Raw genomic sequence first — 57,671 nt, forward strand, 5'->3', positions numbered from 1 at the left:
CGGCATCGGCGGACTCATCAAGGCCGTCCAGGCGATGCGCCACGGCCTGATGCCGCGCACCCTCAACGTCTCCGCCCCCACCCGGCACGTCGACTGGTCGGCCGGCGCCGTCGAACTCCTCATCGAGGCCCGGCCCTGGCCCGCGGCCGCCCGCCCGCGCCGGGCCGCGGTCTCCTCCTTCGGCATCAGCGGCACCAACGCCCACGTCATCGTGGAGGAAGCCCCGACGACCGAGCCGACGACCGGTGCCACCGGCGGCCACCGTGCGGCCTCCGCCCCCGCCGGGGAGCCCGCCGACACCTCCGCCGCCGAGCCCGCCCACCGCCGCGCGGCCCCCGCCGCCGCGTCCGTCGAGCGGCCGGCCACCCCGGCCGTCGAGTCCGCCGAGCGGCCCGCCGCCCCCGCCGCCGAACGACCCGCTTCCCCCGCCGGGGAGCCCGCCGCCACCTCCGCCGCCGTCGCCGCCGGGTCCGGCGTCCCCGCCGCCGAGCGCGCCGCTCAACTCGCCGCCCCCGCCGCCGTCGTGCCCTCGGCGGGCGCCGTGGTGTGGCCGGTGTCCGCGGCCTCTCCGCAGGCGCTCGACGCGCAGATCGAGCGGCTCACCTCCTTCGTCCGTGCCCACCCCGGGCTCGATCCGCTGGACGTCGGTCACTCGCTGGCCACCGGACGGGCCGCGCTACGGCACCGTGCGGTGCTGGCGCCGTCCGGTGACGGCGTCGTGGAGCGCGCCCGCGGTGAGGCCGCCCCCCGCACCACCGCCGTCCTGTTCTCGGGACAGGGCTCCCAGCGGCTCGGCATGGGCCGTGAACTCGCCGCCCGCTTCCCGGTGTTCGCCGAGGCCCTGGAGACCGTCCTGGCCGCCCTCGACCCCGAGCTGGAGCGCCCGGTGCGGTCGGTGATGTGGGGCGAGGACCCCGCCGAACTCGACCGCACCGGGTGGACCCAGCCCGCGCTGTTCGCCTTCGAGGTCGCCCTCCACCGGCTCGCCGAGTCCTTCGGGCTGCGCCCCGGCGCCGTCGGCGGCCACTCCGTCGGCGAGATCGCCGCCGCGCACGTCGCCGGGGTGTTCTCGCTGGAGGACGCCGCCCGCCTGGTCGCCGCCCGTGCCACCCTGATGCAGGCGCTGCCGTCCGGCGGCGCCATGTCCGCCGTCGAGGCGACCGAGGACGAGGTGCTGCCGCTGCTCGGCGGCGACGTCTCGCTCGCCGCCGTCAACGGCCCCACCGCGGTCGTCGTCTCCGGCGCCGAGGACGCCGTGCAGCGGGTCGCCGCCCACTTCGCCGGCCAGGGCCGCCGCACCAGCCGCCTCGCGGTCTCGCACGCCTTCCACTCGCCGCTGATGGAGCCGATGCTCGACGCCTTCCGGGACGTCGTCGCCGAGCTCACCTTCCACGAGCCGACCCTGCCGGTCGTCTCCAACCTCACCGGCGGACTGGCCGGCGCCGAGATCGCCACCCCCGACTACTGGGTGCGGCACGTGCGCGGCACCGTCCGCTTCGCCGACGGCGTGACCGCCCTGCGCGAGCACGGCACCGACCTGCTGGTCGAACTCGGGCCCGGCAGCGTCCTCACCGCCCTCGCCCGCGCCGTCCTCGGCCCGGACACCCCGGTCGAGGCCGTACCCACCCTGCGCAAGGACCAGCCGGAGGAGACGTCCCTCACCGCCGCGCTGGGCCGGCTCCACGTCCTCGGCGTGCCCGTCGACTGGTCCGCCCTCTACACCGGCACCGGCGCCCGCCGCACCGACCTGCCGACGTACGCCTTCCAGCGCGCCCGGCACTGGCCCGCCCCGGCCAGGCCCGGCGCCGCCGCCCCCGCGGGCGGCGGCCACCCGCTGCTCGGCCCGGCCGTCGAACTCGCCGACGGCGGCACGGTGTCGGGTGCGACGCTCTCCGTCGCCACCCACCCCTGGCTCGCCGACCACGCCGTCGCCGGACGCGTCCTGCTGCCCGCCGCGGTGCTCGTGGAACTCGCCGTCCGCGCGGGCGACGACACCGGCTGCGACGTCCTGCACGAACTCGCCCTGGTCGAGGCGCCCGTCCTGCGCGACGGCGACACCCTGAACCTCCAGGTCCGGGTCGGCCCCGCCGACGAGACCGGCCGGCGCACCGTCACCGTCCACTCCCGACCCGGCGGCACCACCACCGAGCCCTGGACCCTGCGGGCCGGCGGCTTCCTCGGCACCGAGCCCGGCACCGACGCCGCCCCCGACACCTCCTACGCGACCGTCTGGCCCCCGCCCGGCGCCGAACCCCTCGACCTCGACGACCACTACGAGCGGCTCGTCGACGACGGCCTCGACCTCGGCCCCGCCCTCCGCGGCCTGCGGGCCGCCTGGCGCCACGACGGCGCCGTCCTCGCCGAGGTGGAACTCCCGGCCGGCACCACCGACGACCCCGGCGCCTACGGAGTGCACCCCGCGCTCCTCGACGCCGCCCGGCACGCCGTCCTCACCACGACCGGCACCCTCCCCGTCGCCTGGCACGGAGTCCGGCTGCATGCCGTCGGCGCCACCGCCCTGCGGGTCCGGATACACACCGCCGACGACGGCACCCTGACCCTGACCGCCGCCGACGTCACCGGCGCCCCGGTGCTCACCGCCGACGCCGTCCTCGTACGGCAGCTCACCGAGCAGGAGCGCACCGCCCCCCGGCCGCCCACGCGCACCCGGATCCAGGACACCGCCGCGCCGCGCCGCACCCGGCCCGTCGCCGCGGCACCCGGCGCCGCCCCCGCCGAACCGGCCCCGGCGCCCGACACCTTCGCCACCGAACTGGCGGCCCTCGCCCCGGCCGAGCGCGAACGCCGGCTCGTCGGCCTGGTGCGCGCCCAGGCGGCAGCGGTCCTCGGCCACCCCGGACCGGACGCGGTCGGACCCCGCTCGGTCTTCAAGGAACTCGGCTTCGACTCGCTGGCCGGCGTGGAACTCGGCGACCGCCTCACCGCGCTGACCGGACTGCGGCTGCCGGCCACCCTCGTCTTCAACTTCCCCACCCCCGAACTCGCCGCCCGGCGCATCGGGGAACTCCTCGTCGCATCCGCCTCCCCGCCGCAGGGATCGTGCGACGACGAACTCACCAGGTTCGAGGCCGTCGTACGGACCCTGCCGGACGACGACCCCGACCGCCAGGCCGTCGCCGACCGCCTGGACGCACTCGCCGCCTCGCTCCGCCGGGACTCCGCCCCGCGGGAGAACTTCTCCGACGAGGACCTCGAATCGGTGTCGGTCGACAGGCTGCTCGACATCATCGATGAAGAGTTCGAAACCACATAGCGGATTTGCAGCTTTCGTTCGCGACCCGATGACGAGGACGGACCCGATGCCGGAACCCGAGCAGAACCAGCAGGAAAAAGTTGTCGACTACCTTCGCCGGGTCACCAACGATCTGCGGCGCGCCCGCCGCCGTATAGGCGAGTTGGAATCCCGCGACACCGAGCCCGTCGCGATCGTCGGAATGAGCTGCCGGCTGCCCGGCGGAGTGAGCTCGCCGGAATCCCTGTGGGACCTCGTGGAATCCGGCGGGGACGCCATTTCCGGTTTTCCCGCCGACCGCGGCTGGGACATCGAGGCGCTCACCGGAAAGGGAGAGGGAAGCAGCTCCACGCACGAGGGCGGATTCCTCTACGAGGCCACCGACTTCGACGCCGGTTTCTTCGGCATATCGCCGCGCGAGGCGACCGCCATGGACCCGCAGCAGCGCCTGCTGCTCGAAGTCTCCTGGGAGGCCCTGGAGCGGTCCGGCATCGCCCCCACCTCCCTGCGCGGCAGCTCGACCGGCGTGTTCGTGGGCTCCTACCACTGGGGCGCCCCCTCCGCCGACACCGCCGCCGAACTCCACGGCCACGCCCTGACCGGCACCGCCGCCAGCGTGCTGTCCGGCCGTCTCTCCTACGTCTACGGTCTCGAGGGCCCGGCGGTCACCGTCGACACCGCCTGCTCGTCCTCCCTGGTCGCCCTGCACATGGCGGCCCAGTCGCTGCGCCGCGGGGAGTCCTCGCTCGCCGTCGTCGGCGGCGTCACCATCCTCGCCGAGCCCTCCGTCTTCGTGGAGTTCAGCGCCCAGGGCGGCCTGGCCCCCGACGGCCGCTGCAAGGCGTTCTCCGACGAGGCCGACGGCACCGGCTGGGGCGAGGGCGTCGGCGTCCTCGTCGTCGAGCGGCTCTCCGACGCCGTCCGCAACGGCCACCCCGTGCTCGCCGTGCTGCGCGGCTCCGCCGTCAACCAGGACGGCGCCTCCAACGGCCTGACCGCCCCCAACGGCCGCGCCCAGGAACAGGTCATCCGCCAGGCCCTGAGCAACTCCGGCCTCACCGGTGCCGACGTCGACGTCGTCGAGGCGCACGGCACCGGCACCCGGCTGGGCGACCCCATCGAGGCAGGGGCCCTGCTCGCCACCTACGGCCAGGAGCACGACCCCGAACAGCCCCTGTGGCTGGGCTCCCTGAAGTCCAACATCGGCCACACCCAGGCCGCCGCGGGCGTCGCCGGCGTCATCAAGATGGTCATGGCGCTGCGCCACGGCGTACTGCCCGCGACCCTGCACGCCGCGTCGCCCTCCACGCACGTCGACTGGGAGTCGGGCCACGTCCGCCTCCTGGACGAGACCGCCGCCTGGCCGGAGACCGGCCGTCCGCGCCGGGCCGCGGTGTCCTCGTTCGGCATCAGCGGAACCAACGCCCACGCCGTCCTCGAACAGGCCCCCGTGCCCGCCGAGGACGCCGAGGCCGAGGAAGCCCCGCGGCAGCCCGCCGTCGTGCCGGCTGCCCTGCCGTGGCTGCTCTCCGCCCACTCCGGGCAGGCGCTCCGCGACCAGGCCGCCGCCCTCGTCACCCGCCTCGACGCCGACACCGAGCCGCGCCCCCAGGACGTCGGCCACAGCCTGCTCACCTCCCGGGCCCTGCTGGAGCGCCGGGCCGTCGTCGTCGCGTCCGGCCGGGACGACCTGCTCACCGGCAGCCGCGCGCTGGCCGAGGGCCAGTCCTGGAGCGGACTCGTCGAGGGCGCCGCCGACGTCGACGGCCGTACCGTCTTCGTGTTCCCCGGTCAGGGCTCGCAGTGGGTGGGCATGGGTGCCCAACTTCTGGACGAGTCGCCGGTGTTCGCGGAGCGGATCGCCGAGTGTGCGGACGCGCTCGCCGAGTTCACCGACTGGAACCTCGTCGACGTCCTGCGGGGCGTGGAGGGTGCTCCGACGCTTGAGCGCGTCGATGTGGTCCAGCCCGCGTCGTTCGCGGTGATGGTGTCGCTGGCCGCGGTGTGGCGTGCGCAGGGTGTGGAGCCGGACGCGGTGGTGGGTCACTCGCAGGGTGAGATCGCCGCTGCCGTGGTGTCCGGTGCGCTGTCGTTGCGTGACGGTGCGCGGGTGGTGGCGCTGCGCAGCCAGGCCATCGGGCGCAGCCTCGCCGGCCGGGGCGGGATGATGTCGGTGGCGCTGCCCGTCGCGGACGTGGAGGCCCGTCTCGAGGCGTTCGGCGGGCGGGTGTCCGTCGCCGCCGAGAACGGACCCCGCTCCTGCGTGGTCTCCGGCGAACCCGGCGCCCTGGACGAGCTGTCCGACCTGCTCACCGCCGAGGACGTGCGCGTGCGCCGCGTCCCCGTGGACTACGCCTCGCACTCCCACCACGTCGAGGACCTGCACGACGAGATCCTTCAGCTGCTGGCCGAGGTCGAGCCGTCCGCGCCGCGGATCCCGCTGTTCTCCACGGTCACCGGCGACTGGCTCGACGCCACCGCCATGGACGCCGGCTACTGGTACCGCAGCCTGCGCGGACGGGTCCTGTTCGCGGACGCCGTGCGCGGCCTGATCGCCGCCGAGCACCGCGCCTTCATCGAGGTCAGCTCCCACCCGGTGCTGTCGATGTCCGTCCAGGACATGCTCGACGACGCCCAAGTGGCGGGCGTGGCCTCCGGCACCCTGCGCCGCGACAACGGCGGCCTGGACCGCTTCCTGCTGTCCGCGGCCCAGGTGTTCGTCCGCGGCGTCCACGTCGACTGGGCCCCGCTGTTCGAGGGCACCGGCGCGACCCGCGTCGACCTGCCCACGTACGCCTTCCAGCACGAGCGGTACTGGATCAGCCGTGCCGTCGTGGACCGTTCGGCCACCGCGCCGATGGACGCCGAGTTCTGGGCGGCCGTCGAGCAGGCGGACGTCTCCGCCCTCACCGAGGCGCTCGGCACGGACGAGGAGTCCGTCGCCGCGATCCTCCCCGGCCTCGCCTCCTGGCGCCGCACCCGCGGCGAGCGCTCCACCGTCGACTCCTGGCGCTACCGGGTCACCTGGGAGCCGCTGGCCCAGATCCCCCGCGCCACCCTCGACGGCACCTGGCTGCTGGTGTCCGCCGACGGCGTCGACGACACCGACGTCGCCGAGGCGCTGGAGACGGGCGGCGCCCAGGTGCGCCGCCTCGTCCTCGACGAGACCTGCACCGACCCCGCCGTACTGCGCGAGCGCCTCACGGACACGGACGGCCTGACCGGCATCGTCTCCGTACTCGCCGGCGCCGAACAGGACTCCGTCCGCCACCCCGGACTGACCCTCGGGCTCGCGCTGTCCGTGTCGCTGGCACAGGCCCTCGGCGAGGCGGACGTCCCCGCCCCGCTGTGGTTCCTGACCCGAGGCGCCTTCTCCACCGGCCCGTCCGACACCGTCACCCGGCCGCTGCAGAGCCAGGTCGCCGGTCTCGGCTGGACCGTCGCCGTCGAGCACCCCCGCCGCTGGGGCGGCGTCGTCGACCTGCCCGAGACGCTCGACGCCCGTGCCGCCCAGCGGCTCGTCGCCGCCCTCGCCGGGGCGCTCGGAGACGACGACCAGCTCGCCGTCCGTCCCGCCGGCGTGCTCGCCCGCCGCATCGTCCGTGCGAGCGGCGACACCCGTCGCAAGGCCCGCTCCTGGAAGCCGCGCGGCACCACCCTGGTCACCGGCGGATCCGGCACCCTCGCCCCCGGACTCGCCCGCCACCTGTCCGCCAACGGCGCCGAGCACCTCGTGCTGCTCAGCCGCCGCGGCGCGGACGCCCCCGGCGCGGCCGAACTCGCCGCCGAACTCGAAGCGGCGGGCACCGAGACGCAGTTCGTGACCTGCGACATCACCGACCGCGACGCGGTCGCCGCCCTCCTGGACGGACTGAAGGCCGAGGGCCGCACCGTCCGCACGGTCGTGCACACCGCCGCCGTCATCGAGCTGTCCGCCCTCGCCGACACCACCGTCGACGCGTTCGCCGAGGTCGTGCACGCCAAGGTCACCGGCGCCCGGATCCTCGACGAACTCCTCGACGACGAGGAGCTGGACGACTTCGTCCTGTACTCCTCCACCGCCGGCATGTGGGGCAGCGGCGTGCACGCCGCGTACGTCGCGGGCAACGCCTACCTGTCCGCGCTCGCCGAACAGCGCCGCGCCCGCGGCGCCCGCGCCACCTCCGTCCACTGGGGCAAGTGGCCGGACGACCTCGAACGCGAGCTGGCCGACCCGCACCAGATCCGCCGCAGCGGCCTGGAGTACCTCGACCCCGAGCTGGCGCTGACCGCCCTCCAGCGCGTCATGGAGGACGACGAGACCGTCATCGGCCTCATGGACATCGACTGGGGCACGTACTTCGACGTCTTCACCGCGGGACGCCCCTCGCACCTGTTCGACCGGATCCCCGAGGTCGCGCGGCTGCTGGCCGACCGGGCCGCGCCCGCCGTCACGGCCACCGCGAGCAGCGGCCTGGCCGCCCGCCTGCAGGGCGTGTCCGCCGCCGAGCAGGACCGGGTCGTGCTCGCCCTGGTCCGCGAGGAGACCGCCGCCGTCCTCGGCCACGCCTCCGCCGACACCGTCCCGGAGCGCCGCGCCTTCCGCGACATCGGCTTCGACTCGGTGACCGCCGTCGACCTGCGCAACCGCCTCGTCGCCGCGTCCGGGCTCACCCTGCCGTCCACCATGGTCTTCGACCACCCGAACGCGGTCGCGCTCGCCGCGTTCCTCAAGGCCACCGCGCTCGGCACCACCGGCACGGCCGGCGACCGGCCCGCCGCCGCGGTCACCGCCGGCGACGACGACCCGATCGCCATCGTCGGCATGAGCTGCCGCTTCCCCGGCGGCGCGAACACCCCGGAGGAGCTGCTGCGGCTCGCCCTCGACGGCGCCGACGTCATCTCCGAGTTCCCCGCCGAACGCGGCTGGGACGCCCACGGCCTGTACGACCCGGACCCCGACCGGCAGGGCCGCACCTACTCCGTGCACGGCGGGTTCCTGCACGAGGCGGCCGGCTTCGACCCCGGGTTCTTCGGCATCTCGCCCCGCGAGGCGCTCGCCATGGACCCGCAGCAGCGGCTGCTCCTGGAGACCTCCTGGGAGGCCCTGGAGCGGGCCGGCATCGACCCCGAGTCGCTGCGCTCCACCGCCACCGGCGCCTTCTTCGGCGCCAGCTACCAGGACTACTCCAGCAGCGTCCAGAACGGCACCGAGGGCACCGAGGTGCACATGATGACCGGCACCGCGGCCAGCGTGCTGTCCGGCCGTGTCTCCTACCTGCTCGGCCTGGAGGGCCCGGCGGTCACCGTCGACACCGCCTGCTCCTCCTCCCTGGTCGCGATGCACCTGGCCTGCCAGTCCCTGCGCAGCGGCGAGAGCAGCCTCGCCCTGGCCGGCGGCGCCGCCATCATGGCCACCCCGCACGCGTTCGTCGGCTTCAGCCGGCAGCGGGCGCTGGCCATGAACGGCCGCTGCAAGCCGTTCGCCGAGGCCGCCGACGGCATGACCCTCGCCGAGGGCGTCGGCGTCGTCCTGCTGGAGAAGCTCTCCGACGCCCGCCGCAACGGCCACGAGGTCCTCGCCGTCATCCGCGGCTCCGCCATCAACCAGGACGGCGCCTCCAACGGCCTCACCGCTCCCAACGGCGTCTCCCAGCAGCGTGTCATCCGCCAGGCCCTCGCCAACGCCGGACTCGGCGCCGCCGACGTCGACGTGGTCGAGGCGCACGGCACCGGCACCAAGCTCGGCGACCCCATCGAGGCCGGCGCCCTGCTCGCCACCTACGGCCAGGGCCGCGACGGCGGACAGCCGCTGCTGCTCGGCTCGGTGAAGTCCAACATCGGCCACACCCAGGCCGCCGCGGGCGCCGCCGGCGTCATCAAGATGGTGATGGCCATGCGGGCGGGCGAACTGCCCGGCACCCTGCACATCGACGAGCCCTCCAGCCACGTCGACTGGACCTCGGGCGCCGTCACCCTGCTGCGCGAGCGCACCGCCTGGCCGGCCGCCGAGGACCGCCCCCGCCGGGCCGGTGTCTCCTCCTTCGGCATCAGCGGCACCAACGCCCACCTCCTCCTGGAGCAGGCGCCGCCCGCCGAGGAGCCCGCCGCACAGCCCGTCGAGGAGCCCGCCGGGGACGCTCCGCTCGTCCCGTGGCTGCTGTCCGCCAAGTCCGCGCAGGCACTGCGCGAGCAGGCGTCCCGGCTGCTGACCGCGACGGCCGGCGCCACCGCCGCGCCCGCCCGCGTCGGACACGCCCTGGCCACCACCCGGTCCACCTTCGACCACCGCGCCGTCGTCCTCGGCAGCCGGCCCGAGGACTTCGCCCGCGGCCTGGAGGCCGTGCTGTCCTCCGCGTCCGCCCCCGGCGTCGTCGCCGGCACCGCGGGACCGGACTCCGCCGGACCCGTCTTCGTCTACCCGGGCCAGGGCTCCCAGTGGTGGGGCATGGGCCGCGAACTCCTCGCCACCTCCGAGGTGTTCCGCACCGCAGTCGACGACTGCGCCGCCGCGCTCGCCCCGTACACCGACTGGTCCCTGCACGAGGTGCTGGCCGGCGAGGGCGACCCGGAGCTGCTTGAGCGCGTGGACGTGGTCCAGCCCGCCCTGTTCTCGATGATGGTCGCCCTCACCGCGCTGTGGCGGGCGCACGGCGTCGAACCGGCCGCCGTCGTCGGCCACTCGCAGGGCGAGATCGCCGCCGCCTGCGTCGCCGGGGCGCTCAGCCTGGAGGACGCCGCCCTCGTGGTGGCGCTGCGCAGCCAGGCCCTGCCCCAGCTGTCCGGGCTCGGCGGCATGATGTCCGTCTCCGCGCCCGCCGAACGCGTCACCGAACTCCTCCGGCCCTGGGGCGAGGCACTGTCCATCGCCGCCGTCAACGGCCCCTCCTCGGTGATCGTCTCCGGCGACGCCGACGCCCTCGACGAACTCCTCGAAACCTGCCGCGAGCAGAACGTACGGGCCCGCAAGGTGTCCGTGGACTACGCCTCGCACGGCCGGCACGTCGAGGCCGTGCGCGACGAACTCGCCCGCGTCCTCGCCCCCGTCAGCCCCCGCACCCCCGAGGTGCCGTTCTACTCGACCGTCACCGGCGCCCGGCTCGACGAGGCGGCCTTCGACGGCTCCTACTGGTACACCAACCTGCGCCAGACGGTGCTGATGGAGGACGCCACCCGCGCCCTCGTCGCCGCCGGACACCGCGTGTTCGTGGAGATCAGCCCGCACCCGGTGCTGGCCGCCCCGATCCAGGAGACGCAGGAGAGCCTCGCCAGCGACGCGGCGGAGCCGGCCGAGACCTCCGCCGTCCTCGGCACGCTGCGCCGCGACGACGGCGACCGCCGCCGCTTCCTCACCTCGCTCGCCGAGGCGCACACCCACGGCATCGCCGTCGACTGGACCACTGTCTTCGACCGCCCCGCGTACGCGCCGGTCGACCTGCCCACCTACCCCTTCCAGCGGCAGGACTTCTGGCCCGAGCCGAAGGCCGCCGCCGCGGGCACCGCCGACGCCTCCGACGCCGCGTTCTGGGAACTGGTCGAGAACCAGGACCTCGCCGCGCTCGCCGGTGAACTCGGCATCCCCGCCGACGACGGCGCCTCCCGGCTCGGCGACGTGCTGCCCGCGCTGTCCGCCTGGCGCACCCGCTCCCTCACCCGCTCCCGTGTGGACGCCCTGCGCTACCACGTCGAGTGGAACCGCGTCGCCGAACCCGGCACCTCCCGGCCCGCCGGCCGGCTCCTCGCGGTGATCTCGCCGGACCACGCGGGCGCCCCCTGGGTCGCCGCCGTCCTCGACGCGCTCGGCCCGGACACCGTCCGGTTCGAGGCCAAGGGCACCGACCGGGCCGCCTGGGCCGCGCAGCTCACCCAGCTCCGCGAGGACGAGGGGGAGTTCCACGCCGTGGTCTCCCTGCTCGCCGCAGCCGAAGCACTCCACACCGACTTCGGATCCGTGCCGCTCGGCCTCGCCCAGACCCTCGCCCTCGTCCAGGCCCTCGGCGACGCGGAGCTCACCGCGCCCCTGTGGTGCCTGACCCGGGGCGGTGTCGCCGCCGGCCGCGGCGACGTCCTCAGCAGCCCCGTGCAGGGCGCGCTGTGGGGCCTCGGCCGCGTCATCGGCCTCGAACACCCCGACCGGTGGGGCGGTCTCGTCGACCTGCCGGAGACGGTCGACTCCCGGGCCGCCGCCCGGCTCACCGGACTGCTCGCCGACGCGGGCGGCGAGGACCAGCTCGCGATCCGCGGGTCGGGCGTGCTCGCCCGCCGCCTCGCCCACGCCGCCCCGGCCGTCCCCGGCTCCGGGAAGCGTCCGCCGGTCCGCGGCTCCGTCCTCGTCACCGGCGGCACCGGCGGCATCGGCGGCCGGGTCGCCCGCCGCCTCGCCGAGCAGGGCGCCGAACACCTGGTGCTGACCAGCCGGCGCGGCGCCGACGCCCCTGGTGCGGCCGAACTCCGTGCCGAACTGGAGCAGTTGGGCGTCCGGGTGACCATCGCCGCGTGCGACGCCGCCGACCGGGACGCGCTCGCCGCGCTCCTGGCGGCCCTGCCCGAGGACGCGCCGCTCACCGCCGTCTTCCACTCCGCCGGTGTCGCCCACGGCGACGCCCCGGTCGCGGACCTGACCATCGACCAGCTCGACGCGCTGATGCGCGCCAAGCTGACCGCCGCCGGGCACCTGCACGAGCTGACCGCCGGCCTCGACCTGGACGCGTTCGTCATGTTCTCGTCCGGTGCTGCGGTCTGGGGCAGCGGCGGCCAGCCCGGCTACGCCGCCGCCAACGCCTACCTCGACGCCCTCGCCGAGCACCGCAGGTCCCTCGGCCTGACCGCGGCGTCGGTGGCGTGGGGCACCTGGGGCGAGGTCGGCATGGCGACCGACCCCGAGGTCCACGACCGGCTCGTCCGCCAGGGCGTCCTGGCCATGGAGCCGGAACACGCGCTGGGCGCGCTCGACCAGATGCTTCAGGACGACGACACCGCGCTCGCCGTCACCCTGATGGACTGGGAGCTGTTCGCGCCCGCCTTCACCGCGAACCGCCCCAGCGCCCTGCTGAGCACCGTCCCGGAAGCCGTGTCGGCCCTCACCGACGAGGCCCCCGCCGCCGACGGCTCCGGCGCGGCCGTGCCGCCGCTGCGCGCCCGCCTGGACGGGCTGCCCACCGCCGAACGCGCCCGTGCCCTCGTCGAAGCCGTCCGTGCCGAGGCGTCCGCGACCCTCGGCCACGACAGCCCCGACGCGGTGCCCGCCTCGCGAGCCTTCCGCGATGTCGGCTTCGACTCCGTCACCGCGGTCGAGCTGCGCAACCGGCTCCGCTCCGCCCTCGGGCTGCCGCTGCCGGCCGCCCTCGTCTTCGACTACCCGAATCCCACGGCCCTCGCCCAGCACATCGGTTCGCTGCTCTACGGCACCGCACCCGATGACGCGGACACCGGCCGCGCGGACGACCCCGACGCCCGCATCCGTGAGGCCCTCGCCACCGTCCCGATCGGACGGCTGCGCAAGGCGGGCCTCCTCGACATGGTGCTGAAACTCGCCGAGTCCGACGACGTTGAGGACAGCGCCCCCGCCGACGACGACACGGCGGACTCCCTCGACGACATGGACGCCGAAGAGCTGCTGCGGCTGGCCGCCCAGAACTCGGCGAACTGAAAGAGAGCTGGAACACGATGAGCACGTCCCCCAACAAGTACGTCGAGGCGCTGCGGTCGTCCCTCAAGGAGATCGAACGGCTGCGCAAGCAGAACGAGCAGCTGGTCGCCTCGGCGGCGGAGCCGATCGCCGTCGTCGGCATCGGCTGCCGCTTCCCCGGCGGCGTCGTCTCCCCCGAGGACCTGTGGGAGCTCGTCGCCCAGGGCCGCGACGTCATCGGCCCGTTCCCGACCGACCGCGGCTGGGACCTGGACCGGCTGGCGGGCGGCGGCGAGGGCAGCAGCCTCGCCCAGGTCGGCGGCTTCCTTCAGGACGCCGCCGGCTTCGACCCCGCCTTCTTCGGCATCTCGCCCCGCGAGGCCGTCGCCATGGACCCGCAGCAGCGCATCCTCCTGGAGATCGCCTGGGAGGGATTGGAGCGGGCCGGCATCGACCCCTCCACGCTGCGGGGCAGCCGCACGGGCGTGTTCATGGGCACCACGGGCCAGGACTACGCGGAGGTCATCAAGGCGTCCGACGAGGACGCCGAGGTGTACTCCACCACCGGTCACGCCGCCAGCGTGATCTCCGGCCGGCTCTCCTACTTCCTGGGCGCCGAGGGCCCGGCGGTCACCGTCGACACCGGCTGCTCCTCTTCGCTCGTCGCCCTGCACCTGGCCGTGCAGGCCCTGCGGGGCGGCGAGTGCTCCCTGGCTCTTGCGGGCGGCGCGTCCGTCATGGCCACGCCCCACCCGTTCATCGCGTTCACCTCGCAGAGCGGACTGGCCGCCGACGGCCGCTGCAAGCCGTTCTCCGACGACGCCGACGGCACCGGCTGGGCCGAGGGCGCCGGCCTGTTCATCCTGATGCGGCTGTCCGACGCCCAGCGCGAGGGCCGTACGGTCCTCGCCGTGCTGCGCGGCTCCGCCATCAACCAGGACGGCGCCTCCAACGGCCTCACCGCCCCCAACGGCCCGTCCCAGCAGCGCGTCATCCGCGCCGCCCTGGACAGCGCGCACCTGACCGCCGCGGACGTCGACGCGGTCGAGGCGCACGGCACCGGCACCACCCTCGGCGACCCGATCGAGGCGCAGGCGCTGCTCGCCACCTACGGCCAGGACCGCGAGCGGCCGCTGCTGCTCGGCTCCGTCAAGTCGAACATCGGCCACGCCCAGGCCGCTTCCGGCGCCGCAGGCGTGATCAAGATGATCATGGCGATGCGGCACGGCGTGCTGCCCCAGAGCCTCCACTCCGAGCGGCCGACCAGCAACGTCGACTGGACCGCCGGCTCCGTCGAACTCCTCGACCGCGCCGTCGACTGGCCCGAGACCGGCCGCGCCCGCCGGGCCGGTGTGTCCTCCTTCGGCATCAGCGGCACCAACGCCCACCTCATCCTCGAACAGGCCCCCGCCGCGCCCGAGCGCCCCGCCCCGGACCCCGCCGTCCGCCCCGCGCTCGTCCCGTGGACCCTGTCCGGCCGCTCCGCCGCAGCGCTCGACGCCCAGCGCGAGCGCCTCGCCGCCCATCTCGCGGGTCACCCGGGCGCCGACGCGCTCGACATCGGCTTCGCCCTCGCCGACGGCCGCGCCACGTTCGAGCACCGCGCCGTCCTGCTCTGCGCGGGCTCCGACGCCTCGGGCGCCACCGAGATCGCCCACGGTTCGGTCGACGACGGCGCCTCGGCCATCCTGTTCTCGGGCCAGGGCTCCCAGCGCCTCGGCATGGGCCGCGAACTGCACGCCCGCTTCCCGGTGTTCGCCGAGGCCTTCGACGAGATCGCCGCCCTCCTCGACGGCCACACCGACCGCCCGCTGCGCGACGTCGTCTGGGGCTCCGACGCCGGCCTGCTGAACGAGACCGGCTGGACCCAGCCCGCGCTGTTCGCCGTCGAGGTCGCCCTCTACCGCCTCGTCTCCTCCCTGGGCGTCACCCCCGACTACGTCGGCGGCCACTCCGTCGGCGAGATCGCCGCCGCCCATGTCGCCGGGGTGCTGTCGCTTCAGGACGCCTGCACGCTGGTCGCCGCCCGCGCCCGCCTGATGCAGGAGCTGCCGCGGGGTGGTGCGATGCTCGCGGTGCGCGCCACCGAGGAGGAGGTGCTTCCGCTTCTGACGGAGCGGGTCTCGATCGCCGCGGTCAACGGGCCGTCCTCCGTGGTCGTCGCCGGTGCCGAGGACGAAGTCGCCGCGATCGCCGCGCACTTCGAGGCGCAGGACCGCAAGACCACCCGGCTCAGGGTGAGCCACGCCTTCCACTCGCCGCTCATGGACCCGATGCTGGAGGAGTTCCGGAGCGTCGCCCGGGGCCTCACCTACCACGAGCCGCGCATCCCGGTCGTCTCCAACCTGACCGGCACCGTCGCCGACCCCGCCGACCTGTGCACCGCCGACTACTGGGTCCGCCACGTCCGCGAGGCCGTCCGCTTCGCCGACGGCGTCACCACCCTCGCCGCCCGGGGCGTCACCACCATCCTCGAAGTCGGCCCCGACGGCGTGCTGTCCGCGATGGCGCAGGAGTCCCTGCCCGAGGGCACGACCGCCGTGCCGCTGCTGCGCAAGGACCGCCCCGAGGAGGAGTCCGCCCTCACCGGACTCGCCCGCGTGCACGTCCGCGGCCTCACCGTCCGCTGGGCCCGCCTCTTCGACACCAGCGGCGCCCTCCGCGCCGACCTGCCCACCTACCCCTTCCAGAACCAGCGGTTCTGGCCGGCCGCGGGCCGCTCCACCCAGGACGTCACCGCCGCCGGACTCGGCTCCGCCGACCACCCGCTGCTCGGCGCCGCCGTCGAACTCGCCGACGGCGAAGGGTTCCTGTTCACCAGCAGGCTCTCCGTCCACTCCCACCCCTGGCTCACCGACCACGGCGTCCAGGGCCGCGCCCTGCTGCCCGGCACCGCCTTCGTCGAACTCGCCATCCGCGCGGGCGACGAGGCCGGCTGCGACCGCGTCGAGGAACTCACCCTCGCCGCCCCGCTGGTGCTCCCCGAGCGCGGCGCCGTCCAGCTCCAGGTCCGGGTGGGCGCCCCCGACCCCGCGGGCCGCCGCCCGCTCGGCATCTTCTCCCGCGTCGAGGACGGCTTCGACCTGCCCTGGTCGCAGCACGCCACCGGTGTCCTCACCACCGGGGCCGGCGCCCCGGACGCCGCCTTCGACGCCACCGTCTGGCCGCCCGCCGGCGCCGAACAGGTCGACCTCGACGGCTGCTACGAGCGCCTCGCCGGCCTCGGCTTCGACTACGGGCCCGCCTTCCGGGGCCTGCGCGCCGCCTGGCGCCGCGGCACCGACGTGTTCGCCGAGGTCGCCGTCCCCGAGAACGCGGGCACCGACCCCGCCGACTTCGGCCTGCACCCCGCGCTCCTGGACGCCGCCCAGCACTCCGCCGCCTACACCGACCTCGGCGCCATCAGCCAGGGCGGACTGCCGTTCGCCTGGCAGGGCGTGCACCTCGCCGCGTCCGGCGCCACCACCGTCCGCGCCCGGATCACCTCCGCGGGCGAGGACACCGTCTCCATCGCCGTGTACGACACCGCGGGCGGCACCGTCCTGTCCGTGGACTCCCTGGTCTCCCGCGTCGTCCCCAAGGACATTTCCGGCGCCGCGGGGGCCGTCCACCGCGACTCCCTGTTCCAGGTCGAGTGGACCTCGCTGCGCAGCCTCCCCGAGCACCTCCCGGAGACCGTCGCCCTCGTCGGCGCCGACCCGGCCGGCCTCGCCGACGCGCTGCGCGCCACCGGCGTCCAGGTCACCGCTCACCCCGACCTGACCGCGCTGGCCACGGACACCGCCCCGGTGCCCGGGATCGTCCTCACCGCCGTGCCCGGCGAGCAGGACACCCCGGCCGCCGACGCCGCCCACACCACCGCCGCCGCCGTACTCGGCCTGGCCCAGCACTGGCTGACCGAGGACCGGTTCGCCGACGCCCGGCTCGTCCTCGTCACCCGCGACGCAACCGAGGGCCGCGACCTCCCGGCCGCCGCGGCCGCCGGCCTGATCCGCACCGCCCGCACCGAGAACCCCGGCCGCTTCGCCCTCCTGGACCTCGCCACCGGCACCCCCGCCGCCCCCGCCGCCCCCGCGGCCCTGGTGGCGGCCCTGGCCGCCGCGTACGACGAACCCGACCTCGCCGTACGCGGCTCCGACGTGCTCACCGCCCGGCTCACCCGGGTGCCCGCGCCCGGCACCCCCGGCGACTGGAACCCGGACGGCACCGTCCTGATCACCGGCGGCACCGGCGGACTCGCCGGCGTCCTCGCCCGCCACCTCGTCACCGAACGCGGCGTCCGCCACCTGCTGCTCGCCAGCCGCCGCGGCCCGGCCGCCGACGGCGCCGGCGCCCTCGCCGACGAACTCACCGCACTCGGCGCCTCCGTGGACATCGCCGCCTGCGACGTCACCGACCGGGAGGCGCTCACCGCCCTCCTCGCCCGGATACCCGCCGCGCACCCGCTGAGCGCCGTCGTGCACACCGCCGGCGTCGTCGACGACGGCGTCATCGGCTCCCTCACCCCCGAACGCCTCGACACCGTGCTGCGGCCCAAGGCCGACGCCGCCTGGCACCTGCACGACCTCACCCGGGACCTGAACCTCGACGCGTTCGTCCTCTTCTCGTCCGTCGCCGCCACCCTCGGCAGCCCCGGACAGGGCAACTACGCGGCCGGCAACGCCTTCCTGGACGCTCTCGCCGCCCACCGCCAGGCCCTCGGCCTGCCCGCCACCTCCCTCGCCTGGGGCCCCTGGACCCAGAGCGTCGGCATGACCGGCAACCTGTCCGACATCGACGTCGAGCGCATCGCACGCTCCGGCATGCCGCCGCTCACCGTCGAACAGGGCCTCGCCCTCTTCGACGCGGCCCTCGCCACCGGCGGCCCCGCCCTCCTGACGGTCCGCCTCGACCTGGCCGTCCTGCGCACCCAGGGCGAGATCGCCCCGCTGCTGCGCGGCCTGATCCGCACCACCGTGCGCCGCGCCGCCGCCCAGGTGTCGGTGACCGCCGACAGCCTCGCCCAGCGACTGGCCGGCCTGGACGCCGCCGCCCGCCGCGAGACCCTCCTCGGCCTGGTCCGCACCCAGATCGCCCAGGTCCTCGGCCACGCCGACGCCGACCAGGTGGAAGCCGCCCGCCAGTTCCAGGACCTCGGCTTCGACTCGCTGACCGCGGTCGAACTGCGCAACGGCCTCAACGCCGCCACCGGACTGCGCCTCCCCGCGACCATGGTGTTCGACTACCCGACGCCGAACGCGCTCGCCGACCACCTGAGCGACGAACTCCTCGGCACCGGCGACGACACACCCCTGCCCACCCCCGCCGGCGCCCTCCCGGCCACCACCGACGACCCGATCGTCATCGTCGGCATGGCCTGCCGCTACCCGGGCGGCGTCACCTCGCCCGAGGACCTGTGGCGCCTGGTCAGCGAGGGCGCCGACGCCACCGGCCCGTTCCCCGTCAACCGCGGCTGGGACGTCGGCAACCTCTACGACCCGGACCCCGACCGCCCCGGACACACCTATGTGCGCGCCGGCGGGTTCCTGCACGACGCCGGCTCCTTCGACGCCGACTTCTTCGGCATGAGCCCGCGCGAAGCGCTCTCCACCGACTCCCAGCAGCGCCTGCTGCTCGAACTGTCCTGGGAGGCCGTCGAGCGGGCCGGCATCGACCCGCTCAGCCTGCGCGGCAGCCGCACCGGCGTCTTCGCCGGCGTCATGTACAACGACTACGGCACCATCCTCACCGGCGACGAGTACGAGGCCTTCCGCGGCAACGGCAGCGCCCCCAGCGTCGCCTCCGGCCGCGTCTCGTACACCCTCGGCCTGGAGGGACCCGCCGTCACCGTCGACACGGCCTGCTCCTCCTCCCTCGTCGGCATGCACCTCGCCGCCCAGGCACTGCGCACGGGGGAGTGCACGCTCGCCCTGGCCGGCGGTGTCACCGTCATGTCGACGCCCAGCACCTTCGTCGACTTCTCCCGCCAGCGCGGCCTCGCCGCCGACGGCCGCTCCAAGGCGTTCGCCGAGGCCGCCGACGGCGTCGCCTGGTCCGAGGGCGTCGGCATGCTCGTCCTGGAGCGCCGGTCCGACGCGATCCGCAACGGCCACGAGATCCTCGCCGTGCTGCGCGGTTCCGCCGTCAACCAGGACGGCGCCTCCAACGGCCTGACCGCCCCCAACGGCCCGTCCCAGCAGCGCGTCATCCGCCAGGCCCTCGCCAGCGGCGGACTGTCCCCCGAGGACGTCGACGTCGTCGAGGCCCACGGCACCGGCACCACCCTGGGCGACCCCATCGAGGCCCAGGCCCTCATCGCCACCTACGGCCGCGACCGCGACCCCGAGCGGCCCCTCTGGCTCGGCTCCGTGAAGTCCAACATCGGCCACACCCAGGCCGCCGCGGGCGTCGCCGGCGTCATCAAGATGATCATGTCGATGCGGCACGGCGTGCTCCCGCGCACCCTGCACGTGGACGCCCCGTCCTCGCACGTCGACTGGGACGCCGGCGCCGTCGAGCTGCTCACCGAGCAGACCGAGTGGCCCGAGGCGGACCGGGTGCGCCGCGCCGGTGTCTCCTCCTTCGGCATCAGCGGCACCAACGCCCACGTCATCATCGAGCAGCCGGCCGCCACCCCGGCCCAGGCCGCCCCGCGCGACCCCGCCGAGGAATTCCCGGCCACCCCCTGGCCGCTGTCCGCGAAGACCCCCGAGGCCCTGCGCGACCAGGCCGCCCGCCTGCTCGCCCACGTCGAGGCCCACCCGGACGCCCACCCGGCCGACATCGCGTACTCGCTGCTCACCAGCCGCTCCGTCTTCGACCATCGCGCCGTCGTCGCAGGCGCCGACCGTGCCGAGGCGCTGCGCGCCCTCGCGGCCCTCGCCGCCGGGACCGACGACAGCGCGCTGCTGACCGGCACCGCCCGCGGCGGCCGCACCGCGTTCCTGTTCTCCGGCCAGGGTTCACAGCGGCTCGGCATGGGCCGTGAGCTGTACGGCCGGTTCCCGGTGTTCGCCGAAGCCCTGGACGCCGTACTGGCCGCCCTGGACGGCGAGTTGGACGGTTCGCTGCGGGAGGTGATGTGGGGCGAGGACGCCGGTCCGCTGAACGAGACCGGCTGGACCCAGCCCGCCCTCTTCGCGGTCGAAGTCGCCCTCCACCGCCTGGTGGAGTCGTGGGGCATACGGCCCGACTACGTGGCCGGTCACTCCATCGGTGAGATAGCCGCCGCCCACGTCGCCGGGGTGCTCACCCTGAAGGACGCCTGCCGTCTCGTCGCCGCCCGCGCGACCCTCATGCAGGCGCTGCCCGAGGGCGGCGCCATGATCGCCGTCGAGGCCACCGAGGACGAGGTCCGCCCGCTCCTCACCGACGACGTCTCCATCGCCGCCGTCAACGGACCGTCGTCCGTGGTCGTCTCCGGCACCGAGGCCGCCGCCCTCGCGATCGCCGCGCACTTCACCGAGCAGGGACGGCGCACCAGCCGGCTGCGCGTCAGCCACGCCTTCCACTCGCCGCTGATGACCCCGATGCTCGACGAGTTCCGGGCGGTGGTCGAAGAGCTGACGTTCGCGGCACCGGCGATCCCGGTGGTGTCGAACCTGACCGGCGCCCTCGCCACGGCCGAGGAACTGTGCTCGGCCGACTACTGGGTGCGCCACGTCCGCGAGGCCGTACGGTTCGCCGACTGCGTCGGCACCCTCGGCGAGCGCGGCGTCACCACCTTCGTCGAACTCGGCCCCGACGGCGTGCTGTCCGCCATGGCACAGCAGTCCGCCACCGAAGGCGCCGTCACCGTGCCGCTGCTGCGCAAGGACCGGGACGAGGAGCAGGCCCTCGTCACCGCGCTGTGCCGGCTGCACGTCCTCGGCATCGACGCCGACTGGACGTCCGCGTTCACCGGCGCCGGCGCCGCCCGTGTCGACCTGCCGACCTACGCCTTCCAGCACCGCTGGTTCTGGCCCGCGGCCGGAGCGGCGCGTCCGCACGACATGCGCGCCGCCGGACTCGGCTCCGCCTCCCACCCGCTGCTCGGCGCCGCGGTGGAACTCCCCGGCGGGGAAGGCGTGCTGCTCACCGGCCGCCTCTCCCTCCAGTCCCACCCCTGGCTGGCCGACCACGCCGTCCACGGCACCGTCCTGCTCCCCGGCACCGCCCTCCTCGACCTCGCGATCCGCGCGGGCGACGAGGCCGGCTGCGCTCACCTCGAGGACCTCACCCTCGCCGCGCCCCTGACCCTGCCGCAGGACGGCGCCGTCCTGCTCCAGGTCCGCGCCGGCACCGCCGACGACGCCGGCCGGCGCACCGTCACCGTGCACGCCCGCCCCGAGGACGCCACCGACGGCGTCTGGACGCTGCACGCCACCGGCACCCTGTCCGACACCGCCCCCACCGGCACCGGCCTCGACACCACCGTGTGGCCGCCGGCGGGCGCCCAGGCACTCGACACCGACGGCTGCTACGAGCGCTTCGCCGCCCGCGGCTTCGCCTACGGCCCGCTCTTCCAGGGCCTCACCGCCGCCTGGAGCGCGGGTGACGCGCTGTATGCCGAGGTCGCGCTGCCCGAGGAGGGCGACGACGACGCGGCCGGCTTCGCCGTGCACCCCGCCCTGCTCGACGCGGCCCTGCACCCCGCGCTGCTCACCGACGACGACGGTGGCCTCCCGTTCTCCTGGGAGGGCGTCAGCCTGCACGCCTCCGGTGCCACCGCACTGCGCGTCCGGCTCGCCCCGGCGGGGCCGAACGCGCTGTCCGTCACCGCCGCCGACCCGGCCGGCCGGCCCGTGGTCTCCATCGCCCGGCTGCTCGCCCGGCCGGTCGACATCGGCCGGCTGACCGGCGACGCCGGACACCTGCGCGACGCGCTCTTCCGCCTCGACTGGACCCCGGTCCCGCTGCCCGACGGCACCGGCTCCGCGGGTGTCGCCCTGCTCGGCCCGGACACCGACGACCTGGCGGAAGCCCTCGGCGACGGCGCCGTCCGGTATGCGACTCTCGCCGACCTGCTCGCGGCCGACGGGCCCGTTCCCGGTGCCGTACTGGCTCCGCTGACGGCCGGCTCCGACGCCGACCACACGCCGGGTTCCGTGCACACGCGGACCGCCGCCGCTCTGGCGCTTCTTCAGGAGTGGGCGGCGGAGGACCGGCTCAGCGGTTCCCGTCTGGTCGTCGTCACCCGTGGAGCCGTCGCCACCGACGACGCCCCGGTGACCGACCTCGCCGCCGCGGCCGTGCTGGGCCTGGTCCGTTCCGCGCGGACCGAGAACCCCGGCGCCTTCGGGTCGGTCGACCTCGACGGTGCCTCCGACTCCGTCCTCACGCGCGCCCTGGCCCTCGACGAGCCGGAGCTCGCGCTGCGCGGCGGCCGCGCCCTCGCCGCCCGCCTGACCCGCGCCACCGCCGACCCCGCCGCCCGGACTGCCTGGTCGCCGGAGGGGACGGTGCTCGTGACCGGTGGAACCGGTGGTCTCGGCGGTCTGGTGGCCCGTCACCTCGTCACGGAGCGCGGGGTGCGGCGTCTGCTGCTGACCAGCCGTTCCGGTCTCGACGCCGCAGGCGCCGGTGAGTTGGTGGCAGAACTGGAGGGGCTGGGCGCCGAGGTCTCGGTCGCGGCGTGCGACGTCGCCGACCGGGACGCGGTCGCCGCGCTGGTCGCGGAGCACCCGCTCACCGCTGTGGTGCACACGGCGGGCGTCCTTGACGACGGTGTGCTCGGCTCGCTGACCGGCGAGCGGCTTTCCACGGTGCTGCGTCCCAAGGTGGACGGCGCGTGGAACCTGCACGAGGCGACGCGGGACCTGGATCTGGACGCGTTCGTGGTCTTCTCGTCCGTCGCCGGTGTCTTCGGCGGCGCGGGCCAGGCCAACTACGCGGCCGGCAACGCCTTCCTGGACGCTCTCGCCGCCCACCGCCAGGCCCTCGGCCTGCCCGCCGTCTCCCTCGCCTGGGGTCCCTGGCAGCAGGGCGCGGGCATGACGGCCGGCCTCGACGAGCGGGATGTCCGCCGGGCCGCCGAGTCCGGGATGCCGCTCATCACGGTCGAGCAGGGCCTCGCCCTCTTCGACGCCGCTCTCACCACCGGTGAGGCTGCTCTCGTCACCAGCCGCCTGGACCTCGCCGCCTTCCGCGGCCGTCCGGAGATGCCGGCGCTGCTGCGCGGGCTGATCCGTACCCCCGTCCGCCGCGCCGCCGCGACCGGGGCCGCCGAGGGCGCCGACGCCGGACTCGTCCAGCGGCTCGCCCGGCTCGACCGGGAGCAGCGCCACGACGTCCTGCTGGACCTGGTGCGCGCGAGCGCCGCTCTGGTCCTCGGCCACGCCGCCGGTGCCGACATCGACGCCGACCGTGCCTTCCGCGACCTCGGCTTCGACTCCCTCACGGCGGTCGAACTCCGCAACCGCCTGCGCACCGCGACCGGTCTGCGCCTGTCGGCCACCATGGTCTTCGACCACCCCACTCTGTCCGCGCTCGCCGACCACCTGCTCACCGAGCTGTTCGGCGCCGAGACCGAGACCCTCACTCCCGTCACGCTGCTGCCGCCGACCGACGACGACCCGATCGTGATCGTCGGCATGGCCTGCCGCTTCCCGGGCGACGTCACCTCGCCCGAGGACCTGTGGCGCCTGGTCAGCGACGGCACCGACGCCATCACCGACTTCCCGGCCAACCGCGGCTGGAACGTGGAGAACCTCTACCACCCGGACCCCGAGCACACCGGCACCTCGTACAGCCGTTCCGGCGGATTCCTGCACGACGCGGGCGACTTCGACCCCGGCTTCTTCGGCATGAGCCCCCGCGAGGCGCTCGCGACGGACTCCCAGCAGCGCCTGCTCCTCGAGACCTCCTGGGAGGCCATCGAGCGGGCCGGCATCGACCCGCTCAGCCTCCGTGAGAGCCGCACCGGCGTCTTCGCCGGCGTCATGTACCACGACTACGGCAGCCTGCTGGGCGGCAAGGAGTTCGAGGGCTTCCAGGGCCAGGGCAGCGCGGGCAGCGTCGCCTCCGGCCGGGTCTCGTACACCTTCGGCTTCGAGGGCCCGGCGGTCACCGTCGACACCGCCTGCTCGTCCTCCCTGGTCGCCCTGCACTGGGCCGCCCAGGCGCTGCGGTCGGGTGAGTGCTCGCTCGCCCTGGCGGGCGGCGTGACCGTCATGTCGACGCCCAGCACGTTCATCGAGTTCTCCCGCCAGCGCGGTCTCGCTCCCGACGGCCGCTCCAAGGCGTTCGCCGAGTCGGCGGACGGCGTCGGCTGGTCCGAGGGCGTCGGCATGCTCCTGCTGGAGCGGCAGTCCGACGCGATCCGCAACGGCCACGAGATCCTCGCGGTCGTCCGCGGTTCCGCCGTCAACCAGGACGGCGCCTCCAACGGCCTCACGGCCCCCAACGGCCCGTCCCAGCAGCGCGTCATCCGCCAGGCCCTTGCCAGCGGCGGACTCTCGACCGGCGACGTGGACGCCGTCGAGGCGCACGGCACGGGTACGACGCTCGGTGACCCGATCGAGGCTCAGGCCCTGATCGCCACCTACGGCCAGAACCGCACCGACGAGCAGCCCCTGTGGCTCGGCTCGCTGAAGTCGAACATCGGTCACACGCAGGCCGCGGCCGGTGTCGCCGGTGTCATCAAGATGGTCATGGCGATGCGCCACGGCGTGCTGCCGCGCACCCTGCACGTGGACGCCCCGTCGTCCCACGTCGACTGGAGCGCCGGCGCCGTCGAGCTGCTCACCGAGCAGATCGAGTGGCCTGGGACGGAGCGAGTGCGCCGCGCCGGTGTCTCCTCCTTCGGCATCAGCGGCACCAACGCCCACGTCATCCTGGAGCAGCCGGTCGCCGCACCGGCCCCGGAGACGGCCGGAACGGAGGATGCCGAACCCGCCGTCGTCCCGCTGGTCCTCTCCGCCAAGTCGCCCGAGGCGCTGCGCGACCAGGCCGCCCGCCTGCTCGACACGGTCCGCGAGCGCACGGCGTTGCGCCCGCTCGACCTCGGCCACTCGCTGGCGACCAGCCGTTCCGCGTTCGACCACCGCGCCGTCGTCCTGGCCACCGGCCGCGAGGACGCCCTCCGCGCCCTGACCGCCCTCGCCGACGGCGAGGCGGACTCCGCCGCGGTCACCGGCCGCACCCGTTCGGGCCGTCGTGCGGTGCTGTTCTCGGGTCAGGGTTCGCAGCGGTTGGGGATGGGTCGTGAGCTGTATGGCCGTTTCCCGGTGTTCGCGGAGGCTCTTGACGCTGTTCTCGCTGTCCTGGACGGTGAGTTGGAGGGCTCGCTGCGGGAGGTGATGTGGGGTGAGGATGCCGGTCTGCTGAATGAGACTGGTTGGACTCAGCCCGCGTTGTTCGCGGTTGAGGTTGCTCTCTACCGTCTGGTGGAGTCGTGGGGTGTGCGGCCGGACTTCGTGGCCGGTCACTCGATCGGTGAGATCGCCGCAGCGCACGTCGCCGGGGTGTTCTCGCTGGAGGACGCGGCGCGTCTGGTGGCGGCTCGTGGTCGTCTGATGCAGGCGCTGCCGGCTGATGGTGCGATGGTGGCCGTTCAGGCCACCGAGGACGAGGTCACCCCGTACCTCACCGACGAGGTGTCGGTCGCCGCCGTCAACGGGCCCGGGTCCGTGGTGGTGTCGGGTGCCGAGGGTGCCGTACTGGAGCTGGCTGCGCGATTCGAGGCGGAGGGCCGCAAGACCACCCGGCTGCGGGTGTCCCACGCCTTCCACTCGCCGCTGATGGACCCGATGCTGGACGAGTTCCGCACCGTCGCCGAGGGCCTGTCGTACGCCGCTCCGGTGATCCCGGTGGTGTCGAACCTGACGGGCTCCCTCGCGACGGCGGAGGAGTTGTGCTCGCCCGAGTACTGGGTGCGTCATGTCCGTGAGGCGGTGCGCTTCGCCGACGGGGTGGCCGCGCTTGAGGAGCAGGGTGTGACCACGTTCCTTGAGTTGGGCCCTGACGGAGTCCTGTCCTCGATGGCGCAGGAGTCGCTGACCGGCGACGAAGCAGTCACCATCCCGGTCCTGCGCAAGGACCGCGACGAGGAGACGACCGCCCTGACCGCCCTCGCCGCCCTGCACACCGCGGGACTGCGGATCGACTGGACCGCCTTCTTCGCCGGCACCGGCGCCACCCGCGTCGACCTGCCGACCTACGCGTTCCAGCACACCACCTACTGGCCCAGCGGCGCACACTCCGCCGCGGACGCCGCGGCCGTCGGCCTCACCGCCGCCGGACACCCGCTGCTCAACGGCTCGGTGCAGCTCGCCGAGGGCGAGGGCGTGCTGTTCACCGGCCGCCTCTCCCTCCAGTCCCACCCCTGGCTGGCCGACCACGCCGTCCACGGCACCGTCCTGCTGCCCGGCACTGCCCTGCTCGACCTCGCCTTCCGCGCGGGCGACGAGGCCGGCTGCGACCGCGTCGAGGAACTCACCCTCGCCGCCCCGCTGGTGCTTCCCGAGCGCGGCGCCGTCCAGACCCAGGTCAGGGTCGGCGTCGCCGACGACACCGGCCGGCGCACCGTCACCGTCCACTCGCGTCCCGAGGACGCGGGCGACGTGTCGTGGACGCAGCACGCCACCGGCACCCTGGTGCCGGCCGGCACCACCGGCGACACCGGCTTCGATGCCACCGTGTGGCCGCCGGCCGGCGCGGAAGTCCTCGACACCGACGGCTGCTACGACCGCTTCACCGCCCTCGGCTTCGGCTACGGCCCGGTCTTCCAGGGCCTGAAGGCCGCCTGGCGCACCGGAGACGTCCTCTACGCGGAGGTCGTCCTCCCGGAGGCCGGCGCCGCCGACGACGAGGCCGGCTTCGGCCTGCACCCCGCGCTGCTCGACGCCGCCCTGCACGCCGCGCTCGTCGCCCACGAGGGTGAGGAGGGCAACGGCGGGCTCCCGTTCGCCTGGGAGGGCGCGGTTCTGCACGCCACCGGCGCCACCGCGCTGCGGGTCCGGCTGACCCCGACCGACGAGGCCGGGCAGTCCGTCGCGATCGCCGTCTGCGACACCGCCGGTCAGCCGGTCGCCTCCGTCGACCGGCTCCTGGTCCGGCCCGTCACCGGCGACCAGCTGAACGAGGCAGCCGGCATCGCCCGCGACGCCCTGTTCACCCTCGACTGGACCCCGTTCCCGCAGGACGGCGACGTCCCGGCAGCCGTCGCGCTCGTCGGCCCGGACACCACGGAGCTCGCCGAGGACCTGGCCGCGGCCGGCGCCGCCGTCACGACCCACCGGGACCTGGCCGCCCTCGCGGCGGACGGCACCGACATCCCCGGCGCCGTCGTCGTCGCCGTCGACGGCACCTCCGCTCCCGTCGCCGAGGCCGCGCACACCGTGGCCGCCGAGGCCCTCGCCCTCGCCCAGCAGTGGACGGCTCAGGACCGGTTCGCCGGGACCCGGCTGGTCTTCGTGACCCGCGGCGCCGTCGAGGCGGGCGGCTCCCAGGTCACCGACGTCGCCGCCGCGGCGGTCTGGGGCCTGGTGCGCTCCGCCCAGTCCGAGAGCCCCGACACCTTCGTGCTCATCGACCGGGAAGCAGCCGGCGCCACCAGCGACGCCGCCGAACGCGGACGGCTGTTCCTGGGGGCGCTCGGCAGCGGAGAACCGCAGCTCGCGCTCCGCGACGACGTGGTCCTGGCCGGCCGCCTCGCCCGCTTCGACTCCGCCGGCGCCATGACGCTGCCGGCCCAGCGGGCATGGCGCCTCGACAGCGCCACGGCGGGCAGCATCGACGGCCTCGCCCTCACCCCGCACCCGGAGGCCCTGGAGCCGCTCACCGGCCACCAGGCCCGCATCGAGATCCGCGCCGCGGGCCTCAACTTCCGCGACGTCCTCAAGGCCCTCGACATGTATCCCGGCGACGCCGGGCGGTTCGGCCACGAGGCCGCCGGTGTGGTCGTCGAGGTCGGCCCTGACGTCACCCACATCGCCCCCGGCGACCGCGTCATCGGCATGGTCTCCGGCAGCTTCGCCTCGCTCGCCGTGACCGACGCCCGCCGACTCACCCACCTCCCGGAGCACTGCACCTGGGAGATCGGCGCCTCCCTGCCGCTGGTGTTCCTCACCGCCTACCACGCGCTGAAGGAACTCGGCGGGCTGAAGGCGGGGGAGAAGGTCCTGATCCATGCCGGTGCCGGCGGTGTCGGCATGGCGGCGATCCAGATCGCCCGCCACTTCGGCGCGGAGGTCTTCGCGACGGCCGGCGAGGCCAAGGCGGACGTGCTGCGCTCCCTCGGGGTCGCCGACGACCACATCGCCTCCTCCCGCACCCTCGACTTCGAGGCGGCCTTCGCCGCCGTCGCGGGCGAGAACGGTCTCGACGTCGTACTGAACTCCCTGGCCGGTGAGTTCGTCGACGCGTCGATGCGGCTGCTCGGCACGGGCGGCCGGTTCCTGGAGATGGGCAAGACCGACATCCGCGAGGACGACTCGGTCCCGGACGGCATCACCTACCAGTCCTTCGACCTCGCCTACGTGGACCCCGAGGCGATCGCCGCCATGGGCCGCGAGCTCACGGAACTGTTCGCCGCAGGGCACCTCCACCCGCTCCCGGTCCGTGCCTGGGACATCCGGCACGCCAGGGACGCCTTCCGCCACATGAGCATGGCCAGGCACATCGGCAAGATCGTGCTGACCGTGCCCCGCGCCTGGTCGTCCGAGGGGACGGTGCTGGTGACGGGCGGTACGGGTGGCCTGGGTGGACTGGTGGCCCGTCACCTGGTGACGGAGCGTGGGGTGCGGCGTCTGCTGCTGACCAGCCGCTCCGGTCTCGGTGCCGCGGGTGCCGAGGAACTGGTGGCGGAGCTGGAGGAGCTGGGTGCCGAGGTCTCGGTCGCGGCGTGTGACGTCGCCGACCGGGACGCGGTGGACGCGCTGGTCGCGGGCATACCGGTGGAGCATCCGCTCGCCGCGGTGGTGCACACGGCCGGCGTCCTGGACGACGGCGTGCTCGGTTCCCTCACCGGGGAGCGGCTCGCGGCCGTTCTGCGCCCCAAGGTGGACGGAGCCTGGAACCTTCACGCGGCGACGCGCCGTCTGGATCTGGACGCGTTCGTGGTGTTCTCGTCCGTCGCGGGTGTGTTCGGTGGTGCCGGGCAGGCCAACTACGCGGCCGGCAACGCCTTCCTGGACGCCCTGACCGCCCACCGCCAGTCCCTCGGACTGCCGGGCCTCTCGCTCGCCTGGGGCGCCTGGGCGCAGGGTGCGGGCATGACGGCCGGGCTCGACGAGCGGGACATCCGCCGGGCCGCGGAGTCCGGGATGCCGCTCATCACCGTCGAGCAGGGCCTCGCCCTCTTCGACACCGCCCTCACCACCGGCAGCGCCGCTCTCGTCCCGGTCCGCCTGGACCTCGCCGTGCTGCGCGACCGGGGAACCGTCGCACCGCTGATGCGCGGTCTCGTCCGCGCCCCCGCCCGGCGCGCGGCGGCCACCGCCGCCACGGGCGACACCGGGCTCGTCGAGCGGCTCATCCGGCTGCAGCGCACCGAACGGCGCGACGCACTGGTCACCGTGGTCCGCGAACAGGCCGCGCTGGTGCTCGGCCATTCCGGCGGCGGCGGGGTCGACCCGTCCCGCGCCTTCCGCGACCTCGGCTTCGACTCGCTCACCGCGGTCGAACTCCGCAACCGGCTCGGCGCCGTCACCGGTGTCCGCCTGTCCGCCACGGCGGTCTTCGACTATCCGACCGTCGCCGCCCTCGCCGACCACCTGCTCACCGAACTCCTGGGCGCCGACGCCGAGTCGGACGCCGAGGAGGCCGTGCCGGCCGAGGCGCTCCTGGACGACGACCCGATCGTGATCGTCGGCATGAGCTGCCGCTTCCCCGGCGGCATCGCCTCGCCCGAGGACCTGTGGCGCCTGCTCGGTGAAGGCGGCGACGTCATCTCGGACTTCCCCGTCAACCGCGGCTGGGACATCGACTCGCTGTACGACCCGGACCCGGCCCACAGCGGCACGTCGTACACCCGCTCCGGCGGCTTCCTGCACAACGCCGCGGACTTCGACGCCGACTTCTTCGGCATGAGCCCGCGTGAGGCGATGGCCACCGACTCGCAGCAGCGCCTGCTGCTCGAGTCGTCGTGGGAGGCCGTCGAGCGGGCCGGCATCGACCCCGTCACCCTGCGGGGCAGCCGCACCGGCGTCTTCGCCGGCGTCATGTACAGCGGCTACGGCACCGTGCTCGACGGCGCCGAGTACGAGGGCTTCCAGGGCCAGGGCAGCGCGCTGAGCATCGCCTCCGGCCGTGTCTCGTACACGTTCGGCTTCGAGGGCCCGGCGATGACCGTCGACACCGCGTGCTCGTCGGCGCTGGTCGCCCTGCACCTCGCGGCGCAGGCGCTGCGGGCCGGAGAGTGCTCGCTCGCCCTGGCCGGCGGTGTCACCGTCATGTCGATCCCGGACACCTTCGTCGAGTTCTCCCGGCAGCGGAACCTGGCCCCGGACGGACGGTGCAAGCCGTTCTCCGAGTCGGCGGACGGCGTCGGCTGGTCCGAGGGCGTCGGCATGCTCCTCCTGGAGCGGCAGTCCGACGCGATCCGCAACGGCCACCGCGTCCTCGCCGTGGTCCGCGGTTCCGCCGTCAACCAGGACGGCGCCTCCAACGGCCTCACGGCCCCCAACGGCCCGTCCCAGCAGCGCGTCATCCGCCAGGCCCTTGCCAGCGGCGGACTCTCGACCGGCGACGTGGACGTCGTCGAGGCGCACGGCACGGGTACGACGCTGGGCGACCCGATCGAGGCCCAGGCCCTGATCGCCACCTACGGGCAGAACCGCCCGGAGGACCGGCCCCTGCTGATCGGCTCCGTGAAGTCCAACATCGGTCACACGCAGGCCGCGGCCGGCGCCGCCGGTGTCATCAAGATGGTCATGGCGATGCAGCACGGTGTGCTGCCCCGCAGCCTCAACATCTCCGAGCCGTCCTCGCACGTCGACTGGAGCGCCGGTGCCGTCGAACTGCTCACCGAGCAGACGGAGTGGCCGGAGACGGAGCACGTGCGTCGTGCTGGTGTGTCGTCCTTCGGCATCAGCGGTACGAACGCGCACGTGATCCTGGAGCAGCCTGCGAAGGTGATCCAGGGAACCGTGGTCGGTGCTTCGGCGCCGGAGGCGGACGCGGTGGAGCCCGCGGTGGTGCCGTGGGTGCTGTCCGGCAAGTCGCCGGAGGCGCTGCGCGGCCAGGCCGCCCGTCTGCTCGCCGCGGTCACCGAGGAGCCGGCACCGCGCCCGGCCGACGTGGCGCTCTCCCTCGCGACCCAGCGTTCGCTGTTCGCCCACCGGGGCGTGGTGCTGGCCGGTGGGCACGAGGAGACCGTGCGCGCCCTGGCCGCTCTCGCCGACAGCGAGTCCCACCCCTCCGTCACCACCGGAACCGTCACGTCGGGCCGTCGTGCGGTGCTGTTCTCGGGTCAGGGTTCGCAGCGGTTGGGGATGGGTCGTGAGCTGTACGGCCGGTTCCCGGTGTTCGCGGAGGCTCTGGATGCCGTTCTCGCTGTCCTGGACGGTGAGTTGGAGGGCTCGCTGCGGGAGGTGATGTGGGGTGAGGATGCCGGTCTGCTGAATGAGACCGGGTGGACTCAGCCCGCACTCTTCGCCGTCGAGGTAGCCCTCTACCGCCTCGCGGAGTCGTGGGGTGTGCGGCCGGACTTCGTGGCCGGTCACTCGATCGGTGAGATCGCCGCAGCGCACGTCGCCGGGGTGTTCTCGCTGGAGGACGCGGCGCGTCTGGTGGCGGCTCGTGGTCGTCTGATGCAGGCGTTGCCGGCCGGTGGTGCGATGGTGGCTGTCCAGGCCACCGAGGACGAGGTCATCCCGTACCTCAGTGATGAGGTGTCGGTTGCCGCCGTCAACGGGCTCGCGTCCGTTGTGGTGTCGGGTGCCGAAGGTGCCGTGTTGGAGCTGGCGGCGCGGTTCGAGGCGCAGGGCCGGAAGGCCACTCGGCTTCGGGTGTCCCACGCCTTCCACTCGCCGCTGATGGACCCGATGCTGGACGAGTTCCGCACGGTCGCCGAGACGCTGTCCTACGCCGCCCCGGTGATCCCGGTGGTGTCGAACCTGACGGGCTCCCTCGCGACGGCGGAGGAGTTGTGCTCGCCCGAGTACTGGGCGCGTCATGTCCGCGAGGCGGTCCGCTTCGCCGAGGGGGTGGCCACGCTTGAGGAGCAGGGTGTGACCACGTTCCTGGAGTTGGGCCCTGACGGAGTCCTGTCCGCGATGGCGCAGGAGTCGCTGACCGGCGACGAGACCGTCACCATCCCGGTCCTGCGCAAGGGCCGTGACGAGGAGACGGCCGCCCTGACCGCCCTCGGCCGGCTGCACGCCACCGGCGCCCGCGTCGACTGGGCCGGTTTCCTGGCCCCGGCCGGCGCCCGTGTCGTCGACCTGCCGACCTACGCCTTCCAGCACCGGCCGTTCTGGCCCACCGGCAAGCGTGGTGCGACGGACGTCAACTCCGTCGGTATCACCGCGGCGGCCCACCCGCTGCTCAACGCGGTCGTCGAACTCGCCGAGGGCGAGGGCCTGGTCTTCACCGGGCGCCTGTCGCTGAACTCGCACCCCTGGCTCGCCGACCACGCCGTCATGGGCGCCGTCCTGCTGCCGGGCACCGCTCTGCTGGAGCTGGCGCTCCGTGCCGGTGACGAGGTCGGCTGCGACCACGTAGAGGAACTCACCCTGGCCGCCCCGCTGGTCCTCACGGAGCAGGGCGCGGTCCGCACCCAGGTGCGGGTGGGCGCCGCGGACGCCGCCGGACGCCGGACCGTCACGATCCACTCGCGTCCGGAGCGGTCCACCGACGCCCCCTGGACCCAGCACGCCACCGGCGTCCTCGCCACCGGGCTCCCGACGGCCGCCGCGACGTTCGACGCCACGGCGTGGCCGCCGGCGGACGCCGAGCCCGTCGACCTGACCGGCTTCTACGAGGCACGCGAGGCCGAGGGCTTCGCCTACGGTCGTGTGTTCCAGGGCCTGCGGGCCGCCTGGCGCCGCGGCGACGAGGTGTTCGCCGAGATCACGCTGCCTGACGGCACACAGAAGGACGCCGAGAGCTTCGGCCTCCACCCGGCGCTGCTCGACGCCGGCCTGCACGCCGCATGGCTCGCGGCCCCGACCGGTGACGGCACGACCGGCAGCGTTCCGTTCTCCTGGAACGGCGTCTCGCTGGTCGCCTCCGGCGCCTCGTCCGTCCGCGTCCGGCTCGCCCGTGACACCGACGGCACGCTGACCCTGGCCGTCGCCGACACCACCGGCGCCCCCGTGGCCGCCGTTCAGGCGCTCACCATGCGCGCCGTGTCCGCGGAGGCGCTCAGCTCCGCCGCGGCACTCGTCCGCGACTCCCTGTTCCGCCTCGACTGGACCCCGGTCACCCCGGCCGAGTCCGCGGAGCCGACGGCGGAGATCGTCGGTGAGGACCCCTTCGGGCTCGTCGAGAGCCTGCGGGCGGCCGGCACCGAGATCGGCCGGCGCGCGTCCCTGACGGACGACGCCGAGCTGCCCGACCTGGTGCTGCTGCCCGTCGCCGCCCAGGAGCACGAGGAGGCGGCCGACACCCCGGCCGTCACCCACGCCCTCACCCGGCACGTGCTGGAACTGGTGCGGACCCGGCTGGAGGACGAGCGCCACGCCGCCACGAGGTTCGTCTTCGTGACCCGGGGCGCGACCACCGGCCATGACCCGGCCGCCGCCGCGGTCTGGGGCCTGGTGCGTTCCGCCCAGTCCGAGAACCCGGGCTGCTTCGGCCTGATCGACCTCGACCCCGAGACCACCCGTCCGCTCCCGCTCGCCGCCCTCCTGGGCGATGAGCCGCAGCTCGCCGTGCGCGGCGACGACCTCAGGGCCGCCCGTCTGGTGCGCCGTCCCGCTCCCTCCACCGAGGCGGTCTCCGTGTTTGGCGGGGAGGGTGCGGTGTTGGTGACGGGTGGTACCGGTGGTCTGGGTGCGGTGCTGGCGCGTCATCTGGTGGCCGTGCATGGTGTGCGTGAGCTGGTTCTGGTCAGTCGTCGTGGTGGTGAGGCCGCGGGTGCGGTCGAGCTGGTCGCGGAGTTGGCGGAGTCGGGTGCGCGGGCCGCGGTCGTGGCGTGTGATGTGACGGATCGTGCGGCGGTTGCCGAGCTGGTGGCCGCGCATCCGGTGTCGGCGGTGGTGCACTCCGCGGGTGTGCTGGACGACGGGATGGTCGCCTCGCTCACTCCGGAGCGGCTGTCGGCCGTGTTGCGTCCGAAGGTGGACGCGGCGTGGAATCTGCATGAGGCGACGCGTGGTCTGGATCTGGACGCGTTCGTGGTGTTCTCGTCGGTTGCCGGTGTCTTCGGTAATGCGGGTCAGGCCAACTACGCGGCGGGCAACGCGTTCCTGGACGCCTTGATGGAGTACCGGCGTGCGGCCGGCCTGCCGGGTCTGTCGCTGGCCTGGGGCCCCTGGGAGCAGACCGGCACCGGCGGCATGACCGACACGCTCTCCGACGCGGAGCTCGAACGGCTCGCCGCCTCCGGAGTGCCCCCGCTCGGCGTCGAGCAGGGTCTGGCCCTCTTCGACGCCGCGCTGTCCACCGACGACGCCGCGCTCGTCCCCGTCCGGCTCGACCTGCCCGCCCTGCGCGGTCAGGGCGAAGTGCCGCCGCTGCTCCGTTCGCTGATCCGGGGCCGCTCGCGCCGTGCGGCGGTCGCGGGCTCGGCGACGGCGACCGGTCTGCGCGACCGGCTCTCCGTCCTGGACGCGGTCGAGCGACGGGAAGTGCTCGTGGACCTCGTCCGCGGCCAGGTCGCCCTGGTGCTCGGCCACGCCGACGCCACGGCTGTCCACCCCGCGCGTGCCTTCCGTGACCTCGGCTTCGACTCCCTCACCTCGGTCGAACTGCGCAACCGCCTGAACGGGGTCACCGGACTGCGCCTGCCCGCCACGATGGTGTTCGACTATCCGACCGTCGAGGTCCTGGTCGACTTCATCCTGGACGAGCTCCTCGGCACCGAGGTCGCGGCGGAGGTCGTGAAGCGCGGTACGGCGGCCGTGGCGGACGACCCGATCGTCATCGTGGGCATGGCCTGCCGCTACCCGGGTGGGGTCGCCTCGCCCGAGGACCTGTGGCGCCTGGTCACCGAGGGCACCGACGCCGTCTCCGGCTTCCCCACCAACCGCGGCTGGGACGTCGAGAACCTGTACCACCCGGATCCCGACCACCCCGGCACCGCCTACACCCGTTCCGGCGGATTCCTGCACGAGGCGGGGGAGTTCGACCCCGGCTTCTTCGGGATGAGCCCCCGCGAGGCGCTCGCGACGGACTCGCAGCAGCGTCTGCTCCTTGAGTCGTCGTGGGAGGCGATCGAGCGGGCCGGCATCGACCCGGTCGGCCTGCGGGGCAGTGCGACCGGTGTGTTCGCCGGCGTGATGTACAGCGACTACAGCGCGATGCTGGCAAGCCCCGAGTTCGAGGGCTTCCAGGGCAGCGGCGCTTCACCGAGCGTGGCTTCCGGCCGGGTCTCGTACACCTTCGGTTTCGAGGGTCCGGCGGTCACCGTCGACACCGCGTGCTCGTCGTCGCTGGTGGCGATGCACTGGGCCATGCAGGCACTGCGCTCGGGTGAGATCTCGCTCGCCCTGGCCGGCGGTGTGACCGTGATGTCGACACCGGGAGTCTTCGTGGACTTCTCCCGTCAGCGGGGTCTGTCGCCCGACGGCCGGTGCAAGGCGTTCTCGGACTCGGCGGACGGTGTCGGCTGGTCCGAGGGGGTCGGCATGCTGGTGCTTGAGCGCCAGTCGGACGCGATCCGCAACGGTCACGAGATCCTCGCGGTCGTCCGTGGCTCGGCCGTCAACCAGGACGGGGCCTCCAACGGCCTGACGGCCCCCAACGGCCCGTCCCAGCAGCGCGTCATCCGCCAAGCGCTGGCCAGCGGCGGACTCTCGACCGGCGACGTGGATGTCGTCGAGGCGCACGGTACGGGTACGACGCTGGGTGACCCGATCGAGGCGCAGGCGCTGCTGGCGACCTACGGTCGTGACCGTGACGCGGAGCAGCCGCTGCTGCTGGGTTCGGTGAAGTCGAACATCGGTCACACGCAGGCCGCGGCCGGTGTCGCCGGTGTGATCAAGATGGTCATGGCGATGCGCCACGGCGTGCTGCCGCGCACCCTGCACGTGGACGCCCCGTCCTCGCACGTCGACTGGACCGAGGGTGCGGTGGAACTGCTCACCGAGCAGACCGCGTGGCCGGAGACGGAGCATGTGCGTCGTGCTGGTGTGTCGTCCTTCGGCATCAGTGGTACGAACGCGCACGTGATCCTGGAGCAGCCTGCGAAGGTGATTCAGGGAACCGTGGTCGGTGCTTCGGCGCCGGAGGCGGACGTGGTGGAGCCCGCGGTGGTGCCGTGGGTGCTGTCCGGCAAGTCGCCGGAGGCGCTGCGCAGCCAGGCGGCGAAGCTGCTCGCCTCGGTCGAGGCACACCTCGACCGCCCGCTCGTGGACGTCGGTTCCTCCCTCGTCACCGCCCGGTCGCTGTTCGAGCACCGCGCGGTCGTCCTAGCCACCGACGCGGACACCGCGGCCCGCGCCCTGGCGGCCCTCGCTGTGGGCGAGCCCGACCCCGCGGCCGTCTCGGATCCGGCCCGCACCGGTCGCTCCGCGGCCTTGTTCTCGGGTCAGGGTTCGCAGCGGTTGGGGATGGGTCGTGAGCTCTACGGCCGGTTCCCGGTGTTCGCGGAGGCTCTGGATGCTGTTCTCGCCGCTCTGGATGGTGAGTTGGAGGGTTCGCTGCGGGAGGTGATGTGGGGTGAGGATGCCGGTCTGCTGAACGAGACCGGGTGGACTCAGCCCGCGCTCTTCGCCGTCGAGGTAGCCCTCTACCGCCTCGCGGAGTCGTGGGGTGTGCGGCCGGACTTCGTGGCCGGTCACTCCATCGGCGAGGTTGCGGCCGCGCATGTGGCCGGGGTGTTCTCGCTGGAGGACGCCGCCCGCTTGGTGGCGGCTCGTGGTCGTCTGATGCAGGCGTTGCCGGCCGGTGGTGCGATGGTGGCCGTCCAGGCTACCGAGGACGAGGTCACCCCGTACCTCACCGACGAGGTGGCGGTCGCCGCCGTCAACGGGCCGACCTCAGTGGTCATCTCGGGTGAGGAAGGTGCCGTACTGGAGGTCGCGGCGCGGTTCGAGGCGGAGGGCCGCAAGGCCACGACGCTTCGTGTGTCGCACGCGTTCCACTCGCCCCTGATGGACCCGATGCTGGACGAGTTCCGGTCTGTGGTGGAGGAGTTGGCGTTCGCGGCCCCGGTGATCCCGGTGGTGTCGAACCTGACCGGTTCCCTGGCCACGGCGGAGGAGTTGTGCTCGCCCGAGTACTGGGTGCGTCACGTCCGTGAGGCGGTCCGCTTCGCCGACGGGGTGGCCGCGCTTGAGGAGCAGGGTGTGACCACGTTCCTTGAGCTGGGCCCTGACGGAGTCCTCTCCGCGATGGCGCAGGAGTCGCTGACCGGCGACGAAGCAGTCACCGTCCCGGTCCTGCGCAAGGACCGCGACGAGGAGGCCACCGCGGTCGCCGCGCTCGCCCGCCTGCACACCGGCGGACTGCGGATCGACTGGACCGCCCTGTTCGCCGGTACCGGCGCGGGCCGCGCGGAACTGCCGACGTACGCGTTCCAGCACCAGTGGTTCTGGCCCGCGGCCCCGCTCGGCGGCGGCGATGTCCGCGCCGCCGGTCTCGGCTCCGCCGAGCACCCGCTGCTCGGCGCCGCCGTCGAACTCGCGGCGGGCGAGGGCGTGCTGTTCACCGGCCGCCTGGCACTGCACTCCCACCCCTGGCTGGCCGACCACGCCGTCAACGGCACCGTCCTGCTGCCGGGCACGGCCCTGCTGGAGATGGTGATCCGCGCCGGCGACGAGGTCGGCAGCGACCGGGTCGAGGAACTGACCATCACCGCGCCGCTGGTCCTGCCCGAGCGGGGCGCCGTCCAGGTCCAGGTCGCCGTCGAGGCGCCCGACGCCGCCGGCCGCCGCGTCGTGGGCGTGTACGCACGTCCCGAAGGCACCGGCGACACCGCCTGGTCGCAGCACGCCGCCGGTTTGCTGGCTCCCGCCGGCAGCGGTCCGGCCCCCGCCGCCTTCGACACCACCGTGTGGCCGCCCGAGGGCGCCGAGGCCGTCGACGCCGACGGGTGCTACGAGGAGTTCGCCGAAGCCGGATTCGCTTACGGACCCCTCTTCCAGGGTCTGCGCGCGGCCTGGCGCCGCGGCGACGAGGTGTTCGCCGAGGTGGCTCTGCCCGAGGGCACCGAGAACACGGCCGCCGGCTTCGGTCTGCACCCGGCCCTGTTCGACTCCGCGCTGCACGCCCTGCTGCTGACCCCGGCCGCCGACGGCGGCACGGCCGGACTGCCGTTCTCCTGGACGGACGTCTCGCTGCACGCCTCCGGCGCCACCGTGCTCCGCGTACGGCTGACGCCGACCGGCGACCGGACGCTGTCCGTCAGCGCCGTGGACCCGTCCGGCACGCCGGTCGCCTCGGTGGGCTCCCTGGTCACCCGGAGCGTCACCGGACTCGACACCACAGGAACCGACACGCTGCTGCGTGACGCGCTCTTCGGCGTCGAGTGGACCCCCGCCCAGGGAACCGGGGCGGCCCCCGCGACCGTCGCGCTCCTGGGCACGGACGGCGACCCGCTCGGGCTCGCCGCCGCGCTCACCGGCGCCGGCACGACCGTGCGGACATACACGGACGTCGCCGCCCTGGTGGCCGCGACGGTCGCCGCGGACCGGCCCGCGCCGGACGTGGTCGTCCTCGGCGTCGCCTCGCACGACGACGAGCCGGCCTCCGAGGCGGCGCACCGGCTCACCGCCGGCGTGCTGGACACCGTCCAGAGCCGGCTGTCCGACGACCGGCTCGCCGACGCCCGCCTCGTCCTCGTGACGCGTGGCGTGGCCGACACCCGGGACGTCGGCGCCGCGGCCGTCCACGGTCTGGTCCGTTCGGCCCAGACCGAGAACCCCGGCGCCCTCGGCCTCGTCGACCTGGACGGCACCCCCGAGTCCGCCGCCGCCCTCGCCGCGGCGCTCGGATCCGCCGAACCGCAGCTCGCGCTGCGCGCCGGCCGGCCGCACGCCGCCCGGCTCGCCCGGCTGGCCCGTCCCGCCGACACCGCCGCGCCCACCGCGTGGCAGTCCGACGGCACGGTCCTGATCACCGGCGGCACCGGCGGCCTCGGCGCGCAGTTCGCCCGGCACCTCGTCGACGCCTACGGGGTCCGCAACCTGCTGCTGGTCAGCAGGCGCGGCGGTGACGCCCCCGGCACCACGGAACTCGTCGCCGAACTCATCGCGCACGGCGCCGATGTGACGGTCCAGGCCTGCGATGTCGCCGACCCGGACGCCGTCAACGCCCTGGTCGCCGGGATCCCGGCGGAGCACCCGCTCACCGCGGTCGTGCACACGGCGGGCGTCCTCGACGACGGTGTCGTCGGCTCCCTCACCGGTGAGCGGCTCGCCCGGGTGCTGCGCCCGAAGGCGGACGCGGCCTGGAACCTGCACGAGGCCACCCGCGGTCTGGACCTGGACGCGTTCGTCGTGTTCTCGTCCGTGGCGGGCGTCCTCGGCGGCGCCGGGCAGGCCAACTACGCGGCCGGCAACGCCTTCCTGGACGCGCTCATGGAGCACCGCCGTGCGGCCGGCCTGCCGGGTCTGTCGCTGGCCTGGGGCCCCTGGAACCAGGCGGGCGGCATGACGGAAACCCTCTCGGACGCCGAGGCCGAACGGCTGACGCGTGCCGGGATGCCGCCCATCGCGGCCGAGCAGGGCTTCGCCCTCTTCGACGCGGCGCTCGCGTCCGGTGCCGAGGACACCACCGGCACCGCCCTGGTCGTCCCGGTCCGGCTCGACCTGGCGGCGCTCGCCGCGCAGGGCGAGGTGCCCGCGGTACTCCGCGGTCTCGTCCGGACCCGCACCCGGCGCACGGTCGCGGGCGGAACCGTCACCGCCGACGGGCTCGTGGCACGCCTGACCGCGCTCACGGCCGAGGGACGCCGGGAGGCGCTCCTCGACCTGGTCCGCACCCAGGCCGCCCTGGTCCTCGGCCACGCCGACGCCGCGTCGGTGGACGCCGAGGCCCAGTTCCGGGACGCCGGATTCGACTCGCTCACCGCGGTCGAGCTCCGCAACCGGCTGAGCGCGGCCACCGGACTGCGCCTGACCGCGACGCTGGTCTTCGACTACCCGAACGCGGCCACGCTCGCGAACCATCTGCATGACGAACTCTTCGGCGCCGAGACCGAGACGGCGCTCCCGGCGAGGCTGCTGCCGTCCACGACCGACGACCCGATCGTCATCGTGGGCATGGCCTGCCGCTACCCGGGCGACGTCGCCTCGCCCGAGGACCTGTGGCGACTGGTCCTCGATGGCACGGACGCCATCACGGAGTTCCCGGCCAACCGCGGCTGGGACATCGAGTCGGTCTACGACCCGGACCCCGAGCACCTCGGCACGTCGTACACCCGTTCCGGTGGCTTCCTGCACGAGGCGGGGCAGTTCGACGCCGAATTCTTCGGGCTGAGCCCGCGTGAGGCGCTGGCGACGGACTCGCAGCAGCGGTTGCTGCTCGAGTCGTCGTGGGAGGCGATCGAGCGGGCCGGCATCGACCCGGCCGGCCTGCGGGGCAGCTCGACCGGTGTGTTCGCCGGTGTCATGTACAGCGACTACGGCTCCATCCTCGGTGGCAAGGAGTTCGAAGGCCTCCAGGGCCAGGGCAGCGCGGGCAGCGTGGCCTCCGGCCGGGTCTCGTACACCTTCGGTTTCGAGGGTCCGGCGGTCACCGTCGACACCGCGTGCTCGTCGTCGCTGGTGGCGATGCACCTCGCGGCGCAGGCGCTGCGGTCCGGAGAGTGCTCTCTCGCCCTGGCCGGCGGTGTGACGGTCATCTCCACCCCGGGCACCTTCATCGAGTTCTCACGTCAGCGGGGTCTGTCGCCCGACGGCCGGTGCAAGGCGTTCTCGGACTCGGCGGACGGTGTCGGCTGGTCCGAGGGTGTCGGCATGCTGGTGCTTGAGCGCCAGTCGGACGCGATTCGCAACGGTCACGAGATCCTCGCCGTGCTGCGTGGCTCCGCCGTCAACCAGGACGGTGCCTCCAACGGTCTGACGGCCCCCAACGGTCCCTCGCAGCAGCGGGTGATCCGTCAGGCGCTCGCCAGCGGCGGGCTGTCGGCGGGTGACGTCGACGTCGTCGAGGCACATGGCACCGGTACGACGTTGGGTGACCCGATCGAGGCGCAGGCGCTGCTGGCGACCTACGGTCGTGACCGTGACGCGGAGCAGCCGCTGCTGCTGGGTTCCGTGAAGTCCAACATCGGTCACACGCAGGCCGCGGCCGGTGTCGCCGGTGTCATCAAGATGGTCATGGCGATGCGCCACGGCGTGCTCCCGCGCACCCTGCACGTGGACGCGCCGTCCTCGCACGTCGACTGGACCGAGGGCGCGGTGGAACTGCTCACCGAGCAGACCGAGTGGCCCGGGACGGAGCGAGTGCGCCGCGCCGGTGTCTCCTCCTTCGGTATCAGTGGCACGAACGCCCATGTGATCCTGGAGCAGCCTGCGAAGGTGATTCAGGGCACGGTGGTCGGTGCCTCGGTCGCGCCGGAGGCGGATGTGGTGGAGCCCGCGGTGGTGCCGTGGGTGCTGTCCGGCAAGTCGCCGGAGGCGCTGCGCGGCCAGGCCACCCGTCTGCTCGCCGCGGTCACCGAGGAGCCGGCACCGCGTCCGGCCGACGTGGCCCACTCCCTGCTCGTCACCCGCTCGCTGTTCGCCCACCGTGCGGTGGTGCTGGCCGGTGAGCACGAGGACACGGTCCGCGCCCTCGCCGCCCTGGCGGCGGGCACGACCGATCCGGCGACGGTGTCGGGCACGGTGGTGTCCGGTCGCTCGGCGGCGCTGTTCTCGGGTCAGGGTTCGCAGCGGCTCGGGATGGGTCGTGAGTTGTACGGCCGTTTCCCGGTGTTCGCTGAGGCCTTGGACGCTGTCCTCGCTGTCCTGGATGGTGAGTTGAAGGGTTCGCTGCGGGAGGTGATGTGGGGTGAGGATGTCGGTCTGCTGAATGAGACCGGGTGGACTCAGCCCGCGTTGTTCGCGGTTGAGGTCGCGCTCTACCGGTTGGTGGAGTCGTGGGGTGTGCGGCCGGACTTCGTGGCCGGTCACTCGATCGGTGAGATCGCCGCAGCGCACGTCGCCGGGGTGTTCTCGCTGGAGGACGCGGCGCGTCTGGTGGCGGCTCGTGGTCGTCTGATGCAGGCGCTGCCGGCCGGTGGTGCGATGGTGGCCGTCCAGGCCACCGAGGACGAGGTCACTCCCTACCTCACCGACGAGGTGTCGATCGCCGCACTCAACGGACCGACGTCCGTTGTCGTCTCGGGCGTCGAAAGTGCCGTACTGGAGCTGGCCGCGCGATTCGAGGCGGAGGGCCGCAAGACCACCCGGCTGCGGGTGTCCCACGCCTTCCACTCGCCTCTGATGGACCCGATGCTGGACGAGTTCCGCACCGTCGCCGAGGGCCTGTCCTACGCCGCCCCGGGGATCCCGGTGGTGTCGAACCTGACCGGCTCCCTCGCCACGGCCGAGGAACTGTGCTCACCCCAGTACTGGGTGCGTCACGTCCGCGAGGCGGTCCGCTTCGCCGACGGGGTGGCCGCGCTTGAGGAGCAGGGTGTGACCACGTTCCTGGAGCTGGGCCCTGACGGAGTCCTCTCCGCGATGGCCCAGGAGTCGCTGACCGGCGACGAGACCGTCACCATCCCGCTGCTCCGCAAGGACTGGGACGAGGAGACGACCGCACTGCTGGGCCGGGCCGCGCTGTACACGCGGGGGATCGGGGGCGGCTGGCAGGATCTGCTGGCCGGCACCGGCGCCACCCGCGTCGACCTGCCCACGTACGCCTTCCAGCACCAGTGGTACTGGCCGACCGGCCGGGCCGCCGCCACCGGTGACGTCCGGGCCGCCGGTCTCGGCTCCGCCGAGCACCCGCTGCTCGGCGCCGCAGTCGAACTCGCCGCAGGACAGGGCGTGTTGTTCACCGGTCGCCTGTCGCTGACCTCGCACCCGTGGCTGGCCGACCATGTCGTCATGGGCGCCGTCCTGCTGCCGGGCACGGCCCTGCTGGAGATGGCGGTCCGCGCGGGCGACGAGGTCGGCTGCGGCCGGGTCGAGGAACTGACCCTCGCCGCGCCGCTGATCCTGCCCGAGCGGGGAGCCCTCCAGGTACAGGTCGCCGTCGCCGTCCCTGACGACTCCGGCCGGCGCGTGGTCGGCGTGTACTCGCGCCTCGAAGGCGCCGACGAGTCGGCGTGGACCCAGCACGCGGCCGGTGTCCTGGCATCCGGCGCCACCGCACCGGACCAGGGCCTCGGCACCGAGGTCTGGCCGCCGCGGGACGCCGAGCCGCTCGACACCGAGGACTGCTACCAGGCGTTCGCCGACACCGGATTCGCGTACGGACCCCTCTTCCAGGGGCTGCGCGCGGCCTGGCGCCGCGGCGAGGAACTCTTCGCCGAGGTCGCCCTGCCCGAGGAGGGCACCGGTGAGGCGGCCGAGTTCGGTCTGCACCCGGCGCTCCTCGACTCCGCGCTGCACGCCACGATGCTGGCCGCGACCGGCGGCGAGGAGGGCGACGGGGGAGGTGCCCTGCCGTTCTCGTGGGAGGGCGTCGCGCTGCACGCCTCCGGCGCCTCGGCGCTGCGGGTGCGGCTGGCACCCGCGGGCGACAACGCGCTGTCGGTGAACGCGGTGGACCCGGCCGGTGCGCCGGTAGTCACCGTCGACCGGCTCGTCACCCGCACGGTCACCGGTGACCAGCTGAAGTCCGCGGGCGAAGACCAGAACACGCTGTTCGGCGTCGACTGGACCCCGGTGGCCGACACCGGGGCCGCTCAGCCCGCGTCGGTCACGGTCGTCGGGGACGACCCCTTCGGCCTCACCGACACCCTCACCGGCACCGGACTCACGGTCGGCACGGCGGCGGGCCTCGCCGCGCTGCCGGCCTCCTCCGAGGCCGCCGTACCGGACCTGGTGCTCGTCCCGGTCGCCGGAGCCCCGGCCGACGGGGCGGACCTGCCCGGCGCGGTCCGGGAGGTCACCGCACGGGTGCTCGCACTCGTGCAGCAGTGGTCCGGCGAGGAGGCGCTCGCGGCCTCGCGGCTGGTGTTCGTCACCCGCGGCGCGGTCGCCGTGGACGGCGGCGGGACCGCGGACCTCGCGGCCTCCGCGGTCTGGGGCCTGGTGCGGTCGGCGCAGACGGAGAACCCCGGCTGCTTCGGCCTGCTCGACCTCGATCCGACCGCGGCGGACCCCTCCGCCCGGCTCGTCGAGGCCCTGACGGCCGGCGCCGGGGAACCGCAGCTCGCGCTGCGCGGCGCCGAGGTCGTGGCCGCCCGCCTCGCCCGGCTCGACACCGGCACCGCACAGCCGGAGCCCGCCTCCGTTACCGCGGCGCACGGCACGTCCGGCGTCTTCCGGACCACCGGGACCGTCCTGGTCACCGGCGGCACCGGTGGCCTCGGCCGGCTCCTCGCCCGGCACCTGGTGGTCACGCACGGCGTACGGAGCCTGCTGCTCGCCAGCCGCCGCGGTCTTGAGGCGGACGGCGCGGGCAAGCTCGTCGCCGAACTGGAGGAGATGGGCGCCGAGGTCACCGTGCGGGCGTGCGACGTCGCCGACCGGGAGGCCGTGGCCGCCCTGGTCGCGGCGGCACCGAAGGACCGGCCGCTGTCGGCGGTCGTCCACACGGCAGGTGTCCTCGACGACGGTGTGGTCGGCTCGCTGACGCCGGAGCGTCTCGCCACGGTGCTGCGGCCCAAAGCGGACGCGGTGTGGAACCTGCACGAGGCGACCCGCGGCCTGGACCTGGACGCGTTCGTCGTCTACTCGTCCGTGGCCGGCGTGTTCGGCGGTGCCGGCCAGGCCAACTACGCGGCGGCCAACACCTTCCTGGACGCCCTGATGGCGCGGCGCCGCGCCGACGGACTGCCCGGCGTGTCCCTGGCGTGGGGCCCGTGGGAGCAGGACAGCGGTATGACGGGCACCCTCTCGGACGCCGAGGCCGACCGCCTGGCGCGTTCCGGGATGCCGCCGCTGACGGCCGAGCAGGGCCACGCCCTGTTCGACGCGGTGGTCGCGGGAGACCGGGCGCTTGCGCTGCCGGTCCGGCTGGACCTCGCCGCACTGCGGGCCCGCGGTGAGGTGTCCGCGCTGCTGCGCGGCCTGATCCGGGTGCCCGCGAGGCGGGCCGCGGCCCAGGGCGCGGCGCAGTCCGCGGACACGCTCACCCGGCAGCTCGCCGGGCTGAGCGTGCAGGAACAGGAGGAGGCGCTGCTCAAGCTGGTCCGCGGACAGGCGGCGGCGGTGCTCGGACACCGGGACGGGGCGGCGATCGGCGCGGAGCGTCAGTTCCAGGAGCTGGGCTTCGACTCGCTGACCGCGGTCGAGTTCCGCAACCGGCTCAACGCGGCCACCGGTCTGCGGCTGCCCGCCACGCTGCTGTTCGACTACCCGACGCCGGCCGACGTCGTCCGGTACGTGCGCGGACAACTCGTCACCGACGAACCGGCGGGCGCCGGTTCGGTGCTCTCGGCCCTCGACGCACTGGAGAAGGCGATCGCCGGACTCAGCCTCGACGACGCCGAGGAGCACCGTCGGGTGACCGGCCGGATCGAGGTCCTCAGGACCAAGTGGGCCGATCTGGGCCGCACGGACGCGTCCGGCGACGACTCCTCGAAGGAAGAGGACCTCGACGAGGCGTCCGACGAGGACATGTTCGCGCTCCTCGACGACGAACTCGGCCTCAGCTGACCCACCCCGCGGGCCGCTTCGGCGGCCCGCGGCTCCGCCCCCGTACACGCCGAAACCCGTCGCACGCAACACCGCCGGCGTCAGGCCGGCGCTCACGAAAGGTCCAGGAAAGCGTGACAACCCCTACGTCCACCGAGGCGAGTCTGTGGGCCCGGAGCTTCCACCCGGCCCCCTCCCGCTCCACCCAGCTCTACTGCTTCCCGCACGCGGGCGGCTCGGCGTCCTTCTACTTCCCCGTGTCCGCCCAGCTGTCCTCGGTGGCGGAGGTGTTCGCGGTGCAGTACCCGGGACGGCAGGACCGGCGCAAGGAAGTGTCGCCCACGGACATCGCCACCCTCGCCGACCAGCTCTACGACGCCCTCGGCCCCGCCCTCAAGGCCCGGCCGACCACGTTCTTCGGGCACAGCATGGGCGCCACCCTGGCCTTCGAGGTGGCCCGCCGCCTAGAGGCCGACGGCGGTGAGCTGGTGCGGCTGTTCGCGTCCGGGCGACGCGCGCCGTCGACCGTCCGCGACGAGAACGTGCACCGCCTCTCCGACGAGGGCATCGTGCGCGAGCTGAAGCTCCTCGCCGGCACCGACACCGCGCTGCTCGGCGACGAGGAGATCCTGCGCATGATCCTCCCCGCCATCCGCAGCGACTACGAGGCGATCGAGACCTACCGGTGCGCCCCCGACGTCACCGTCCGCGCCCCGATCACCGTCCTCACCGGTGACAGCGACCCCAAGACGTCGATGCCCGAGGCCGAGGCGTGGCGCGGCCACACGACCGGCGACTTCGACCTCCAGGTCTACCCCGGCGGCCACTTCTACCTGACCGCGGAGGCCCCCGCGGTCATCGCCTCCCTCAGGAAGCACCTCACCGCGCAGGGCTAGCATCCGCCGTTCCGCCCCTCGCCAGGCCACGGGCGACGGGCGGAACGGACCACCTGCGGAGGTCTGGAGCGATACGCGGAGTCCCGTCACCGCCCGGCCCGGCCGCTGCCCGCCGAGCCGATCGAGGTGGAGGGAAATTCGCTCAGCCCGACGTGACGGTCCGCGTACGCTCCTGGGCATGCAGCCCGAGGACCTGGTACGCGACCACACGATCTACGCCTGTGTCATGGGCTCGCGGGCCTTCGGGCTGGCGACGGACGGCAGCGACACGGACCACCGGGGCGTCTTCCTCGCCCCCACCTCCCTGTTCTGGCGCTTCGAGAAGCCGCCCACGCACGTGGACGGTCCGCTGCCGGAACAGTTCAGCTGGGAGCTGGAACGCTTCTGCGCACTGGCGCTCCGTGCCAACCCCAACATCCTGGAGTGCCTGCACTCAACGCTGGTCGAGCACGTGGACGACACCGGCCGCGAACTGCTGCACCTGCGCGGCGCCTTCCTCTCCCGGCAGGTCTACGACAGCTTCACCCGCTACGCCCTCGGCCAGCGCCGCAAGCTCGACGCCGACGTCCGTACGTCGGGCTCCCCGCGCTGGAAGCACGCGATGCACCTGCTCCGTCTGCTGATGACCGCCCGCGACCTGCTGCGCACGGGCGAGCTGCACATCGACGTCGGCGACCAGCGGGAGCCCCTGCTCGCGGTGAAGCGGGGCGAGGTCTCCTGGGCCCAGGTCGAGACCCGCATGGCCCGGCTCGCGGCCGAGGCCGAGGAGGCCCTGCTGCACACCCCGCTCCCGCCGGAACCGGACCACGCGCGCGTGGCCGACTTTCTGTTCCGGGCGCGCCGCGCCTCAGCCGGTCAGCCGGACGCGCACCACGAAGTCGTGCAGGGCGTCGTAAGCGGTGGGCGCTTCGGGCAGGGCTGAGACGGCCTGCGCCTCGTCGAGCACGGCGTGCAGCCGCTCCACGTCGGCCGCCACACGCGCGTGATCGACGACGGCCGTGCCGTGCTCGCGTTCCGCCTTGGCGGCCACCAGCTCGGGCAGATAGCCGGGCGTGGCCGGTTCGCCGGCGAGACTCGGCAGGTGAGCCTGCACCTCGCCGCTGCGCATGAGGTGGATGCCGGTGAGCAGTACGCGGAAGGTGTACAGCAGCGGCTTGAGTTCGCCGGTCTTCTCGAACAGCCGCCACTGGGTCACCGCGAACCCGCGGTAGTGGTGGGCGTGGTGACGGGTGAGGACGCCCGGCACGAACGCGGCCAGCTCCCGGTGGGCGTCGGTGGTGTGCGCGACCAGCGGCGAGAGCAGCTGCTCCAGCACATAGCCGTTGCGCCGCAGCATCAGTCGTACGAACTTGCGCAGATCGTGGGTGACGAGGTCCATCTCGACCCCCAGCCGCACCCACGTCCGCGACCGTGTCTCCTCCGGCTCGCGCAGCCCGACCAGGTCGGCGGTGGGCAGCAGGTGGACGCCTCGCAGGTCCACGTCGGAGTCCTGCGAGGGAAAGCCGTACAGATGGGCACCGGAGACGGTCGCGAACAGCAGAGGGGCGGGCTGTTCGGCGATCACGGGCGTCAGGTCCATGTCGAGTCCGTCGATCATGGACTCAAGTGTCCCAGAGCCCCCCGGGGCCAACGGGCAGTTACTTGTTACGGGTCGAGGCGGTACTCGGTGCGGCTGGTCAGGACGGAGCCCGGGCGGAGCACCGTGCTCGGGTACTCCGGGTGGTTCGGGGAGTCGGGCAGGTGCTGGGTCTCCAGGCAGACGGCGGCGTACCGCTCGTGGCGGTTGCCCGCCGCGTCCTTGAGTGTCCCGTCGAGCTGGTTGCCGGTGTACACCTGGAGGCCCGGTTCGGTGGTCCACACCTCCAGGGCCCGCCCGCTTACCGGATCCTCCAGCCGGGCCGCACGCCGCAGGTCCTCCCCGTCCGACGGCTGGCGCAGCACCCAGCAGTGGTCGTAGCCGCCGGCCGCCCGCAGTTGCGGGTCGGGGGCGTGCAGGCGGGCGCCGATGGTGTGCGCGCGGGTGAAGTCGAAGGGGGTGCCCGCTGTTTCCGCGCTCGGCCCGTGCGGGATGCCCTCGTCGGTCAGCGGCAGGTACCGGTCCGCGTCCAGTCGGAGTACGTGGTCGGCCACCGTGGGGGCGCCCGACAGGTTGAAGTAGGCGTGGTTGGTGAGGTTGACCACGGTCGGCCGGTCGGTGACGGCACGGTAGTCGACGGAGAGGGTGCCCTGGGCGTCGAGGACGTACGTGGCCGTGACGTCCAGCGTTCCGGGAAAGCCCATGTCTCCGTCGGGGCTGCGCAGGGTGAGGCGCACCCCGGCGAAGTCGTCGCCCACCACGGGCGCGGCGGCCCAGATCCGCCGGTCGTAGCCGTCGGGGCCGCCGTGCAGGGCGTGACCCCGGTCGTTCACCGGCACCTGGTGCGCCCGGCCGTCCAGGGTGAAGCGGCCGTCGGCGATGCGGTTGGCGTACCGCCCCACCAGGGCACCGAGGTACGGGCTCGGGCCGGCGTAGTCCTCGATCCCGGTCAGCGACAGGACGACCGAGCGCGCGACTCCGTCACGGTCCGGCACCTCCAAGGCGTGCAGGATGCCGCCGTAGGTGAGTACCTCGGCGCGCACGCCTCGGCCTGAGTCCAGGTGCCAGCGCTCCACCGGAGTGCCGTCGGGCGTGGCGCCGAAGGGGGAGCAGCGCAGGGCGGGTCGTGGCATGAAGGTCCTCGGGGATGGGAGGAGGAGGGCAGGCTGGTTCAGCGGCCGGGTGCCGGTTCAGCGTTGGCGGCCCAGGGTCGACTCGCGTACCACCAGGTCGTGTCCCGGCCGCAGCCGGCGCGGCTCGGTGTCGGCGGAGCCGGTGAGGCGGGAGATGACGCAGCTGACGGCCTGGCGGGCGATGGCCTGCTTGTCGGGGGAGACGGTGGTCAGGGTGATCGCCCCGAAGCGGCCGTCCTCGATGTCGTCGAATCCCACGACCGCCACGTCCTGCGGGATGCGCAGGCCGCGTTCGCCGAGCACCCTCATGGCGCCGATCGCCTGGAGGTCGTTGTAGGCGAAGACCGCGTCGGGCCGCACGCCGTGGTCCAGCAGGAGGGCCATGGCCTGCGCGCCGTCCGCCCGGCCGTAGCCGTCGGTGGGGGCCACCAGCGAGTCGTCGTGCGGCAGCCCGGCCGCGGCCAGTTCCTCACGCCACCCCTGGAGGCGCAGGTGGGCGGGCTGGCGGGCGCTCTCCGCCCGCGCGCCGAGGAAGGCGATCCGCTGCCGTCCCATCCCGACCAGGTGCCGGACCGCGCTGCGGGCGGCGGCCACGTTGTCGATCGCGATGTGGTCGTAGGGGGCGTCGTACTCCCGCTCGCCGAGCAGCACGAGCGGCGAGGTGTCGGTGCGGCCGCGCAGGTCCGCGTTCTCCAGTTCGATCGGCGAGAGGATCAGACCGTCGATCACATGGGTCCGGAAGCCCTGGCAGACGAGCATCTCCTTCTCCCGCAGGCCGGCGGTGTGGTCGAGGAGCACGGTGTAGTGGTGGCGTGCGGCGGCGTCGATGACCGCGCTGGCCAGCTCGGCGAAGTACGGGTTGCCGAGTTCGGGGACGGCCAGCGCGATGATCCCGGTGCGGCCCTTGCGCAGGTGGCGCGCGGTGAGATTGGGGCGGTAGCCGAGCTCGTCGATCGCCTGCCGCACCCGGGCCCGCATGGCGGGGGTGACGTGCGGATAGTCATTGACGACGTTCGAGACGGTCTTGATGGACACTCCCGCTCGCTGCGCGACGTCCTTGAGGCTGACGCCCAAGGCGTTCCCTCCTTGTCGGGCCGGGCGCAGGACACCGACGGGTCCTGCGGCACGGCGTCTGTCATCAGGTGCGGCGTGCCCGTGCCAGGTACCGCTGGGCCACGACCACCACGATGAGGAAGCCGCCGCTGACCACGGACTGGTAGGACGAATTGAGCGAGCCTATCTGGTTGATCAGGTTCTGGATGACCGCGAGCAGCAGCACTCCCCACAGGGTGCCGTTCACCGAGCCGGCGCCGCCTATCAGCAGGGTGCCGCCGATGACGACCGCGGCGATGGCGTCCAGCTCCATGCCCACGCCGATGATCGTGACCCCGGAGGACAGCCGGGCGGCGTTGAGCGCGCCGGCGAACCCGGCAAGGAGGCCGCTGAGCGTGTAGACCAGGACCCGGGTGCGGGCCACCGGAAGTCCCATCAGGGTCGCGGCGTCGGGGCTGCCGCCGACGGCGAACAGCGACTGGCCGAACGAGGTGCGCTGCAACACCACCCCGCCGGCGGCGAACAGCGCCAGCGCGATGAGCACCGGATACCCGAAGCCGCCCACCGTGCCCTGGCCGAGTTCGGCGAACGCCGAGTCCCGAGGCACCAGATAGGTGGTGGCGCCCTCGTCGGTCAGGGCGAGGAGCAGGCCGCGGGCCCCGAGCAGGGTGGCCAGGGTGACGATGAACGGGGCCATGCCGGCCCGTGCGATCAGCAGCCCGTTCAGGGTGCCGATCGCCCCGCAGACGGCCAGCGGCAGGAGCAGCGCGGCCCAGATGCCGTACTGCGAGGCCCAGGCGGCCAGTACGCCGCCGAGCGCGAACACCGAGCCGACCGAGAGGTCGATGCCGCCGGTGATGATCACGAGGGTCATGCCCAGGGCGACGACGGCGATGAACGACGCCTGTACGGCGATGTTCTGGGCGTTGTCGAGCGTGCCGAAGGACGGGAAGACGAACGAGGAGACCAGGACGACCGCGACCAGGACGGCGAGGGCGCCGTGCCGTTGCAGGAGTTCGGTGATCCGCTCCTGGCCGGTGGCCGGGGAGGGGGCCGCGGCCGTCGGACGGAGAGCGGCCGGCGACTGCCGGGGGCTGGTGAGTGACTTCATCGGGACCGACGCTCCCGTGCGACGTAGACGGCGACGAGGATGATGACGGCCTGGGCGATCTGCGCGGTGGAGTCCGGCAGATCGTGCTTGACCAGGGTGGCCCGCAGGAGCTGCATCAGCAGCGCGCCGGTGACGGTGCCCAGCACCCGCACCGAGCCGCCGGTCAGCGGTGTGCCGCCGACGACCACCGCGGTGATCGCGGACAGTTCCATGAGGTTGCCGAGCGCGGAGGGATCGCTGGCGGTCAGCCGGGCGGTGGCCAGTACGCCGGCGAGCGCCGCCAGGACGCCGCACAGGACGTAGACGCCGATCAGGACCCGCTTGACCGGCAGCCCGGAGAGTCTGGCGGCGGCCCGGTTGCCGCCCACCGCGACCAGTTGCCGGCCGAAGGTGGTGCGGTGCACGACCCCGGCCACCGCCAGTGCCAGGACGCCCGCGGTCAGTACCACCACGGGGATGCCCAGCACCTCCCCGCTGCCCAGTGCCAGCAGGTCCGGGTTGGCGATCTGCTTGAGCTGCCCGTCGGCCATCACCAGGGCCAGGCCCCGGCCGCCCACGAACAGGGCCAGGGTGGCCACGATGGGCTGCAGGCCCACCACGGCGACCAGGGTGCCGTTGACCGCGCCCACGAAGACCCCGGCCAGCAGCGCCATGAGCAGTGCCGGGACCAGCCCGTAGCCGAGGTAGAGCGGCAGCAGCGCGGCGGCCAGTGCCATCGCGGACCCCACGGACAGGTCCACGCCCTCGGTGCCGATGACGAGCGCCATGCCGAGCGCCACGATGACGACCGGGGAGACCTGCACGAGCTGGGTCCGCAGGTTGGCCACGGTCAGGAAGTGCTCGGTGAACGCGGCGTTGAAGGCGAGCAGCACCAGCACCGCCGTGTAGACGCCGTACTTCTGGAACCAGGCCGGTGCGGCGAGCCGGACCGCGCTCCGTCCCAGTGCCGGCGACAGCTGGGTCATTCCTGCTCCTCGTCCGTGTGCGATGACGTGTGCGGCGTTTCGGCGGCGGGCTCGGGCTCGGGTTCGGGCTCGGGGGTGTGCGCGGCCAGCGCGTCCAGCAGTTCCGCCTCGCCGACCAGGTCGCCGGCCAGCTCACCGGCCACCGCGCCGCCGCGCAGCACCACCAGCCGGTCCGCGCCCTCCACCAGCTCCTCGACGTCGGAGGAGATCAGCAGCACCGCGAGCCCCTCCTGCGCCAGTTCGTCGATGAGGGTCTGCACCTCGGCCTTGGCGCCGACGTCGATCCCTCGGGTGGGCTCGTCCAGCAGCAGCACCTTGGGCTCCAGGCACAGCCAGCGCGCCAGCAGCACCTTCTGCTGGTTGCCGCCGGAGAGCTCCTCGACCTTCTGCTGGGGGCCCGACGCCTTGATCCGCAGCCGCTTCATGAAGATCTCCACGATGCGGTCCTGCTGCTTGCGGGAGACGACACCGGCCCGGGACAGGCGGGGCATGGCGGCCAGGACGATGTTCTCCCGCACCGACAGACCGGGCACGATGCCCTCGGCCTTGCGGTCCTCGGAGAGCAGGCTGACGCCGGCCCTGATCGCCGCGGCGGGGGACAGGCGGCGCAGCGGCCTGCCCGCCACCGAGACCGTGCCGGAGTCCAGTGGCAGCGCGCCGACCAGGGCCTTGGCGGTCTCGGTGCGCCCGGAACCCAGCAGGCCGCCCAGGCCCAGAACCTCCCCCGGACGCAGTTCCAGTGACACCTCGTCCAGCAGGTGGCGGCGGCTCAGCTTCTCGGCGGTGAGCACCGGTTCGCGGGCGGCGTCGTGCTCGCCGCCGAAGCCGGTGACGCCGTGCCGGCGGACCTCGGCGACCTCCCGGCCGAGCATCATCGAGACCAACTGCATCCGGTCCGTGTCCGCGAGCGGGCCGGTGTGCACCAGCCGTCCGTCGCGGAGCACGGTGACCCGGTCGCAGATGCGGTACAGCTCGTCCATCCGGTGGCTGACGTAGAGGATGGCGATGTCGCGGCTGTGCAGTTCCTCGACGACCCGGAAGAGCGTCTCCACCTCGCGCGGCTCCAGTGCGGAGGTCGGCTCGTCCATCACCACCACCTGGGCCCGCACCGAGACCGCGCGGGCCAGCGCCACCATCTGCTGGGTGCCCACGCCCAGGCTGTTCAGGGGGCGGCGCACGTCGGCCGTGACCCCGAAGCCGGCCAGCAACTCGGCCGCCTCCCGGTGCATCCGGGGGAAGTCGATCAGGCGCAGGCGGTTCTTGGGCTCGCGGCCCAGGAAGATGTTCCGCGCCACGCTCATCATCGGGACGAGGTTGACCTCCTGGTAGATGGTGGACACGCCGGCCTGCTGCGCCTCGTGCGGCCGGGCGAACGAGACCGGCCGCCCGCCCAGGCGCAGCTCCCCGGAGTCGGGGCGGTGCACACCGGTGAGGACCTTGATCAGGGTGGACTTGCCGGCGCCGTTCTCGCCGACCAGGGCGTGTATCTCACCGCGGCGCAGGGTCAGGGAGACGTCGTCGAGCGCCACCACGCCGGCGAAGCGCTTGCCGACGCCGACGGCCTCCAGCACCGTCGGGGGCGCGGCGCCGTCCGCGTCCGGGTGCGGTGCGGCGACTGCCGCTTCGGGGGGTGCCATGGGCTCAGGCCTTCCGTGGGTCGGTGAGCGGGGAGCGGGCCGCCCGGTCCAGGGCCTGTGACGACAGGCCCCGGGGCGGCCCGGGCGGCCCGAGGGCGTCTCAGTAGGCTCCGGACAGGGAGTCCTTGGCGTTCGACGCGTCGTAGGCGCGGTCGGAGATGATCACGTTCTCCGGGATGGACTCGCCGCCGAAGAACTTCTGCGCGGTGGCGAAGGCCAGCGGGCCGAACCGCGGGTTGGACTCGATCACCCCGTTGTACTGGCCGTCGGCGAGTGCCTGCACCGCGTTGCGGGTGCCGTCGATGGAGATGATCTTGACGTCCTTGCCGGGCTTCTTGCCGGCTCCCTTGAGCGCGGTGACGGCGCCCAGGCCCATCTCGTCGTTCTCCGCGTACACGGCGGTGATGTCCGGCTTGGACTGGATGAGCTGCTCCATCACCTGCTGGCCCTTGTCGCGGGCGAACTCACCGGTCTGCTGGGCCACGATCTCCAGGCCGGGGGCCTTGGCCTTGAGCTGGTCGACGAAGCCCTTGGTGCGGTCGGTGGTGACGTTGTTCCCGGACGCGCCCAGCAGGATCGCGACCTTCCCCTTGCCGCCGGTCACCTGGATCATCGCGTCCGCCGCACGCTTGCCCTGCTCGACGAAGTCCGAGCCGAGGAAGGCCACATAGTCCTTGCAGGCGGTGGCGTTGAGCTTGCGGTCGACGGTGATCACGGGCACGTGCTTGGCGGCGGCGGCCTGCAGCGCCGGTTCCAGGCCGTCGGAGTTCAGCGGCGCCACGATGAGCAGCTGCGCGCCCTGGGCCAGCATGTCCTTGATGTCGCTGATCTGCTTGGAGAGCTGGGACTGGGCGTTGGTGGTGAGCAGCTTCTTGACGCCCAGCTTGGCGGCCTCGTCCTTGATGGACCGGGTCTCGGCGATCCGGAAGGGGTTGGCCTCCTTCTCGGACTGGGAGAAGCCGACGACCGCGTCCTTCAGGTCGATTTTGGTGGCGCCGTAGGCATCCAGGGTGCAGCCGGAGCCCGAGGAGTCGGCGGACGGCGACTGCACCACCTGGGCGCCCTGACTGGTGTCGGAGGAGGCCGCGCCGGTGCCCTCCTCCTTGGAGCAGCCGGCGGAGAGGGCCGCGGCGGCGGCGAGGCACACGGCGGCCACGAGACGGGATCTGCGAGGGCTGGTCATGGTCGTTGCACTCCTTGCGTGGTGGGGCGACTGCTCTGGCACGGCGCGGCCGACGAGGTCGTCCGGTCGCCGCCGGGGCCGCGGGGTGGAATGTGGCGTGGTGCGCGTGCTCGGCAAGGGTCTTTCGTTCGGATCAGGCCGGATCAGGGAGCGGGCCGGGGCGGGAGGCCCCCGGGGTGGACCGGGGGCCTCCCGCCGCCGTCACCGCCTGGCGGGCGCGGTGGGTTCGCCGGCCGCCAGCGAGGCCACCTCGGCGCCGCTCAGGGCGCGGTCGTAGGCGTGGACGTCGGCGATCGCGCCGGCCCAGTGGTCGACCGGGCCGCCGTTGTACTTGCCGCGGCCGATCACCAGGTTTCCGGCGGGCACCTCGCCGTTGCAGGCGCGGGTGGAACCGGCCTGGGTGCCGTCCACGTAGATCCGCAGCGCGCCGTCCTGGTGGTTGTAGCTGCCGACCAGGTGGTACCACTTCCCGGCCTCGGGCTCCCCGATGCTGTTCGCCAGCGCCCGGGCGCCGGAGAAGCTGAACGCGAACCGCTTGTCGGCCTGGGAGTACTGGAGGTAGAAAACGCTGCTCCTGTCGCCGTCGACGGACACCGCGGTGCTGAAGTGCCCCTTGTCGTCGAGGCGGACCCAGGCGGCCACCGAGTAGTCGCCCTTCTCGGTGTCCAGGACGGGCGCGCCGGCGTCGACGTGACCGGTGCTGCCGTTCAGCAGCACCGCGCCGCCGTTCGGGCCGGTGGTCCAGGCCGCCCCGCCCTTGAGGGTGCCGTCGTGGCGCCCCGCGACGTCGGTGGCGGTCGTGCCGGACTCCTGGTGCAGCGGCCACCAGGACACTCCGGCCAGTCCGGGGGTGCCCTTCGGGACGTTCGCCCCGCCCGCGGCGGAACCGGCCGCGATCACCTGCTGGTTGATCTCCCGCACCGGTCCGGGCTGGACCTTGACCACCTTGCGGTCGTAGGTGAGCAGGCCGTTGAGCTCGCCCTCCACGTCCGTGACCTGGGTGTAGACCGAGCCCGAGAGCCCGCAGGAGGCACGCTGGATGAGCTTCCTGGTGTTCTCCACGTACGCCTTGGTCAGCTCCTCGGCGCTGGTGGCGGCGTCACCGTAGTCCTGACCGCCGGCGGTCCCGAGGATGTGGCCGGGAACGACGTACGAGTAGCCGCCGTGCTCCCCGTCCACGGAGGCCCGGCCGGCGTCGGGGGCGGGGTTCGCCGGGCCGTGGTAGTCGTGGAAGTCAATGATGTCACCGCGACCCGAATCGCCCTTGGAAGCACAGCAGTTGACTCCGGAGTGGGCGTCCACCAGCCGGGACGGGTCCTGCTTCTTGACCGCGTCCGCGAGCTCACCGGTGGCGGCCTTGCTCCATTCGCCCCAGCCCTCGTTCATCATCGTCCACATGACGATCGACGGGCTGCTGATGTGCTGGTCGACGATCGTGTGCACCTGGTCGGTGAACGTCCGGGTCTCCGGGGTGCCGGCCGCGGCCGTCATGCGGCTCGGCATGTCCTGCCACACCATCAGACCGAGGCGGTCGGCCCAGTAGTACCAGCGGGCGGGCTCCACCTTGATGTGCTTGCGCACCGCGTTGAAGCCGAGGTTCTTGTGCTCCACCAGGTCGTACTTGAGGGCCGCGTCGGTCGGCGCGGTGTACAGGCCGTCCGGCCAGAACCCCTGGTCCAGGGTGGCCATCACGAAGGTGGGCCTGCCGTTGAGCACGATCTTGTTGACGCCGCCGACCGGGGCGACCTCGATCGAGCGCATGCCGAAGTAGGAGCCGACCTCGTCCTTTCCGGCCCGTCCGCCGTCCAGGGTCACCTTGAGGTTGTACAGGTACGGGTCGTCCGGGCTCCACAGGTGCGGCTTGCCGACCGGGAGGCGCAGCGCGGTACCGGCCGGGCCGGTGACCGAGGCCACGGCCTTGTTGCCGGCATAGGCGGTGGCGGTGACCTTCGCCGTCGGCGAGGTCCCGGCGGTGGGACGCACGGTGACGGAGAGCGACTTGTCCGCCAGGTCCGGGGTGAGTACCAGTGAGTCGACGCTCGTCTCGGGGACCGGCTCCATCCAGACGGTCTGCCAGATGCCGGAGGTCGGGGTGTACCAGATGCCGCTCGGGTCGGCGGACTGCTTGCCGAGCGCGTACCTGTCGTCCGTCGTGTCCTTGACCTTCACCAGCAGGGTCTGCGCCCCGCGTCCGGCGAGCGCGTCGGTGACGTCGGCGCTGAACTCCTCGTAGCCGCCGGTGTGATGGGCGACCTGCCTGCCGTTGACGTAGACCCAGGCCTCGTGGTCCACCGCGCCGAAGTTCAGGCGCAGCCGGTTGCCGGAGCCCACCTTCCAGCCGTTCGGCACGGTGAAGGTGCGCTGATACAGCGACCAGTCGTGGTGCTTGGCGACACCGGACAGGCCCGACTCCATCGGGTACGGCACCAGGATCTTCCCGGAGAGCTTCCCGGTGGGCAGCGCGGCGCTCTGCTCGGTCGCCTGGAACTGCCAGGTGCCGTTGAGGTTCTGCC

Annotated in this window: 12 protein-coding genes and 1 pseudogene (2 of these 13 cut by a window edge); 5 read left to right on the forward strand and 8 right to left on the reverse strand. The window is 73.8% G+C overall.

All coding sequences use genetic code 11. From position 1 onward, the window contains the following. The 5 genes and pseudogenes from CG719_RS02135 to CG719_RS02155 all read left to right on the forward strand — a co-directional run. A pseudogene (locus CG719_RS02135) lies at window positions 1–3,001 on the forward strand (type I polyketide synthase); its annotated part reaches 1,067 nt to the left of the window's first position; the annotation flags it as partial. A gap of 301 nt (window positions 3,002–3,302) precedes the next feature. Further along, complete coding sequence (locus tag CG719_RS36105; protein WP_442802693.1) at window positions 3,303–12,881, forward strand: type I polyketide synthase; 9,579 nt, start codon at window positions 3,303–3,305, stop codon at window positions 12,879–12,881. A 17-nt stretch (window positions 12,882–12,898) separates the two neighbouring features. Next, entirely contained in the window at window positions 12,899–45,625 is a 32,727-nt protein-coding gene (locus CG719_RS02145) for a type I polyketide synthase (protein WP_100566706.1), read from the forward strand. A gap of 113 nt (window positions 45,626–45,738) precedes the next feature. After that, entirely contained in the window at window positions 45,739–46,500 is a 762-nt protein-coding gene (locus tag CG719_RS02150) for a thioesterase II family protein (RefSeq protein WP_100566707.1), read from the forward strand. A gap of 178 nt (window positions 46,501–46,678) precedes the next feature. Further along, entirely contained in the window at window positions 46,679–47,422 is a 744-nt protein-coding gene (locus CG719_RS02155) for a nucleotidyltransferase domain-containing protein (protein WP_100566708.1), read from the forward strand. Here the strand turns inward: CG719_RS02155 and CG719_RS02160 are convergent. From CG719_RS02160 to CG719_RS02195, 8 genes are all read right to left on the reverse strand, one after another. Next, a complete protein-coding gene (locus CG719_RS02160) occupies window positions 47,348–48,097 on the reverse strand; it encodes a nucleotidyltransferase domain-containing protein (protein ID WP_100566709.1) in 750 nt (249 codons plus the stop codon). The two genes, CG719_RS02155 and CG719_RS02160, sit on opposite strands and share 75 nt — an antisense overlap. Window positions 48,098–48,144: 47 nt before the next feature. After that, window positions 48,145–49,209 (reverse strand): aldose epimerase family protein, encoded by a 1,065-nt coding sequence (locus CG719_RS02165; protein WP_100566710.1) that lies wholly within the window; start codon window positions 49,207–49,209, stop codon window positions 48,145–48,147. A 57-nt stretch (window positions 49,210–49,266) separates the two neighbouring features. Then, window positions 49,267–50,283: a LacI family DNA-binding transcriptional regulator gene (locus CG719_RS02170; RefSeq protein WP_100566711.1), complete on the reverse strand. Its 1,017-nt coding sequence runs from the start codon at window positions 50,281–50,283 to the stop codon at window positions 49,267–49,269. Window positions 50,284–50,347: 64 nt separating this feature from the next. Continuing rightward, window positions 50,348–51,373 (reverse strand): ABC transporter permease, encoded by a 1,026-nt coding sequence (locus tag CG719_RS02175; RefSeq protein WP_100566712.1) that lies wholly within the window; start codon window positions 51,371–51,373, stop codon window positions 50,348–50,350. Then, window positions 51,370–52,338 carry an ABC transporter permease gene (locus tag CG719_RS02180; protein WP_100566713.1) on the reverse strand — a complete coding sequence of 323 codons (969 nt, stop codon included), beginning with the start codon at window positions 52,336–52,338 and terminating at the stop codon, window positions 51,370–51,372. The genes CG719_RS02175 and CG719_RS02180 overlap by 4 nt, the downstream gene beginning before the upstream one ends. Next, entirely contained in the window at window positions 52,335–53,975 is a 1,641-nt protein-coding gene (locus CG719_RS02185; RefSeq protein WP_100566714.1) for a sugar ABC transporter ATP-binding protein, read from the reverse strand. Before CG719_RS02185 ends, CG719_RS02180 begins: the two co-directional genes overlap by 4 nt. 100 nt (window positions 53,976–54,075) lie before the next feature. Next, window positions 54,076–55,158: an ABC transporter substrate-binding protein gene (locus CG719_RS02190; protein ID WP_100566715.1), complete on the reverse strand. Its 1,083-nt coding sequence runs from the start codon at window positions 55,156–55,158 to the stop codon at window positions 54,076–54,078. Between the two features lie 201 nt (window positions 55,159–55,359). Beyond that, window positions 55,360–57,671, reverse strand: partial view of a LamG-like jellyroll fold domain-containing protein gene (locus CG719_RS02195; RefSeq protein ID WP_100566716.1) — the 3' portion only. Its footprint extends 988 nt past the window's final position; the window shows 2,312 of its 3,300 coding nt (coding positions 989–3,300); its start codon lies off the right edge, out of view — the gene reads right to left on this strand; its stop codon occupies window positions 55,360–55,362.

Origin of the sequence: Streptomyces sp. CB01373, assembly GCF_002803075.1 — a bacterium.
In the GTDB taxonomy this organism is placed as follows: Bacteria; Actinomycetota; Actinomycetes; order Streptomycetales; family Streptomycetaceae; genus Streptomyces.

What these genes read in the sequence shown, in the direction of transcription:
- CG719_RS02190 (WP_100566715.1), bottom strand. Translation starts at nt 55,158, where the DNA reads ATGACCAGCCCTCGCAGATCCCGTCTCGTGGCCGCCGTGTGCCTCGCC.
- CG719_RS02185 (WP_100566714.1), bottom strand. Translation starts at nt 53,975, where the DNA reads ATGGCACCCCCCGAAGCGGCAGTCGCCGCACCGCACCCGGACGCGGAC.
- CG719_RS02165 (WP_100566710.1), bottom strand. Translation starts at nt 49,209, where the DNA reads ATGCCACGACCCGCCCTGCGCTGCTCCCCCTTCGGCGCCACGCCCGAC.
- CG719_RS02145 (WP_100566706.1), top strand. Translation starts at nt 12,899, where the DNA reads ATGAGCACGTCCCCCAACAAGTACGTCGAGGCGCTGCGGTCGTCCCTC.
- CG719_RS02160 (WP_100566709.1), bottom strand. Translation starts at nt 48,097, where the DNA reads ATGATCGACGGACTCGACATGGACCTGACGCCCGTGATCGCCGAACAG.
- CG719_RS36105 (WP_442802693.1), top strand. Translation starts at nt 3,303, where the DNA reads ATGACGAGGACGGACCCGATGCCGGAACCCGAGCAGAACCAGCAGGAA.
- CG719_RS02180 (WP_100566713.1), bottom strand. Translation starts at nt 52,338, where the DNA reads ATGACCCAGCTGTCGCCGGCACTGGGACGGAGCGCGGTCCGGCTCGCC.
- CG719_RS02155 (WP_100566708.1), top strand. Translation starts at nt 46,679, where the DNA reads ATGCAGCCCGAGGACCTGGTACGCGACCACACGATCTACGCCTGTGTC.
- CG719_RS02175 (WP_100566712.1), bottom strand. Translation starts at nt 51,373, where the DNA reads ATGAAGTCACTCACCAGCCCCCGGCAGTCGCCGGCCGCTCTCCGTCCG.